This is a genomic window from Xanthomonas sp. LMG 12459, assembly GCF_009192905.1.
GTDB lineage: Bacteria > Pseudomonadota > Gammaproteobacteria > Xanthomonadales > Xanthomonadaceae > Xanthomonas_A > Xanthomonas_A sontii.
The window spans coordinates 1-46,265 of record NZ_NSGT01000055.1 but is presented as its reverse complement, the minus strand read 5'-3'; the positions used below and the strand labels follow the sequence as shown (position 1 = coordinate 46,265).

General features: G+C 68.9%; 39 protein-coding genes. 27 read left to right on the top strand and 12 right to left on the bottom strand.

Annotated features, from left to right (window positions below):
* The first annotated feature begins 68 nt into the window (after window positions 1–68).
* Complete coding sequence (locus tag CEK65_RS13345; protein ID WP_152182038.1) at window positions 69–1,568, top strand: YadA-like family protein; 1,500 nt, start codon at window positions 69–71, stop codon at window positions 1,566–1,568.
* Between the two features lie 132 nt (window positions 1,569–1,700).
* Window positions 1,701–2,534, top strand: coding sequence for a CDP-diacylglycerol diphosphatase (locus tag CEK65_RS13340; RefSeq protein WP_226977922.1), 834 nt, complete (start codon window positions 1,701–1,703; stop codon window positions 2,532–2,534).
* Window positions 2,535–2,622: 88 nt separating this feature from the next.
* Here CEK65_RS13340 and CEK65_RS13335 read toward each other — a convergent pair whose 3' ends face one another.
* On the bottom strand, window positions 2,623–3,318 hold the full coding sequence (locus CEK65_RS13335; protein WP_152182043.1) for a hypothetical protein: 696 nt from the start codon (window positions 3,316–3,318) through the stop codon (window positions 2,623–2,625).
* Between the two features lie 390 nt (window positions 3,319–3,708).
* Here CEK65_RS13335 and CEK65_RS13330 point away from each other — a divergent pair, with 390 nt between their 5' ends.
* The gene (locus CEK65_RS13330; RefSeq protein WP_193314787.1) at window positions 3,709–5,568 is read left to right on the top strand and encodes an amidohydrolase; all 1,860 of its coding nucleotides are present in this window, start codon (window positions 3,709–3,711) and stop codon (window positions 5,566–5,568) included.
* Window positions 5,569–5,910: 342 nt separating this feature from the next.
* On the opposite strand, the gene CEK65_RS13325 is transcribed toward CEK65_RS13330, so the two are convergent.
* Genes CEK65_RS13325 through CEK65_RS13315 form a run of 3 tightly spaced genes read right to left on the bottom strand, consistent with a single transcriptional unit; the run spans window position 5,911 to window position 9,375 of the window.
* The gene (locus CEK65_RS13325) at window positions 5,911–7,458 is read right to left on the bottom strand and encodes a pseudouridine synthase (RefSeq protein WP_152182037.1); all 1,548 of its coding nucleotides are present in this window, start codon (window positions 7,456–7,458) and stop codon (window positions 5,911–5,913) included.
* The gene (gene scpB / locus CEK65_RS13320) at window positions 7,451–8,410 is read right to left on the bottom strand and encodes an SMC-Scp complex subunit ScpB (RefSeq protein WP_152182036.1); all 960 of its coding nucleotides are present in this window, start codon (window positions 8,408–8,410) and stop codon (window positions 7,451–7,453) included. The genes CEK65_RS13325 and scpB overlap by 8 nt, the downstream gene beginning before the upstream one ends.
* 23 nt (window positions 8,411–8,433) lie before the next feature.
* Window positions 8,434–9,375 carry a ScpA family protein gene (locus tag CEK65_RS13315; protein ID WP_010342676.1) on the bottom strand — a complete coding sequence of 314 codons (942 nt, stop codon included), beginning with the start codon at window positions 9,373–9,375 and terminating at the stop codon, window positions 8,434–8,436.
* Between the two features lie 373 nt (window positions 9,376–9,748).
* Between CEK65_RS13315 and CEK65_RS13310 the strand changes: the two genes are divergently transcribed.
* The 9 genes from CEK65_RS13310 to CEK65_RS13270 all read left to right on the top strand — a co-directional run bounded on the left by CEK65_RS13310 (window position 9,749) and on the right by CEK65_RS13270 (window position 22,750).
* Window positions 9,749–10,048, top strand: a complete 300-nt coding sequence (locus CEK65_RS13310) for a YciI family protein (RefSeq protein ID WP_152182035.1) — start codon at window positions 9,749–9,751, stop codon at window positions 10,046–10,048.
* A complete protein-coding gene (locus tag CEK65_RS13305; protein WP_152182034.1) occupies window positions 10,045–10,329 on the top strand; it encodes a BolA family protein in 285 nt (94 codons plus the stop codon). Before CEK65_RS13310 ends, CEK65_RS13305 begins: the two co-directional genes overlap by 4 nt.
* Before the next feature lie 234 nt (window positions 10,330–10,563).
* On the top strand, window positions 10,564–11,577 hold the full coding sequence (locus CEK65_RS13300; protein WP_152182033.1) for a LacI family DNA-binding transcriptional regulator: 1,014 nt from the start codon (window positions 10,564–10,566) through the stop codon (window positions 11,575–11,577).
* A gap of 105 nt (window positions 11,578–11,682) precedes the next feature.
* Window positions 11,683–14,655: a TonB-dependent receptor gene (locus CEK65_RS13295; RefSeq protein ID WP_152182032.1), complete on the top strand. Its 2,973-nt coding sequence runs from the start codon at window positions 11,683–11,685 to the stop codon at window positions 14,653–14,655.
* Window positions 14,656–14,791: 136 nt separating this feature from the next.
* A complete protein-coding gene (locus CEK65_RS13290; RefSeq protein WP_173003417.1) occupies window positions 14,792–16,372 on the top strand; it encodes a glucoamylase family protein in 1,581 nt (526 codons plus the stop codon).
* Between the two features lie 11 nt (window positions 16,373–16,383).
* Window positions 16,384–17,679, top strand: coding sequence for a sugar ABC transporter substrate-binding protein (locus CEK65_RS13285; RefSeq protein WP_152182041.1), 1,296 nt, complete (start codon window positions 16,384–16,386; stop codon window positions 17,677–17,679).
* Complete coding sequence (locus CEK65_RS13280) at window positions 17,676–18,557, top strand: sugar ABC transporter permease (RefSeq protein ID WP_010342668.1); 882 nt, start codon at window positions 17,676–17,678, stop codon at window positions 18,555–18,557. The genes CEK65_RS13285 and CEK65_RS13280 overlap by 4 nt, the downstream gene beginning before the upstream one ends.
* Window positions 18,554–19,390, top strand: a complete 837-nt coding sequence (locus CEK65_RS13275; protein ID WP_017909683.1) for a carbohydrate ABC transporter permease — start codon at window positions 18,554–18,556, stop codon at window positions 19,388–19,390. The genes CEK65_RS13280 and CEK65_RS13275 overlap by 4 nt, the downstream gene beginning before the upstream one ends.
* A 243-nt stretch (window positions 19,391–19,633) precedes the next feature.
* Complete coding sequence (locus CEK65_RS13270) at window positions 19,634–22,750, top strand: discoidin domain-containing protein (protein ID WP_193314788.1); 3,117 nt, start codon at window positions 19,634–19,636, stop codon at window positions 22,748–22,750.
* 156 nt (window positions 22,751–22,906) lie between these two features.
* On the opposite strand, the gene CEK65_RS13265 is transcribed toward CEK65_RS13270, so the two are convergent.
* The 5 genes from CEK65_RS13265 to zwf all read right to left on the bottom strand — a co-directional run bounded on the left by CEK65_RS13265 (window position 22,907) and on the right by zwf (window position 28,886).
* Complete coding sequence (locus CEK65_RS13265) at window positions 22,907–23,560, bottom strand: bifunctional 4-hydroxy-2-oxoglutarate aldolase/2-dehydro-3-deoxy-phosphogluconate aldolase (protein WP_152182031.1); 654 nt, start codon at window positions 23,558–23,560, stop codon at window positions 22,907–22,909.
* 77 nt (window positions 23,561–23,637) lie between these two features.
* Window positions 23,638–25,554: a phosphogluconate dehydratase gene (gene edd, locus CEK65_RS13260; protein ID WP_148828437.1), complete on the bottom strand. Its 1,917-nt coding sequence runs from the start codon at window positions 25,552–25,554 to the stop codon at window positions 23,638–23,640.
* 175 nt (window positions 25,555–25,729) lie between these two features.
* Entirely contained in the window at window positions 25,730–26,449 is a 720-nt protein-coding gene (gene pgl, locus CEK65_RS13255; RefSeq protein WP_017917731.1) for a 6-phosphogluconolactonase, read from the bottom strand.
* Entirely contained in the window at window positions 26,446–27,453 is a 1,008-nt protein-coding gene (gene glk, locus CEK65_RS13250; protein ID WP_017917730.1) for a glucokinase, read from the bottom strand. Before glk ends, pgl begins: the two co-directional genes overlap by 4 nt.
* On the bottom strand, window positions 27,450–28,886 hold the full coding sequence (gene zwf, locus CEK65_RS13245; protein WP_193313979.1) for a glucose-6-phosphate dehydrogenase: 1,437 nt from the start codon (window positions 28,884–28,886) through the stop codon (window positions 27,450–27,452). The genes glk and zwf overlap by 4 nt, the downstream gene beginning before the upstream one ends.
* Before the next feature lie 441 nt (window positions 28,887–29,327).
* Between zwf and ugpC the strand changes: the two genes are divergently transcribed.
* Complete coding sequence (ugpC, locus tag CEK65_RS13240) at window positions 29,328–30,452, top strand: sn-glycerol-3-phosphate ABC transporter ATP-binding protein UgpC (protein ID WP_152182030.1); 1,125 nt, start codon at window positions 29,328–29,330, stop codon at window positions 30,450–30,452.
* A gap of 25 nt (window positions 30,453–30,477) precedes the next feature.
* On the opposite strand, the gene CEK65_RS13235 is transcribed toward ugpC, so the two are convergent.
* Complete coding sequence (locus CEK65_RS13235) at window positions 30,478–31,350, bottom strand: folate-binding protein (protein ID WP_193314786.1); 873 nt, start codon at window positions 31,348–31,350, stop codon at window positions 30,478–30,480.
* Here CEK65_RS13235 and CEK65_RS21345 point away from each other — a divergent pair.
* The 9 genes from CEK65_RS21345 (at window position 31,252) to lolD (ending at window position 37,897) form a co-directional block, all read left to right on the top strand.
* Complete coding sequence (locus tag CEK65_RS21345; RefSeq protein ID WP_318526716.1) at window positions 31,252–31,560, top strand: DUF1674 domain-containing protein; 309 nt, start codon at window positions 31,252–31,254, stop codon at window positions 31,558–31,560. The two genes, CEK65_RS13235 and CEK65_RS21345, sit on opposite strands and share 99 nt — an antisense overlap.
* Window positions 31,561–31,620: 60 nt before the next feature.
* Window positions 31,621–32,013 (top strand): succinate dehydrogenase, cytochrome b556 subunit, encoded by a 393-nt coding sequence (sdhC, locus tag CEK65_RS13225; protein WP_017912577.1) that lies wholly within the window; start codon window positions 31,621–31,623, stop codon window positions 32,011–32,013.
* Window positions 32,010–32,396, top strand: a complete 387-nt coding sequence (sdhD, locus tag CEK65_RS13220; protein ID WP_010342655.1) for a succinate dehydrogenase, hydrophobic membrane anchor protein — start codon at window positions 32,010–32,012, stop codon at window positions 32,394–32,396. Before sdhC ends, sdhD begins: the two co-directional genes overlap by 4 nt.
* Window positions 32,397–32,429: 33 nt before the next feature.
* Window positions 32,430–34,220 carry a succinate dehydrogenase flavoprotein subunit gene (gene sdhA, locus CEK65_RS13215; protein ID WP_010342654.1) on the top strand — a complete coding sequence of 597 codons (1,791 nt, stop codon included), beginning with the start codon at window positions 32,430–32,432 and terminating at the stop codon, window positions 34,218–34,220.
* A gap of 102 nt (window positions 34,221–34,322) precedes the next feature.
* Window positions 34,323–35,105, top strand: a complete 783-nt coding sequence (locus CEK65_RS13210; RefSeq protein WP_017908442.1) for a succinate dehydrogenase iron-sulfur subunit — start codon at window positions 34,323–34,325, stop codon at window positions 35,103–35,105.
* A 127-nt stretch (window positions 35,106–35,232) separates the two neighbouring features.
* Complete coding sequence (locus CEK65_RS13205) at window positions 35,233–35,481, top strand: succinate dehydrogenase assembly factor 2 (protein WP_152182029.1); 249 nt, start codon at window positions 35,233–35,235, stop codon at window positions 35,479–35,481.
* Window positions 35,432–35,884: a hypothetical protein gene (locus tag CEK65_RS13200; protein WP_152182028.1), complete on the top strand. Its 453-nt coding sequence runs from the start codon at window positions 35,432–35,434 to the stop codon at window positions 35,882–35,884. Before CEK65_RS13205 ends, CEK65_RS13200 begins: the two co-directional genes overlap by 50 nt.
* Before the next feature lie 23 nt (window positions 35,885–35,907).
* On the top strand, window positions 35,908–37,152 hold the full coding sequence (locus CEK65_RS13195) for a lipoprotein-releasing ABC transporter permease subunit (RefSeq protein ID WP_152182027.1): 1,245 nt from the start codon (window positions 35,908–35,910) through the stop codon (window positions 37,150–37,152).
* 37 nt (window positions 37,153–37,189) lie between these two features.
* Complete coding sequence (gene lolD / locus CEK65_RS13190; RefSeq protein ID WP_017909302.1) at window positions 37,190–37,897, top strand: lipoprotein-releasing ABC transporter ATP-binding protein LolD; 708 nt, start codon at window positions 37,190–37,192, stop codon at window positions 37,895–37,897.
* A 568-nt stretch (window positions 37,898–38,465) separates the two neighbouring features.
* Here lolD and CEK65_RS13185 read toward each other — a convergent pair.
* Window positions 38,466–39,530 (bottom strand): SDR family oxidoreductase, encoded by a 1,065-nt coding sequence (locus tag CEK65_RS13185; protein ID WP_152182026.1) that lies wholly within the window; start codon window positions 39,528–39,530, stop codon window positions 38,466–38,468.
* Between the two features lie 258 nt (window positions 39,531–39,788).
* Here CEK65_RS13185 and CEK65_RS13180 point away from each other — a divergent pair, with 258 nt between their 5' ends.
* The 5 genes from CEK65_RS13180 to lpxK are packed head-to-tail and all read left to right on the top strand — an operon-like array spanning window position 39,789 to window position 46,136.
* The gene (locus tag CEK65_RS13180) at window positions 39,789–42,341 is read left to right on the top strand and encodes a DNA internalization-related competence protein ComEC/Rec2 (RefSeq protein WP_152182025.1); all 2,553 of its coding nucleotides are present in this window, start codon (window positions 39,789–39,791) and stop codon (window positions 42,339–42,341) included.
* Window positions 42,235–42,894 carry a MotA/TolQ/ExbB proton channel family protein gene (locus CEK65_RS13175; protein WP_026143405.1) on the top strand — a complete coding sequence of 220 codons (660 nt, stop codon included), beginning with the start codon at window positions 42,235–42,237 and terminating at the stop codon, window positions 42,892–42,894. Before CEK65_RS13180 ends, CEK65_RS13175 begins: the two co-directional genes overlap by 107 nt.
* Window positions 42,895–42,898: 4 nt before the next feature.
* Window positions 42,899–43,336, top strand: coding sequence for a biopolymer transporter ExbD (locus CEK65_RS13170; RefSeq protein ID WP_010342642.1), 438 nt, complete (start codon window positions 42,899–42,901; stop codon window positions 43,334–43,336).
* On the top strand, window positions 43,333–45,105 hold the full coding sequence (msbA, locus tag CEK65_RS13165; protein ID WP_152182024.1) for a lipid A export permease/ATP-binding protein MsbA: 1,773 nt from the start codon (window positions 43,333–43,335) through the stop codon (window positions 45,103–45,105). Before CEK65_RS13170 ends, msbA begins: the two co-directional genes overlap by 4 nt.
* Window positions 45,102–46,136, top strand: coding sequence for a tetraacyldisaccharide 4'-kinase (gene lpxK, locus CEK65_RS13160; RefSeq protein ID WP_043095838.1), 1,035 nt, complete (start codon window positions 45,102–45,104; stop codon window positions 46,134–46,136). Before msbA ends, lpxK begins: the two co-directional genes overlap by 4 nt.
* Here the strand turns inward: lpxK and CEK65_RS13155 are convergent.
* On the bottom strand, window positions 46,133–46,265 hold a 133-nt coding region (locus tag CEK65_RS13155; protein ID WP_152182023.1), incomplete at its 5' end, for an integrase core domain-containing protein. The genes lpxK and CEK65_RS13155 overlap by 4 nt on opposite strands.

Below are 46,265 nucleotides of genomic sequence, written 5' to 3'. Positions count from 1 at the left end.
CTTAGGTCGACAGCGCGGGTCGCCCTGGGCAATGGCGCGTGAGGGGGCGATAAGGAAACGATCCGGCCGTGGCCAACGCCGTGGCACTGGGCAAGGCGGCCACGGCCAGCGGCGGCGACAGCCTGGCGCTGGGTGCAGGCGCAGCGGCGGCGCAGGCCGGCGCCGTGGCGCTGGGCAGCGGCAGCACCACGGCCGCGGCGGTGGCGACCACCGGCGGGACCCTCAACGGCACCGCCTACACCTACGCCGGCACCAAGCCGGGCAGCACGGTGAGCGTGGGCAGCGCCGGCCACGAGCGGACGGTGACCAACGTGGCCGCCGGCCGCGTGTCCGGGACCAGCACCGATGCGGTCAACGGCTCGCAGCTGTATGCCACCAACACCGAACTGGGCAAGCTCGACGATGCAGTCAAGGGTATCCAGGGCGGCGACGGTGTGAAGTACCTGCGGGTCAATTCGACGGGCAGCGATAGCGTCGCGACCGGCACCGACAGCGTCGCGATCGGCCCCGATGCGGTCGCCAGCAATGCGAAGGACGTGGCGATCGGCTCGGGTACTCGTACCGTGGAGACCACGGCGGTGAGTTCCACAACGCTCGGTGGCTCCAGCTACAACTTCGCCGGCAGCGCGCCGGTCGGTGCGTTCAGTGTCGGCGCGGTGGGGGCGGAGCGGCAGATTCAGAATGTGGCCGCAGGCCGTCTGAGCGCCAGCAGCACCGATGCGGTGAACGGTTCGCAGCTGTATGCCACGAATCAGAAGGTGCAGGACAACTCCAATTCGCTCTCCACGCTACAGAGTTCGCTGACCACGCTCGAGCAGTCCATTGGCGGCATCTCCGGAAATCCCAGCAAAAGCGGCAGCGGCAGCGTCAGCCCCGCCAGCGATGGCAGCAATGGCAGCAACGGTTCGAGCGCCTCATCGGCGACGAACGATGGGTTGGTCGTCGTGGGCAATGACGGCACCTCGGTCGCGGTTGGGCCTACTGCGTCGGCCAAGAGCGCCAGCACCACGGCGATGGGCAGCAACACCACGGCCAGTGGCACGAACGCGACGGCGGTGGGGGCGGATGCGGTCGCATCAGGTGCGGGTAGCGTTGCCGTAGGCAAAGGCGCCACTGCCACGGAGTCCAACAGTGTTGCCATGGGGCAGGGCTCGGTCGCCGACCGTGCCGACACCGTCTCGGTCGGTTCGGCGAGCAACCAGCGCCAGATCACCAACGTCGCCGCCGGCACCGAACGCACCGATGCGGTCAACCTGGGACAGTTGCAGGATGGCTTGGACAGCGTAGAGGACTGGTCGCGCGCCTACACCGACTCCCGCGTGGATCAGGTGGATCGGCGCGCCAGCGCCGGCGTGGCCGCGGCGATGGCGATGGCCAGCCTGCCCCAGGCGTATCAACCGGACCAGAGCGCGGCGGGCGTCTCGTTGAGCTCGTTCCGTGGCGAACAGGCGATCGCGTTCGGCGTTTCCACGATCAGCGGAAGCGGCCGCTACCTGTTCAAGGTCAACGCCAGCGCCACCACGCGCGGCGATGCCGGCGTGGCCGTCGGCGCGGGTGTGGTCTGGTAACAAGCACCGCTGGCGCCGGCCGGACGCCTCTGTGTCGGCCGGCGCTTCCTTTCATTTTCCTGGTCACAAGCGCGTCCGAGGACGCGTTTCTTTTTGTCGGCTGCGTACGCGGCTGTGGAAGAGAAGTCGTAGATGAGCAGATCCGGATATCGCGCCTTCGGCATCGTGGCGCTCGCTTTGATGTGGCTAGGGACCGCACTGGCGATATATCGCCATCATGCCAATGCCTTGTGGCATCTCGTCCACCGGCGCTGCGAGGTCAGTGCGCGGGGCTCCGGGGTGCCGGCGCCGTGCCGGACCCTGGACCCTGCGCAGGGCTATGCTCTCCTGCAGGACGAGCGCGGCCGAGCGCATGCCTGGCTGGTGCCGACCCGCCGCATCATCGGAGCCGCCAATCTCGCGTTGCAGCGCCAGGACACGCCGAACTACTTCTGGCTGGCATGGCGGGCCCGTGGCGTGCTGTCGGATTTGCTGGGTGCGCCGGTTCCGGATACTGCGGTGGCCGTCGTGGTGGATGCGCAGACGCTGCCTTCGCAGAACCAGTTGCACCTGCACATCGCCTGTCTGCGCGCGGACATCCGTGAGCAGTTGGCGGTGGCAGGCCCGTATTGGGATGCACACTGGAACGGATATTGGCTAAAGGGCCGTCGCTACTACCTGCGGACGCTGAGCGAGGCGGAACTGGCAATGCGCAGCCCGTTCCTGCGCGTGGCCGAGGAGTTGCCCGGTGCCAGCGGCAACCTGGAACGCTACGGGCTGGCCCTGACCGTGCTGCAGGACGGCCGGTTCGTGTTGCTGGCGCTGCCGCGCACCTTGCTGGGCCGGGGCGCGAACCTGGGAGCGGCGCGCGTGCTGCAGGACGACAATTGCGCGACCGCAGGTACGCGCAGTTTTCCCGCATCCTGGTACTCGAACGTGATGCGGCCAGGCGGTCATGCTCGTGTGGAGCTGGCAGGCGAGAGATAGCGGCGCGGTCGCCGTTCGGTTGCGCGGCATGTACGTGTTGCCGCACAGGCAGCGGCCAGCGCGGCCGCTGCGCCGTGCAGCAAGCCCATCACTGCTGCGCGAACACCCAGGCCAACTGGCCGCGTACCGGCTCGGGCGTCGCCAGGGCCTGGCGGTACAGGGTCCGCGCCGTCCAGCAGGCGTCCTCGTCGCTGGCCTTGGCGATCTCCGGCAGCACCCGCATCAGGCGCTGCTGCTGGTCGGCGGGCAGCGACTTGACCAGGGTGCCCATCGCCGCCTGGATCTGCTCCTGGCTCACCGGCTGCGCCGGGGTCTTGTTCAACTCCGCGTCGGTGGCCTTCAGCGAGACCTCGAACCAGCGGTCGATCTGCGCCTGCGGCAGCTTTTCCAGGCCCGACAGCATCGCCGCGCTCAGCGCCTGCGCATCGTTGGGGTTGCCGCCGCGCGCCAGCACGGCGCACTGCGGTACGTCGACCTTGTCGCTGACCTGCGACAGGATCTGCAGGCGCTGTTCCAGCGTGGCGTGGTCCAGTCGCGCGATGCCGTTCTGCGCCAGTTGGAAGCCGGCCTGCTGCGCTTGCGGGCCGCTCTGCTTGAGCAACGCCACGTAGCGCGGGTCGTTGGCCAGCTTGCGCAGCATGCGGTCGAACGGCGCGTGCAGCGGCGAACTGGCCGGGTAGGGGTTCTGCGCTGCGGCGATCTCTTCCTGGGCCTTCTGCTGCGCCTTCTGGCAGGCGCCGAGGCTCAGTACGCCGGCGATCAGCAGCGGCAGGGCGATCTTCATCTTCCGTGTCATCGGGAATTCCTGGTCGGTGAGGGCGGCCACCCGCGGCGGCCGCCAGATGCGCCAGGATATCGGCTTCGCATCAGGCGTGCATGCGAGCGCCTGATGTCGGATTCGGCGGAGCAGCGGCCGGTGCTTCCGGCAAGAGACGCTGGCGGCCGCTGCGTTTGCCTGCGGTCGTAGACGACGCGCCCGATTTCGCGTCCGATCCGTCGGATATAGTCGAATCGGATGGTGAATGCGGTGGTGGCGGGTTCAATGCCTGCGAGGTGCTGCAGCGTATCCTCGCTGGTGCCTGCGTATGCTCAACGCCGTCTGGGTGAACTGCACCGCTGCCTTCGCGGCCAGTCGCGGTTTCGAGTGCCTTGACACGACCTGAAAGGAATTGCCATGTCCGAGCGTCTCTCCTTCGGTTGCGCGTGCTGCAGTCCGCACATGCTGCCGGTCTACCAGCACGATCACGATACGTGGCAGGACGTGCTCGAGACCGTCGCCGAGCGGTACGGCCGTGACCGCAGGCTAGTGGAGCCAGTGATCTTTCATGGCGGTCAGATCTATCCGGATCCCGAGCGTCCGGAACTGTGTGTGGAAGCGATCGGCATCGCAGACGGCAAGGTTATTGCCACCGGCACGCTCGCACATGTGCGCGAGGCGATGCGTCCATATGCGCAGACCGAGCAGATAGAGCGGGCGCTCAAGGGCGATCAAACGCTGCTGCCCGGCCTGATTGATCCGCATGCGCATCTGATCACCAGCGCGTTGATGACCACCTGGGCGGATCTGTCGCCGTTCGATGGTCAAAACTTGAATGCGAAGTACACCCGGGGCGAGATCCGCAAACGGCTGCAGCATGCGGTCGAAAAAGCGGACGCGGATCCGGCACAGCAAGGATGGGTCAAGGGATTCGGCGTGGATCCGTCGTTGATGGTGCATTGGAAAGATATCGATGTGCATTTTCTGGACGACATCAGCACCAAGGTCAAGATCTTCCTGCTCAATGCATCCGGACACATCAGCTATGCGAACACGCCCGCCTTGAAGGCGGCGGGACTGGACCCGGAATCTACGAAAGGCGTCCTGACCGAGCAGCAATCCCAGGCCGTGCTGCAGAAGATGCCCCAGGTCAAACCAGTGGACATCCTGGAGGGATTGATGAAGGTGTTCCAACAGGCGAACGCGTGCGGCATCACCACAGTGTTCGACGCGAGTATCGGCTTGATCGCCGGTTCTGCCGAAATCCCCATGATGAAGGCGCTGGCGGCGACTCCGGCGATGACGGTCCGGGTGGGAGGCGCACTCTATGGCAACAGCAACGATCTGATGACATGGGTCAATTGCTTCAAGCCGGAGTTGTCGAGCGTTGCCGATAGCCTGTTCACGCTGCGCGCGATCAAGCTTATCGCCGACGGCTCCAACCAGGGGTTGACCGGCTTCCAGAGCGTGCCTTACGACTGTTGCGATCGGCATTTTGTGCCGGGCGTGGGTGCCTACGGCCTGTTCAACTTCGATCCTGTGCGCAAGCTGGCGGACGTAATGGCAGTAGCCACAGCCGCCGGTTGGCCGATCCTGACGCATGCCAACGGCGACGAAGCCATCGCCAACGTGTTGGCCGCGTACCAATTGGCGCTCAGTACGGTGCCGCCTCCGCCGCCGCCCAAGCGGCCATTCCCGACGCCGCCGGCATGGGCCGAGCAGCGCCACCGGATCGAGCACGCATCGCTGCTCCACGATGAGGCGATCGGACTGATGCGGCGGATGGCGATTTCGCCGAGCTTCCTGATCGGACACGTCGGCTATTGGGGCAAGGCGTTCAAGGAGACCATCCTCGGCTCAGAGCGCGCGATGTTGCTGGATCGCACCGCGTCGGCCTTGCGTGCGGGATTGCGGATCAGCCTGCATAGCGACCACTTCGTGACACCGTTCGGTCCGTTGCGTTGCATGGAACAGGCGATCGGACGCGTCATGGAGGCGGTGGAACTCACCGGCCCCAACGCGTCGGAAAGCGCAGTGCTGAATCGAGAGGAGCGCCTGGACGCGAATCAGGCATTGCGGGCGGTGACGATCGACGCGGCCTGGCAATGCCATCTCGATCACCAGATCGGCTCCTTGCTTCCAGGCAAGCAGGCTGACCTGGTGATACTGGAGGAAAATCCGTTGCGGTGGAGCGCCGTCAACGCCACCGGCATGCGCGACATCGCGGTGTGCGAGACCTGGGTGAACGGTAGCAAGGTGTTTCCGCTTCCGCGTTGAGTCCGATGCGCCTGGCACTGGTCGGAGCGCCTAGCCGTTGCAAAGCGAAACGGCTCGTGAGTTGCAGACAGGCTCGCCGCGCGCGCCGTGACGGCAGCGACGCGCAGGCCTGACAGAGTCAGTGGTGTCGACCGCTAGCGGCACAACTGCTGCCGGCGACGGTCACGCTGTCGCGCGCTTTGCTATGCGGTGCGCGTGTGGCGTGCCCGGTGCCGACGGCGGGGTCCGTCGAAGGGCGCGCGGCTGCAGAGGCCATCGAGCGGCCCCCGGGGTTCCGATCCAGGCGCCCACACCGCAGGCGCCATTGAGAGGGCGTGGCTTGCGACCACGCCGTGTCGCGACTCAGCCGCCGCGCGGACCGCGGTTGCCGCCGCCGCCGGGACGGCCGCCGCCACCCGGAGGACGCCCGCCGGCCGGGCGGTTGCCGCCGCCGGGGCGTCCGCCCGGACCCGGGCCGCGCTTCTGGCCGCCGGCCGGGCGCGCGGCGCGCGGCGCGGCGCCGTAGGGATTGAAGCCGGGGGTGGCGTGGTCGGACGGGAAGCTCGGCGCGTTGCCCGGATGCCCGTAGGGGTGCGCCTTGCGCTGCTGGCCCTGGCCCTGACCGCGGCCCTGGCCGGCGCCGGCACCAGCGCCGGCACCGGCCGGACGCGGCTTGGCGTAGGGACGCCCCTGGCCCTGACCCTGGCCACGACCGCCGGGACCGGCGTTGCGGTGGCCGGTCGGGCCGGTGCTGACGCCATCGGGCACGTACCAGGTGCGGAACGCGGCGGGGTTGCCGTCCGGCAGCGGCTTGGGGCCCTTCGGGGCGCGCTGCTTGAACGGCTTCTGCGCCTGCTTGGCGGCCATTTCGCCGCTCACGGTCAGACCGCCGTGCGGCTTCTTGCCGCCGCGGCCGCGGCCGCGGTCCTCGCGGAACGTGTCGAAGCGGCGCAGCTCGCGGCCTTCGTCGGCGGTGTTGTGACCGTTGACGTAGGCATTGCCGCCGCGGCCGACCTGCACGGTGGCCTTGGCCGCCTTGCGCTGGCCGATCACCGGCTGCAGGGTCAGCGCCGACGGGGTGCCTTCCTCCAGCTTCAGCTCGGCGCGCAGCGCCTCGACCTTGTCCTGCGCCAGTTCCATCGAGTGCCCGCGCAGCAGTTCGCGCGGCAGCGCGATCTTGCCGTAGCGGGTGCGCTTGAGCCGGCTGACCTGGCAGCCCTGCGATTCCCACAGGCGCCGCACCTCGCGGTTGCGGCCTTCCTTGACCACCACCCGGAACCAGTCGTGCGAGTCGGTGCCGCCGATGCGTTCGATCTCGTCGAACTTGGCGCCGCCGTCCTCCAGCAGCACGCCGCGCGAGAGCCGCTCGATCATGCTGTCGGGCACGGTCTCTTCGCCTTCCGGGGCGCGCACGCGCACCACGTACTCGCGTTCGATCTCGTAGGAGGGGTGCATCATCGCGTTGGCCAGCTCGCCGTCGGTGGTGAGCAGCAGCAGGCCGGTGGTGTTGATGTCCAGGCGGCCGATCGCGATCCAGCGCGCGCCCTTCAGCGCCGGCAGCGCCTCGAAGATGGTCGGGCGGCCTTCGGGATCTTCGCGCGTGGTCACTTCGCCTTCGGGCTTGTTGTAGATCAGCACGCGCGAGGGCTCGGTCAGCGCGCTGGCGACGAAGCTGCGGCCGTCCAGCTCGATCTTGTCGCCGCTGCGGATCGACATGCCGGTCTGCGCGACCTCGCCGTTGACCTTGACCAGGCCGTCGGCGATGCGCTGTTCCAGCGCCCGGCGCGAGCCCAGCCCGGCCTGGGCCAGGACCTTGTGCAGGCGTTCTTCCAGTTTCGGCTGCTCGGCGGCAGCGGCGTCGCGCTTGAGCGAGAGCTTGTTCAACGACAGCTTGCGGGAGGTGTCACTCATTTACTTGGCTCCGGCCGGCGCGTTGCGCGTCGGCCTGTGGTTCGGAATCGGCATCGTCAACAGCCACGGTCGTCGTCGCGACGGCGTTGTCTTCGGCTTCGTTCGCATCCGCCGCGCGCTCTCCCGGCGCGGCTTCGGGTTCGCCCGTCGGGGCGGTCGTGGAATCCGTGGCCGTCGGCGCGTGGGCGTCGTCGGTCGCGGGGGTGTGCGGTGTTGCGGTGTCGCTGGTGTCGGTGTCTGTGGCCACGGCCGCGTCCGCCTGCGCCGTCGCGGCAGGCTCGGCGGGTTCGCCGGCGGCTGCGGCCTGCGCCGTGGTGTCGCCCTGGTCGCCCTGATCGGCGGCCTCGCCCGGCGCGGCATCGGCCTGGGCCATGTCGCCGACCGGCAGCGCGTCGCGGTCCAGCGGCAGCTGCGGTTCCAGTTCGCCGATGTCCCTGAGTTCGGACAGCGGCGGCAGTTCGTCCAGGCGCTTGAGCCCGAAATAGTCCAGGAAGGTCTTGGTGGTGCCGAACAGCGCCGGCTTGCCCGGCACGTCGCGGTGCCCGACCACGCGGATCCACTCGCGCTCTTCCAGCGCCTGGATGATGTTGCTGCTGACCGCCACGCCGCGCACCTGCTCGATCTCGCCGCGGGTGATCGGCTGCCGGTAGGCGATCAGCGCCAGGGTCTCCAGCGTGGCACGGGTGTAGCGGGTCTTGCGCTCGGTCCACAGCCGCGCCACCCAGGCGTGCACGTCGCTGCGCACCTGATAACGGAACCCGGAGGCCACTTCCACCAGTTCCACGCCGCGGCCCTCGCAGGCCTCGCGCAGCAGTTCCAGCGCGCGCTCGATGCTGCCCGGCGGCGCGGGTTCCTCCTCCGGGAACAGGCCGTGCAACTGCGCCAGCGGCAACGGCTGGTTGGCGGCGAGCAGGGCGGCCTCGACGATGCGGTTGATCAGCGCTTGATCCATGCGGGGGCGGGTTCTCGGTGGACTCAGGTGGTGGCGTCGGCGGCGTCGCTGTCGTCGAACTCGCTGTTGAACTGCAGCGGCGCATTGGTGTTGCCCAGCGCCAGCGATTTGACGTAGATCGGTGGCATCGGCGGCCGCTCGGTGGCCTCGGCGGGAACGTGCGCCAGCGGCTCCTGGACGATGTCCAGCAACTGCTCCTTGGCCAGTTCCAGCAGCGCCAGGAAGGTGACCAGCACGCCGAGCTTGCCTTCCTCGGCACTGAACAGCGATTCGAAACGGTGGAACTTGCCGTCGTCCAGACGGCCCAGCACGTCGCCCATGCGCTGGCGCACGCTCAGCGCCTCGCGCTTGATCGCGTGGCCGCTGAACAGTTCGGCGCGCTTGAGCACGTCGTACAGCGCCAGCAGCATTTCCTTCAGCTCCACCGGCGGCGGCAGCTTGACCGCGGCACGGTCCGGCACGTGGGCGTGCACCGGGGTGGTGTCGCGGTCCTGCCGCGGCAGCGCGTCGATGTCCTCGGCCGCCTGCTTGAAGCGTTCGTACTCCTGCAAGCGGCGGACCAGTTCGGCGCGCGGGTCCACTTCCTCGCCGTCCTCGGCCGGCGGCCGCGGCAGCAGCATCCGCGACTTGATCTCGGCCAGGATCGCGGCCATCACCAGGTATTCGGCCGCCAGTTCGAAGCGCAGCTCCTGCATCACGTTGATGTAGTCCACGTACTGCCGGGTGATCTCGGCGACGGGGATGTCCAGGATGTCCAGGTTCTGCCGGCGGATCAGGTACAGCAGCAGGTCCAGTGGGCCTTCGAACGCGTCCAGGATCACTTCCAGCGCATCCGGCGGGATGTACAGATCCTGCGGGATCTGCAGCACCGGCTGCCCATGCACGACCGCCAGCGGCATTTCCTGCTGCTGTGGCGGGGTCGTCTGGGTTGGCGGGTTCGCGTCGAGCGCGAGTTCGGAAGTCATCGGTTGGACATCGGTGTTGCGGTGGCGAAGGGCCGGGCAGGCGCGACCCGGCGCGGCTCCTTGCCGACAGTGCTGCGGTTCAAGGGCGCGTCGTCCCCGCAACGCGCTCGGTACTTCAACAAGACACACGACGCACGCCACGCGTGTCGCGGCGGCGGGACCTACGGAGGAGGACGTCTGCGCGGGCGGTGTCAGGCAGCGAATCGGTCGTCGGAAGGGGCTTGGGGTCGCCGATCACCGACGGGCCGCTGCATCCGGCCGCGTGCAATGGGACCAAGGGTAATGCGCCGGCGGGGTCGGTGTCCAGCGCCGCCGCGCCGGGCCAGGTCCTACAATGCCATGTCCATAGAGAAGGTATGAGGGCGGAGACGCGATGTGGTACGTGATCGAGGGGTACGACGTGGCCGATGCGCTGCCGCGGCGGGCGGCGGCGCGGCCGGCGCACCTGCAGCGGCTGACCCAGTTGCAGGAGGCCGGGCGGCTGTTGCTGGCCGGGCCGTGCCCGGCGATCGACGCCGAGGATCCGGGTCCAGCCGGCTTCAGCGGCAGCCTGGTGGTGGCCGCGTTCGACTCGCTGGCCGAGGCGCGGGCCTGGGCCGAGGCCGACCCGTATGTCGACGCCGGCGTCTATGCGCGGGTCGAGGTGCGGCCGTTCCGCAAGGTGCTGCCATGAGCCAGGTCGGCGCCGAGCGGGTGGCGCGGATCCGCGCCGCGCTGGAGGCGGCGTTCGCGCCACAGGCGCTGGAGGTGGAGGACGACAGCCACCGTCATGCCGGCCACGCCGGCGCGCGCGATGGCCGCGGACATTTCAATGTCCGCGTGGTCAGTGCGGCCTTTGCCGGCATGGCGCCGCTGGCCCGACACCGCGCCGTCTACGCGGCGCTGGGCGAGATGATGCAGACCGATATTCATGCGCTGTCGATCCGCGCCGAGGTGCCGGGCACGGGCGGCTGACACCCGCCGGCGACGGCTGCCGCCGGTCCAAACAGGGGTGTGCACCCCGGGAAAAAGCGGAATCTGCACCTGGATTATGCTGCATTGCGGCACGATTCCGACCGGTTTCTCATTATTCAAGTGACTGAAAAATAAGGCGTTTATTGTAAAAATAACAAAGGGCTTCTGCCTCGCGCTGAAAACGATTACAGTCCGCGCCAGTTTCTCAAGGTCTCTGCCGCGGAGGGCGGCACGATGGCGAAGAGCGCGGTTACCATCAAAGACGTCGCACGCGAGGCCCGGGTTTCCGTGGCCACCGTGTCGCGTGCGCTCAACGGCCACGAGAACGTGGCCGCGCCGGTGCGGACCCTGGTCCTGGAAGTGGCCGAGCGCCTGCGCTACAGCCCGCATGCGGCCGCGCGCAGCCTCAGCAGCCGCCGCACCCAGACCCTGGGCGTGGTGCTGCCCGACCTGTACGGCGAATTCTTCTCCGAACTGATCCGCGGCATCGACGGCGCCGCCCGCGCGCGTCGCCAGCACCTGCTGGTGTCCAGCTACCACGGCGACCCGGAAGAGCAGGGGCGGGCGCTGCGGGCGATGCGCGGCCGCGTCGACGGCCTGCTGGTGCTGTCGCCGTATGCCGAGCGCCCGGGCTTTCTCACCGACAACCTGCCGCAGGCGTTGCCGACGGTGTTGATCAACACCCACCTGCCGGGCACCGAATATCCTGTGCTGAGCATCGACGACCACGCCGGCGCGGTGGCGATGACCGAGCACCTATTGGCGATGGGGCATCGCCGCATCGCCTTCATCGGCGGTCCGGAACTGAACTTCGACGCGCGCGAACGCCTGCGCGGCTTCCGCGACGCCGTGGCACGCCATTCCGGCGAAGCGCATGGCCAGGAGTTCCCGGGCGACTTCGACGAAGCCTCCGGCTATCGCGCCGGACAGGCGATGCTGCAGGCCGGCACGCTGCCCGATGCGGTGTTCGCCGCCAACGACATGACCGCGCTCGGCTGCCTCTACGCCTTCACCCAGAGCGGCGTGCGCGTGCCCAACGACATCGCGTTGGCCGGCTTCGACGACATTCCGCTGGCGCGTTTCGTTCACCCATCCCTCACCACCATGCGCGTCAGCATCGCCGGGCTTGGTGAGCAGGCGATGCACCGCCTCCTGCAATTGATCGATCGGCCCGACGCGGACGACCGGCAGCGGCAGACCCTGGTTCCTACGTTGGTCGTGCGCGATTCCAGCACGGCCCGTTCCTGATGCGACGCACTTTTCTGCGCCGCATCGCTTGTTCCACTTCGTTCCATCGAAGCACCACGCACCACCCATAACGAGCATCACGTCTTCCTGGAGGGAAAACCCCACATGCAACACACCCCGCACTCCGCCCGGCCCACGCGCAAGCTGTTGAGCTGCGCCCTCGCCAGTTGTCTGCTGCTGGGCGCCGCGCCGGCATTCGCGCAAAGCACCGGTGCCACCATCCGCGGCCAGGTCAAGGTCGATTCGGCGCCGGCCGCGTCCGCGCAGGTCACCGCCACCAACCTGGCCACCGGTCTGAGCCGCAGCGTGCAGACCAGCAACGGCACCTATTCGGTCGGCGGCCTGCCGCCGGGTTCCTACCGCATCGACGTCACCGCCGACGGCAAGACCACCTCGCAGAACGTCACCGTGCAGGTCGGCCAGACCGCCACCCTGGATCTGGGCGTGGGCGGCGAAGCGGCCACCGCCAACGGGCAGGGCGCGACCACGCTCGACGCGGTGCAGGTGCAGGCGCCGCCGGTGCTGGTGGAAACCCGTACCTCGGAGAACGCCACCTACATTTCCAACGTGCAGATCGAGAAGCTGCCGCAGGCCACGCGCAACTTCCTGGAGCTGGCCGACAGCGTGCCGAGCGTGCAGTTCCAGCGCGACGCCAAGGGCAACACCACGGTGCGCTCCGGCGCGACCTCGGCCAACGGCACCAACGTCTACATCGACGGCATCAGCCAGAAGAACTACGTGCTGACCGGCGGCGTCAGCGGCCAGGATTCCAGCCGCGGCAACCCGTTCCCGCAGTCGGCGATCGGCGAGTACAAGGTCATCACCTCCAACTACAAGGCCGAGTTCGACCAGGTCAGCAGTGCGGCGATCGTCGCCTCGACCAAGTCCGGCACCAACGATTTCCACGGCAGCTTCTTCTGGGATACGACCAACGACGACTGGCGTGCCGAAAGCCCGCTGGAGCGCAAGGCCGGCCAGCGCGACGACTTCTCCGAGACCCAGTACGGCGCCACCTTCAGCGGCCCGATCCTCAAGGACCGCGCGCACTTCTTCGTGGCCTACGAGGCCAAGGAATACACCACGCCGAACACGGTGATCCCGGGCGGCATCTACGCCGACCGCGTCGACCAGCTGCCGGCGCAGCTGCAGCCGCTGGTCGCCACCTACAGCACGCCGTTCAAGGAAGACCTGTACTTCGGCAAGATCGACTGGACCCTGGGCGACAACAACCTGTTCGAGCTGACCGGCAAGTACCGCAAGGAAGACGAGCTGTCGGACATCGGCAACACCACCACCTACCAGCACGGCAGCAGCAACGGGCAGAAGGAAAAGCGCGCCAACCTGCGCTGGCAGTACAGCGGCGAGGCCTTCCTCAACGATCTGAACCTGAGCTACGAGAGCGCATTCTGGACCCAGACCCCGCTCACCGACGGCAGCGGCTACGTGCTGTCCTATGTGCCGCAGGCCGGCAACGAGACCACCATCCTCAGCGCCGGCGCCGGCAGCAGCTTCCAGAACAAGGGCCAGAAGGGCTGGACCCTGCAGGACGACCTGACCCTCAACAGCCTCGACTGGCACGGCAGCCACACCATCAAGATGGGTCTGAAGTACAAGGACATCCAGCTCGATTCGACCCAGATCAATCCGGCCAATCCGCAGTACTACTACAACATCCTCAGCGATGTCGGCACCCCGTACCGGGTGCGCTTCGGCGACACCGGCGACGGCGGTTCGGTGCAGTCGCAGAACAAGCAGTACGGCATCTACCTGCAGGACGACTGGGAGGTCAACGAGCACCTGACCCTGAACCTGGGCGTGCGCTACGACTACGAGAAGACCCCGTCGTTCCTCGACTTCGTCACCCCGGCCGACGTCGCCAGCGCGCTGCTGAACTGGCGCAACCTGGACAACGCCAACTACGACATCGCCAACTACATCAGCACCGGCAACAACCGCAAGGCGTTCAAGGATGCCTGGCAGCCGCGCCTGGGCTTCTCCTACGACCTGTTCGGCGACCAGGCGCACGTGATCTACGGCGGTGCCGGCCGTGCGTACGACCGCAACCTGTTCGACTACCTGGCGCTGGAGCAGCTCAACAACAACTTCCGCTCCTACAGCTACTACTTCAGCAGCGCTAACACGCCGTGCCTGGGCCAGCCGTGCGTGGCATGGGACCCGAGCTATGCGACCCAGGCCGGCCTGAACGGGCTGGCGGCCTCCACCACCGCCGGCGCCGGCGGCGGCCGCGAGGTGTACCTGATCGACAACAACATCAAGGTGCCGTACTCCGACCAGTTCAGCCTGGGCATGCGCAACATGCTGCATTTCTGGGGCAACGACTGGTACACGGACGTGACCCTGAGCCGCATCGTCAGCGAGGACGGCTTCGTGTTCCTGCGTGGCAACCGCCGTGCCGACGGCTCGTTCTTCCTGCCCGGCACCACCTCCGGCGTGCCCACCGATTCGCCCAACGGCTACAGCGCGATCGTGCTCGGCACCAACGGCCTGAAGACGCGCAACAACCAGCTGGCGCTGAAGCTGGACAAGCCCTACGACAAGGAGTCCGGCTGGGGCCTGACCGTGGCCTACACCTTCTCCGACGCGAAGGAAAACCGCCAGTACGGCGAGCACTATGCGCTGGACCAGCCGTCGATGGCCGGCTACGGCTGGCGTGAGGCCGGCGGCATCCCGAAGAACCGCCTGGTGGTCACCGGCATCTACGATCTGCCGTACGACGTCACCCTGTCGGCCAAGCTGTCGTTGGCCAGCCAGACCCCGCGCTACGGCACCAACTGCCTGGCGGGCAACGACCAGTGCTATATCATTCAATACAAGCCGGACGCCACGCTGGGCTACAAGGAATTCAGCCTGGCGGCGAACAAGGAATGGGATACCGGGTCGGGCATCAAGTTCAACGTGCGCGCCGATGTCATCAATCTGTTCAACTGGACCAACTACGCGGACTACAACACCGCAACCGGAACGTACGCCGATCTGAATACGGCGTTCGGTACGCCGAACGGCGTGCTCGCCTCGCCGATGCGGACGTTCAAGCTGTCGTTCGGCTTGAACTGGTAAGCAAGGTCGCCGCGGCTCCCGTGCACCGGGGGCCGCGGCGATGCGGAAGTGGGGTATTTTTTGCGTGCATGTAAACGATTTCACGGGGGGCACGATGAAGAAGCAGCGCAGGTTCATCAGGTTTTCGTTGATGGTGATGGCAGCAGGGGTGCTGCTGACGGCGTGTAAGAAGGTCGAGGAGCCGAAGGCGGTGGAGAAGAAGCCGGTGCAGGTGATCCTGGTCGAGGCGGAACTGCCGCCCAAACCGCTGAAGCCCGAGCTGCCGCAGCTGTTCAGCGACATCGAGCGGCGCACTTTCCAGTTCTTCTGGGACACCACCAACGACACCAATGGCCTGACCCCCGACCGCTTCCCGTCGCGTCCGTTCGCCAGCATCGCGTCGGTGGGGTTCTCGCTGACGGCGTATCCCATCGGCATCGAGAACGGCTGGATCAGCCGGACCCAGGCGGTGGATCGCACCCTGACCACGCTGAAGTTCTTCCGCGATGCGCCGGTCGGCCCGCAGCGCACCGGCAAGGCCGGCTACAAGGGCTTCTATTACCACTTCCTGGACATGCAGAACGGCCACCGTTACGACAGCTGGGTGGAGCTGTCGAGCGTGGATACCGCGCTGCTGATGATGGGCGTGCTGTTCGCGCAGTCGTACTACGACGGCGACGACCCGCGCGAGAAGGAGATCCGCGAGATCGCCGACACGCTGTACCGGCGCGTGGACTGGACCTGGCTGCAGCAGCGCGATCCGCTGATCTCGATGGGCTGGTTCCCTGAAAGCGGCTTCATCAGCCACGACTGGATGGGCTACAACGAAGCGATGATGCTGTACGTGCTGGCCTTGGGATCGCCCACCCATGCGGTGAGCCCGGATGCGTGGACGGTGTGGACCCGCACCTACAACAACGACTGGGGCGTGTACTACGGCCAGGAATACCTGTCGTTCGGGCCGATGTTCGCGCACCAGTACAGCCACGTCTGGATCGACTTCCGCGACATCCAGGACCAGTACATGCGCGAGCGCGGCATCGACTACTTCCTCAACAGCCGCCGCGCGGTGCTGGCGCAGCGCGAGTACGCCATCGCCAATCCGATGAAGTGGAAGGACTACGGCGAGAACGTGTGGGGCCTGACCGCCAGCGACGGGCCGCAGAACACCGAGCAGGAGTATCGCGGCGAACAACGCCAGTTCCGCCACTATTCCTCGCGCGGCGCCGGCCTGCGCGAGAACTTCGACGACGGCACCATCGCGCCGACCGCGGCGGTGGCCTCGCTGGTGTTCGCGCCGGAAGTGGTGATTCCGGCCACCGAGGAGATGCACAAGCGCTACGGCGACTTCATCTACTCCAGCTACGGCTTCCTGGATTCGTTCAACCCCAGCTTCAACTACGATATCCCGCTCAAGACCGGGCGCGTCGTGCCCGGACGCGGCTGGGTCTCCAGCGACTACATCGGCATCGACCAGGGCCCGATCCTGACCATGATCGCCAACTACCGCAACGAGTTCGTCTGGAACGTGATGAAGAAGAACAAGTACATCCGCACTGGACTGGAGCGCGCCGGCTTCAGCGGCGGCTGGCTGACTCCGGAGGGCGAGGCGCAGCCGGTGCCGAAGAAGGACGAGCAGGCCGCCGCGGCGCGGGCGATCGGCATCGCCGAATCGCGCGCCGCCGCTGCGCAGGCGCAACAGAACCCCGACCAGCGCCAGCCGCAGAAGCCCGAATGAGCGCAGCACGCATGATCGGTCGTTGGGTGTCGCTGGGCTTGCTGATGGTGGCCGTGTGCGGGTGCGCGCGTGAGCCGCAGGGCGAGGTGGTGCGGTTCTGGGCGATGGGCCGCGAGGCCGAGGTGGTGGCCGAGCTGATCCCGGAGTTCGAGAAGGAGAATCCCGGCATCCACGTGGACATCCAGAACATCCCGTGGACCGCCGCGCACGAGAAGCTGCTGACCGCCTTCGCCGCCGACGGCCTGCCGGACGTGTGTCAGTTGGGCAACACCTGGATCCCGGAATTCGCCGAACTGGGCACGCTGCAGCCGCTGCAGCCCTATGTCGAGCGCTCCAAGGTGGTCGACCCGAAGGACTACTTCCCCGGCATCTGGGACACCAGCGTCATCGATGGCCAGCTCTACGGCATCCCCTGGTACGTGGACACGCGCCTGCTGTTCTATCGCAAGGACATGCTGCGCGACGCCGGGGTGACCAAGCTGCCGCAGACCTGGGCCGAGTGGGAGCAGGCGATGGCGGCGGTGAAGAAGCATGTCGGGCCGAAGCGCTATGCCATCCTGATGCCGCTCAACGAGTTCGAGCAGCAACTGTCGCTGGGCCTGCAGCTACCCGATCCGCTGCTGCGCGACCACAACAACTACGGCAACTTCGAAAGCCCCGGCTTCCGCAAGGCGCTGGCGTTCTACGCCAACATGTTCGACCAGGGCTGGGCGCCGAAGATGTCGGAGACGCAGATCTCCAACGTCTGGGACGAATTCTTCAACGGGTTCTACGCGTTCTACATCTCCGGCCCGTGGAACATCCGCGAGTTCCGCAAGGTGCAGCCGGCTGCGCTCAAGGACCAGTGGGGCACCATGCCGCTGCCGGGCCCGGACGGCCCCGGCGCCGGCATCGCCGGCGGCACCAGCCTGGTGATCTTCCGCAAGTCCGAGCACAAGGACGCGGCGTGGAAGCTGATCGAGTTCCTGTCGCGGCCGCAGATCCAGGCGCGCTTCCACGCGCTGATCGGCGACATGCCGCCGCGGCGCAGCACCTGGGCGTATCCGTCGCTGGCCGACGATCCGCTGGCGCACGCGTTCCGCGATCAGCTGGAGCGGGTCAAGCCGGCACCGAAGGTCCTGGAGTGGGAGCGCATCGTGCAGGAGATGCGGCTGGCCACCGAGCGGGTGGTGCGCGGCGGCGAACCGCAGGAGAAGGCAATGCGGGAACTGGACAAGCGGGTCGACGAGATCCTGGAGAAACGCCGCTGGATCCACCAGCAGCATCGCGAAGGCACGGCGGCGCCGGCCGCGGGAGCGGCGCCATGAAGCGCGGTTCCCTGATCGGCTGGCTGTTCGCCGGCCCGGCGCTGATCGTGATCGGCGTGTTCTTCGGCCTGCCGGTGCTGTCGGCGCTGGCGCTGAGCGTCACCGACTTCGACCTGTATTCGCTGGCCGACCGCCACAACCTGCGCTTCGTCGGCTTCGGCAACTACATCGAGTTGCTGCAGACGCCGATGTTCTGGAAGTCGCTGTGGAACACCACGTACTTCGTGATCGTCGGCGTGCCGCTGTCCATCGGCGCCTCGCTGGGCGCGGCGCTGCTGCTGAACGCGCCGGTGGCGCGCTTCAAGGCATTGTTCCGCACCGCGCTGTTCGCGCCTGTGGTGACCACGCTGGTGGCGGTGGCGGTGATCTGGCGCTACCTGTTCCACACCAGCTACGGCCTGGTCAACTACGGCCTGGCGCACCTGGGCATCGGCCCGATCGACTGGCTCGGCGACCCGCACTGGGCGATGCCGACCATCATGCTGTTCGCGGTGTGGAAGAACTTCGGCTACAACATGGTGATCTTCCTCGCCGGCCTGCAGGCCATCCCGCAGGACCTGTACGAGGCCGCGCGCATCGACGGCGCCTCGAAGTGGCGGCAGTTCCTGCACATCACCTTGCCGATGCTGGGGCCGGTGCTGCTGGTGGTCGGGGTGATTACCGTGTCCGGCTACTTCCAGCTGTTCGCCGAACCCTACGTGATGACCCGTGGTGATCCCCTGCAGAGCACGGTCAGCGTGCTGTATTACATGTTCGAGGAAGGCTTCAAGTGGTGGAACCTCGGCCGCGCGTCGGCGGTGGCGTTCCTGCTGTTCCTGATCATCCTGGGAGTGACAACGGTGATGCTGCGCTTCGGCCGCAAGAGGGACCTGGTATGAGCCGGGAGATCGGCGCCTCGCGCTGGAACACGCTGCTGGTCAACGGCGGGCTGCTGCTGCTCGCCGTGATCAGCCTGGCGCCGCTGTTGTGGATGGTGTCGGTGTCGTTCATGCCGGCCGGGCAAGCGAGTCGCTTCCCGCCGCCGATGCTGCCCACCGGCGCCACCCTGGCCAACTACGGAGAGCTGTTCTCGCGCACCGGCATGGCCCGCAACTTCGCCAACAGCCTGCTGGTGTCGTGCGCGATCACCTTCGGTTCGCTGCTGATCAACACCATGGCCGGCTATGCCTTCGCCAAGCTGCGCTTCGTCGGCAAGGAACGGATCTTCCAGATCCTGCTGGCGGCGCTGGTGATCCCGGCGCAGGTGGCGATGCTGCCGCTGTTCCTGCTGATGAAGCAGCTGCACCTGGTCAACAACTTCGGCGGGGTGGTCGTGCCGGCGCTGGCGACGGTGTTCGGCATCTTCCTGGTGCGCCAGTACGCGCGTTCGATCCCGGACGAGCTGCTGGAGGCCGCCCGTATCGACGGTGCTGGCGAGCTGCGGATCTTCTTCCAGATCGTGCTGCCGATGCTCAAGCCGGTGCTGGTGACGCTGACCATCTTCACCTTCATGGCGGCGTGGAACGACTTCATGTGGCCGCTGATCGTGCTGACCGACCAGGAGCACTACACCTTGCCGGTGGCGCTGGCGGCGCTGTCGCGCGAGCACATCATGGACGTAGAGATGATGATGGCCGGCGCGGTGGTCACGGTGGTCCCGGTGCTGGCGCTGTTCCTGGCGCTGCAGCGCTACTACATCCAGGGCCTGCTGCTCGGCAGCGTGAAGGGGTGAGGCGCAACGCTTGCGCGCCACTGGCGCGCGTTGCGCCGAACGCCCGGCCATGGATGGCTGGGCCTGACGTGTAGGAGCGGCTTCAGCCGCGACAACATGCAAGGCGATGCCGTGGGGCGCCGATGGGTGCGATGCCCGCTGGGATGCACAGACACATACAAGCAGACACGCAACGAAACGACAGCGACGGGGAAGGCGATGAGGGACGGGATGGCGATGACGTGCGCACGCGCGATGCTGGCGATGCTGGGGCTGGCGGCCACCCATGCCGTCGCCGCGCCGCCGACCTCCACGGTGACGCTGGACAGCTTCAACGATCTGGACAAGTGGCAGATCGTCGTTTCCAACCAGGTCACCGCCTCGACCCGGCTGGTGCAGGCGCCCAGCGGCGGCCGCGCCAAGGCGCTGTGCCTGGACTACGACTTCAACGGCGTGTCCGGCTATGCCGGGATCCGCCGCAGCGTGCCGATCGAGTACCCGGACAACTACCAGTTTTCGTTCCAGCTGCGCGGCGAGTCGCCGAGCAACGACCTCCAGTTCAAACTGGTCGACGCCAGCGGCGACAACGTGTGGTGGGTCAACCGGCCGCACTACGACTTCCCCACGCAGTGGAGCACGGTCACCTACAAGAAGCGGCAGATCGACAAGGCCTGGGGACCGAGCCCGGAGAAGGAGCTGACCCGCAGCGCACAGATCGAGTTCACCATCTACAACCAGGTCGGTGGCGCCGGCACGGTGTGCTTCGATCAGCTGACCCTGACCCCGTTGCCGCCGCAGGACACCTCGCCGCTGACGGTCAAGGTCAACACCGATACCGCGCCGGCGCTGGAGCAGCGCATCGCCGACGGCAAGCCCGACACCGTCTGGTACAGCGGCAACGCCAAGACCCAGACGGTGATGCTGGACCTGGGCAAGGTGCGCGAGTTCGGCGGCGCCAAGGTGCAGTGGGCGCCGGGCGTCTATGCCTCGCGCTACACCGTGCAGGGCTCGGCCGACGGGCGCAGCTGGCGCGAGTTGCGCAGCGTGACCGCCGGCAACGGCGGCACCGACTGGCTGGCGCTGCCGGAAACCGAGGCGCGCTACGTGCGCTTCGACCTGCAGGACGGCCCCAGCTTCCGTTACGGCATCGCCGACATCACGCTGCAGCCGCTGGCCTTCGCCGCGACCCAGAACGACTTCATCAAGTCGGTGGCGGCGCAATCGACCCGCGGCTGGTTCCCGCGCGGCTTCAGCGGCGAGCAGCCGTACTGGACCATCGTCGGCCTGGATGGCGGCCGCGAGCAGGGCCTGGTCGGCGAGGATGGCGCGATCGAGGTGGGCAAGGGCGGCTTCAGCATCGAGCCGTTCCTGCTGCTGGACGGCAAGCGCCTGAGCTGGGCCGACGTCAAGACGGCGCAGAGCCTGCAGGACGACTACCTGCCGATTCCCAGCGTGGACTGGACCCACGACAACGCCGCGCTGCGCGTGACCGCGTTCGTGCAGGGCGAGCCGGAACAGGCGCAACTGGTGGCGCGCTACCGGCTCAGCAACCCGAGCAAGCAGCCGCACGACTACACCCTGGCGCTGGCGGTGCGTCCGTTCCAGGTCAATCCGCCCAGCCAGTTCCTCAACACGGTCGGCGGGGTCAGCCCGATCCGCTCGCTGGCCTTCGCCGGCACGCAGGTGCAGGTCAACGGCCAGCCGCGGGTGTTCGCGGTGCAGAAGCCGGACGCCGCCTACGCCAGCGCGTTCGACGCCGGCATGGACGTCGAACGGCTGAGTACCGACGCCAGCGGCCTGCCGCAGCAGGCGCAGGATCCGGACGGCCTGGCCTCCGGCGCGTTGCTGTACCGCGGGCGGCTGGCCCCGGGCGAGGTGCGCGAGGTGGCGCTGGTGATCCCGCAGACCGGCAACGCCGGCGTGCCGGCAGGCTTCGACGCGGCGCGCGCGCAACAGCAGGTCGCCGCGCAGTGGCACGAGAAGCTGGACCGCGTGCAATTGCACGTGCCGGCGCAGGGCAAGGCGGTCACCGACACGCTGCGCACCGCGCTGGCGCACATGCTGATCTCGCGGATCGGGCCGCGCCTGCAGCCGGGCACGCGTTCGTACTCGCGCAGCTGGATCCGCGACGGCGCGATGATCTCCGAAGGCCTGCTGCGGCTGGGCCGCGCCGACGTGGTGCGCGAGTACGTGGAGTGGTATGCGCCGTACCAGTTCGCCAACGGCATGGTGCCGTGCTGCGTGGACGACCGCGGCAGCGATCCTGTGCCGGAGAACGACAGCCACGGCGAACTGATCTACAGCGTCGCCGACTACTACCGCTACAGCGGCGACCGTGCCTTCCTGGAACAGATGTGGCCGCACGTGCTCGGCGCGTACACCTACATGGAACAGCTGCGGCTGAGCGAGCGCACCGACGAGAACCGCGCGCGCAACGCGGCCTTCTACGGGATGATGCCGGTGTCGATCAGCCACGAGGGCTATTCGGCCAAGCCGATGCACTCGTACTGGGACAACTTCTGGGCGCTGCGCGGCTACAAGGACGCGGTGAGCATCGCCGCCGAACTCGGCCGCATCGACGATGCCGCGCACTTCGCCGCCTCGCGCGACCAGTTCCGCCAGGACCTGTATGCCTCGCTGGACGCGGCCACCCAGCAGCACCACATCGACTTCCTGCCGGGCTCGGCGGAACTGGGCGATTTCGATCCGACCTCGTCCACCATCGCGCTGGCCCCGGGCGGCGAGCAGGGCCGGCTGCCGCAGGCGCTGCTCGACAACACCTTCGAGCGTTACTGGAGCGAGTTCGTCGGCCGCCGCGACGGCACCCGCGAGTGGAAGGACTACACGCCGTACGAGTGGCGCAACGTGTCGGCGTTCGTGCGCCTGGGCTGGCGCGAGCGCGCGTGGGAGGCGACGCAGTTCTTCTTCAAGGACCGCACGCCGCAGCCATGGAACCAGTGGGCCGAAGTGGTGTCGCGCACGCCGCGCAAGCCGTTCTTCCTCGGCGACCTGCCGCATGCCTGGGTCGCCTCGGACTTCGTGCGCTCGGTGCTGGACATGTTCGCCTACGCCCGCGACGTCGACGACAGCCTGGTGCTGGCCGCCGGCATCCCCGCCGACTGGCTCGACGGCAAGGGCGTGGCGATCGAACAGTTGCGCACCCCGCAAGGGCCGTTGAGCTACCAGCTGCGGCGGCAGAAGAACCGCCTGCTGCTGAACATCCCCGAGGGCCTGCGCATGCCCAGCGGCGGCCTGGTGCTGCCGTGGCCGTACCCGGGCGAACCGGGCCGCACCCTGGTCAACGGCGAAGCGGCGCAGTGGGAGCACGGCGAACTTCGCATCCACGCGTTGCCGGCGGATGTGCAGATCGAGGTGCGGTGAGGCCGGGAATCGGGAGTGGGGAATCGGGAATCGCAACAGCAAAAGAAAAGCGCCGGCATGCCGGCGCTTTTTTTCTTTCTGGAGTATCGAGTTGTGAGAGCCGAGGTTCTGGCTTTAACGATTCCCGATTCCCCACTCCCGATTCCCGGCTAGGCGCTACCGCGCCGCCGCCACGATCGCCGCCGCCTTCGCCGAGCTCTCGCGCACCTTGTCCCAGGCGCCGTCGGCCAGCCAGTCCTTGGGCACCATCCACGAGCCGCCGATGCAGACCACGTTCGGCTGGGCCAGGTACTCGGCGGCGGTGCTCTCGCCGATGCCGCCGGTGGGGCACAGCTTGAGGTCGGCCAGGGGGCCGGCCAGGCCCTTGAGCATCGCCAGGCCGCCGACGGCGGAGGCGGGGAACAGCTTGCACACGCGGAAGCCGCGCTCCATCAGCGCCAGCAGCTCGCTCGGGGTGGCCGCGCCCGGCACCACCGGCAGCGGCGCCTGCGCCAGGGCGTCGGCCAGGGTCGGGGTGGTGCCCGGGGTGACGATGAAGTCGGCGCCGGCGTCGATCGACTGCTGCAGCTGGGTGGCGTTGAGCACGGTGCCGGCGCCGATCACGATGTCCGGCAGTTCGCGCTTGAGCATCGCCAGCGCCTCCATCGCCACCGGCGTGCGCAGGGTCAGTTCGATCGCCGGCAGGCCGCCTTCGAGCAGTGCGGCCGAGACGCGGCGCGCTTCTTCCAGGGTGTGGACGGTGACGACGGGCAGGATGCCGGCCGCGCGCAGCAGCTGTTCGGCCTTGGTCTGGTGTTCGGCGATGGTCATGGGCGTCTCGGTTGCGAAGGGGGGCGAGGCTCCGGCCGCGCACGGCCGGGGCGGGGTAGGGCGAACGGCGGCGCCGGTCAGGCGTCCTTGGCTTCGTGCGGCGCGGCGGCGGCCTCGGCATCGCGGCCCAGGTCGTACTCGGCGTCGTAGTTCCACAGGTCGCCGTCGGCGGCCGGCGGGCCGCAGGAGATCGACAGCGCACCCTGGTCGGCCGGGCCGACCATGCGGCGGTTGAGCCCGAACAGGTTGCGACCCAGGTCGTGCGCGGCCGGCGCGGTGTTCGGCGCCAGCGGGCGTGCGGCCCACTCGGCGGCGTCCACCAGCACTTCCAGGGTGCCGGCCTCGCCGTCCAGGCGCACGATGTCGCCTTCGCGCACCCGCGCCAGGGGGCCGCCGCGCGCCGCTTCCGGGGTCACGTGGATGGCCGCGGGGAACTTGCCGGAGGCGCCGGACAGGCGTCCGTCGGTGACCAGCGCCACGCGCCGGCCCTGGTTCTGCAGCAGGCCCAGCAGCGGCGCCAGCGAATGCAGTTCCGGCATGCCGTTGGCCTGCGGGCCCTGGTAGCGCAGCACCACCACGAAGTCGTGCGGCAGCGCGCCGGCGGCGTGCAGCTTGTTCAGCGCCTGCGGCGCGTCGATCACCACGGCCGGCGCTTCGATGGTGCGGAACTGCGGCTTCACCGCCGACAGCTTGATCAGCGAGCGGCCGAGGTTGCCGCGCAGCAGGCGCAGGCCGCCCTGCGCCTCGAACGGGTTGGACGCCGGGCGTACCACGGCCTCGTCGGCGCTCTTGGCCGGGCTCGGCACGTAGGCCAGCTTGCCGTCCTGCACGCAGGGCTCGTCGCCGTAGGCGCGCATGCCGCCCGGCACGATGGTGGCCAGGTCGTCGTGCATCAGCCCGGCGTCCATCAGCTCGCGGAACACGAAGCCGATGCCGCCGGCGGCGGCGAAGTGGTTCACGTCGGCCTCGCCGTTCGGGTACACCCGCGCCAGCAGCGGCACCAGCTGCGACAGCGCGTCCAGGTCGTCCCAGGTCAGCACGATGCCGGCCGCGCGCGCCACCGCCAGCCAGTGGATGGTGTGGTTGGTGGAGCCGCCGGTGGCCATCAGCGCGACCACGGCGTTGACGATGGCGCGCTCGTCGATCAGGCGGCCCAGCGGGCGGAAGTCGCTGCCCAGGGCGGTGATGCGCAGCGCGCGCTCGGTCGCCTGCTGGGTCAGCGCCTCGCGCAGCGGGGTGCCGGGGTTGACGAACGAGGCGCCGGGCAACTGCACGCCCATCGCTTCCAGCAGCACCTGGTTGGAGTTGGCGGTGCCGTAGAACGTGCAGGTGCCGGGGGCGTGGTAGGACGCCGACTCGGCGGCCAGCAGTTCCTCGCGGGTAGCCTGGCCGGCGGCGTAGCGCTCGCGCACCTCGGCCTTCTGCTTGTTGGGGATGCCCGGGGTCATCGGCCCGGCCGGCACGAACACCGCCGGCAGGTGGCCGAAGGCGAGCGCGCCGATCAGCAGGCCCGGCACGATCTTGTCGCACACGCCCAGGTACAGGCTGGTGTCGAACATGTCGTGGCTGAGGCCGATCGCGGTGGCCTGGGCGATCACGTCGCGCGAGAACAGCGACAGTTCCATGCCCGGCCGGCCCTGGGTCACGCCGTCGCACATCGCCGGCACGCCGCCGGCCACCTGCGCGGTGGCGCCGAGCGCGCGCGCGGTGCTGCGGATGATCTCCGGGTAGTGCTCGAACGGCTGGTGCGCCGAGAGCATGTCGTTGTACGCGGTGATGATGCCGAGGTTGGGGGTGATCCCGCCTTCCAGCCGGCTCTTGTCGGTGGGGCCGCAGGCGGCGAAGCCGTGGGCGAGGTTGCCGCAGCTCAGGCGGCTGCGGAACGGACCGTCGCGCAGCGCGGCGTCGATGCCGGCCAGGTAGGCGCGCCGCGACGGCGCACTGCGCTGGCGGATGCGTTCGGTGATCGCGTGGAGGGTCGGATGCAGGCTCATTGGCGGACGTGGCTATGAAGGGGGGAATCGGGAAACGGGAATCGGGAATCGAAAGAGCGGGAAGCGGAAGAGCGGGAAGCGGAAGAGCGGGAATCGGTAAGGGGAATCGGAAGAGCGGAAAAGCGTCAGCGCGCAGCCGTTGCGAATCCCTAATCCCCAATCCCCAATCCCGGCCTCACTCGCACCAATGCACGCGCAGGCGCGCACCCGGCGTATCGAAGGCGACGCGGATCGGGTACTCGTGCGGGTCGGTGCCGGCCAGCGCGCGCTCCAGCACCTCCAGCTTCTGCTTGCCGCGCAACAGCAGCATGCGTTGGCCGATCGGCGCCAGGCCGGCCGGGGTCAGGGTGATGCGCAGCGGCCAGGTGTTGGCGCCGGGGCAGCCGGTGGCGTCGAGCGTGGCGTAGGGCAGCGGGTTGGCCAGGGCCTTGTTCAGGTCGGTGGCGCCCGGGAACAGCGAGGCGGTGTGGCCGTCGCCGCCCATGCCCAGCACCGCCATGCACGGGGCCGGGGCGTGCTGCGCGTGCAGATTGGCCGCGTGCACGCAGTCCTGCAGCGGCTTGCCGACCCGCACCAGCGGTTCGAAGCGCGCCTCTTCGGCGCGGTCGAGCAGACTGTGCCGGACCAGGTAGGCGTTGCTGTCGCTGTCCTGCGGCGACAGCCAGCGCTCGTCGACCAGGCCGACTTCCAGCTTCGACCAGTCCAGCGGCAACTCGGCCAGCGCCTGGTACACAGGCGCCGGGGTGGTGCCGCCGGACAGCAGCAGGCGCGCGCCGCCGCGGCGCTGGATCTCCTCGCGCAGCGCAGTGCCGATCTCGGCCGCCGCCGCGTCGATCCATTCGTCCGGATCGTCGTAGCGGATCAGCGTGATGCGGTCGGACAGCGTGGGGCTCATGCGATGGCTCCTGGGGATTGCCGCGCGGCGTCCACCGCGTAGGCGGCGGCGCCGAGCAGGCCGGGACGGGGGTGGATCACCGCCAGCGACGGCACCCGCGCCATGATCGACGAAAACCGGCCCTTGTGCTCGAAGCGCTGGCGGAACCCGGAATGCTGGATCGCGTCGAGCATCTTCGGCACCAGCCCGCCGGTCAGGAACACGCCGTCCCAGGCGCCCTGCATCAGCACCAGATCGCCGGCGATGGCGCCGAACACGGCGCAGAACACGTCCACCGTGCGCATCGCCCGGTAGTCGCCCTGCGCGGCGCGCGCGGTGATGTCCTCCGGCTGCAGCGGGCCCGGATCGTCGCCGGCGATCTCGCTGAGCGCGCGGTGGATGTTGACCAGGCCGGGGCCGCAGATCAGGCGCTCGTTGGAGACGCGGCCGAACTGCTGCGAGAGCAGTTCCAGGATGCGGATCTCCTCCGGCGTACCCGGCGGGAAGCTGACGTGGCCGCCCTCGGTCTCCAGCGGGAAGCAGCGCCCGCCGCGCATCAGCAGGCCGCCCACGCCCAGCCCGGTGCCGGGGCCGATCACCCCGTAGTTGCGCGGCACCTCGACCGGCGACGGCGTCCAACTGGCGCCGCCGACCTGGACCACGTCCTGCGGCCGCAGCAGGCTGATCGCCATCGCCTGCGCGGCGAAGTCGTTGATCAGGTGCAGTTCGTCGAAGCCGAGCATGGCGCGGGTGCGCGCCCGCGAGATCACCCACGGATGGTTGGTGATGCGCGCTTCGTCGCCATCGACGCGGCCGGCGACCGCGAAGGTGCCGCTGCGCGCGTCCACCCCGGTCTGTTCCAGGTAGTGGCGGGCGGCGTCGCCCAGCGACGGGAATTCCACCACCGCGTAGGTCTGGGTGCTGTCGTCGAGCAGCGGCACCGAAGCGTCGAGATCGGCGAGGGCGAAACGGGCATTGGTGCCGCCGATGTCGGCGACCAGCACCGGGCGCTGCGGCGCGCTCATTGCGCGACCTTCGGCGCGGCGCCGGACTGGTCGCAGGACACGTAAGCCTTCGCTTCCTCCGGCCCCCAGCTGCCGGCCGGGTAGGGCAGCAGCGGCAGGTGCGCCTGCGCCCAGGCGGCGCTGACGCTGTCGATCCAGGCCCAGGCGGCGCGGACTTCGTCGTCGCGCACGAAGAGCGCATGGTTTCCGTTGAGCGCGTCGAGCATCAGCCGCTCGTAGGCGATGCGCCGGTGCAGGCCGGTGGGCACCGACAGTTCCAGTTCCAGCGGCTGCAGTTCCAGCGCGCCCCATTCCGGGCCGGCCAGGCTGCTCATCAGTCCCAGTTCGATGTTCTCCTGCGGCTGCAGCTGGAAGGTCAGCCGGTTCGGCGCCACCTGCTGCGCGGCCGGGCGCTCGAACAGCCAGTGGGTGACCGGCTTGAGCGTGACCACCACGCGGGTGGAGCGCTCGGCCAGGCGCTTGCCGGTGCACAGCCGGAACGGCACCCCGGCCCAGCGCCAGTTGTCGATGTAGGCGGTGACCGCGGCGAAGGTCTCCACGTCGCTGCCTTCCGGCGGCTGGTAGGCCTGCGCCGGCTGGCCGTTGATGGTGCCGGCGGTGTAGCGCCCGCGCACGCTGTCGCGGGCGGCATGCTCGGCGCTCAGCGGACGCAGCGCGCGCAGCACCTTGACCTTCTCGTCGCGGATGCGGTCGGCTTCCAGCGACGCCGGCGGCTCCATCGCCACCAGGCACAGCAACTGCAGGATATGGCTCTGCACCATGTCGCGCAGCGCGCCGGAGCGCGCGTAGTAGGCGTCGCGGCCGTCCACGCCCTCGCTCTCGGCGACCAGGATGTCCACCGATTCGATGTAGTTGCGGTTCCACACCGCTTCCAGCAGGGTGTTGCCGAAGCGCAGCGCGATCAGGTTCTGCACCGCGGCCTTGCCCAGGTAGTGGTCCAGGCGGAACACGCGGTCCTCGTCGATCAGCGCGCCGATCGCCTGCACGATCTCGCGGGCGCTGTCCGAATCGTGGCCGATCGGCTTCTCCAGCATCAGCCGGTGCGGTGCGGCCAGGGCGCCGCCCAGGGCCAGGCCCTGGCAGGTGCTGATGTACAGCCCCGGCGGGATCGCCAGGTAGCTCACGCAGCGGCGCGCGGTCAGGTCGCGCACCGCGGCGGCCACCGATTCGGCATCGCGCAGGTCCACCGAGCGGTAGTCGATGCGCGCCAGCAGCGCCTGCACGATCGATTCGCCGATCTGCGGCATCGCCGCCTGCAGGCGCGGCTTGAGGATCTCGTGGAACTTGGCGGTGTCGTGCGGCGACAGCGCCAGTGCGCGGATGCGGAAGTCTTCCGGCAGGAAGCCGTCGTCGAGCATGCGCAGCAGCGAGGGGAACAGGTAGCGCTGGGCCAGATCGCCGGTGGCGCCGAACAACAGGAAGGTATCGTGCATCGACCGGGTTTCGGTTTCGGGTGACATGGTGTCGATCACCTGGGGGCTAGGAGTGACGTGGCGTGGGAAAGCGGACGGCGGCGACGGCCTGTATCCGGCCGGTTCGGGCGAGGGCGTGACGCGGGAGGGCCGCCAGGCGGGAACGCACGATCCAGGAGATGAATACGACTGCCAGACCTCTGAGCATACCTCTCCAATGCCTCATGCTGCAGGTCGGCTGTCATCCCGCAGGATGACGGGCGCGCGCCGGATCGGCGGCTGGCGGATCGCATTGCATGCCCTCCCAGGCTCGATGTTGCCCCGTGAAAACGGTTACATGGCAGAATACCGCATCGCGATCCATTGTTGCCTGCGCGCGGGCATGATGCGACCCGAATTCGTATGCACTGCCCTCGGGAGGGACCGGCGGCAGCCCGTTCCTCACTGCCGGAAACCGGATACATGGCGAAAGTACAACTGGACAACATCCGCAAGGTCTACGACAACGGCCAGGTCGCCGTGCACGGGGCCAGCTTCGAAGTGGCCGACGGCGAACTGATGGTGCTGGTCGGGCCCTCGGGCTGCGGCAAGTCCACGCTGCTGCGCATGATCGCCGGCCTGGAAGAGATCAGCGGCGGCGAGCTGCGCATCGGCGAGCGCGTGGTCAACGAGGTGGCGCCGAAGGACCGCGACATCGCCATGGTGTTCCAGAGCTATGCGCTGTATCCGCACATGACCGTGGCCGAGAACCTGGCGTTCGGGCTCAAGCTGCGCGGCGAGAGCAAGGAGGTCATCCGCCAGCGCGTGGCCGCCGCCGCCGACACCCTGGGCCTGACCCCGATGCTGGACAAGCTGCCGCGCGCCATGTCCGGCGGCCAGCGCCAGCGCGTGGCGCTGGGCCGCGCGCTGGTGCGCGAGCCGGCGGTGTTCCTGCTCGACGAGCCGCTGTCCAACCTGGACGCCAAGCTGCGCCACTCGGTGCGCACCGAGATCGCGCAACTGCACCGCAAGCTCGGCACCACCATGATCTACGTCACCCACGACCAGGTCGAGGCGATGACCCTGGGCCAGCGCATCGTCGTGCTCAAGGATGGGGTGATCCAGCAGATCGACACGCCGATGGCGCTGTACGACCGCCCGGCCAACCTGTTCGTGGCCGGTTTCCTCGGCAGCCCGGCGATGAACGTGCTGCGCGGGCGGCTGGTCGAGGAGGGCGGCCTGCAGCTGCAGTTGCAGGATGGCGGACGGGTGCCGCTGCCGGGTGCGCAGATCGCGCCGCAGTGGCTGGGCCGGGAGCTGGCGATCGGCGTGCGGCCGGAGCATCTGCAGCCCAGCGACGAGGGCCAGGGTGGCTTCGAGGCGACTATCGAGGTGATCGAGCCGGTCGGCAACGAGATCTTCGTCAATCTCAGCCACGGCGCGCAGCCGCTGGTGATGCGGGTGGCGCCGCGCGCGCTGCCGGGCCTGGGCGAGCGCCTGCGGGTGGCGGTGCGCGGTGATGCGCTGCACTTCTTCGATGGCGAGAGTGGGGGGCGCCTGGAGGCGCGGGAGTTGGGATTGGGGATTGGGGATTCGCAACAGCCGTAAGCAAATCTGGCGTAACGGCGCGCGTTCAGCGCGCCAGACCGTCGATCAGGGGCTGCCAGCGCGCTGGGTGGCCGTCGACGTCCAGCCCCGTCGGCGGTGTCTCGTCCAGCGGCAGCACCGCCAATGCCAGGCTGCCGGCGACGCTGACCAGGCTGCCGAATGGCTGGCCGTCGCGCAGCACCGGCGCGTCGATCGCGACCGTTTCGTCCACCTCCAGCAATTGCGCTGCGCGCTTGGCCTTGCCCAGGAAGTGGGTGCGGGCGACGATTTCCTGGCCGGGGTAGCAGCCTTTCTTGACGCTGAAGGCGTGCAGCCGGTCCAGGCCCAGTTGCTGCGGCGTCCATTGTTCGCGCTGGCTCGGCGCAAGCCGGGTCAGGCCCAGGCGCAGGTCGGCCGCGCGCCAGGCTGCCGCCAGCGCCGGATCGGCCGCCGGTGCATCCAACATCGGTGCCGGTACCAGGCGCAGCGTGCGCGGCAGGCCGTCGCTGCCCATGTCCAGCTCGATCACGCCGGCCTCATCGTGCGCCGACATCGCGCCCCGGGCCTGGTCCGGTAGGCTCATCCGACCGAAGGCATGCAGCGCGTCCTCGACAGTGAGGCGCAGCTTGCGCCGGAACACGAAGCGGCCCAGTGCCGTCGCCAGGTCCTCGGCGCCGCCGTCGGGCAGCAGCATCAGCAAGGCGTCGTCGGCCTGGCGCAGCAGCGCGAACACCGCGATCACCCGGCCCTTGGCGGTGAGCCAGGCGTTCCACTGCCACTGGCCCACGGCCAGCGCCTGCACGTCGTTGGCGAACTGCGCATGCGCGAAGGCCGCTGCATCCGGACCGCGCAATGCGACGTATTGCAGGTGTGGCAGGGCGGAAAAACCGCCGGATTCCAGATTCAGGTTGTCAGGCACGAGAGGGGAGGACTAAAATTGACGAGTTGTGAGACCCGCATGATAGGCCAACCAACCCCCACACCCGAGTCCGATCCCGAAACGCAGCGGCCCGCCGAGGACACCCCTCCGCAGACCGAGCCTGCGCCGCGGGAGATCGGCGGGCGCGGCGGCCTCGAGCCGACGCGCTACGGCGACTGGGAGAAAAACGGACGCTGCATCGATTTTTGAGCAGCTTTGAGCCAACGCGGCCTTAAGCACGCCGCCCAGCCGAGACAACGAGCCCAGCGAATGGCTACGCGCGAACGTCCTCTTTCCCCGCATCTGCAGGTCTATCGCTGGCAGATCCAGATGGTGACCTCGATCCTGAATCGAGCCACCGGCATCGTGCTGTCGATCGGTGCCCTGATCATCGCCGCCGGCCTGTTGGCGCTGATGCTCGGCCCCGCCTCCTGGAACTGCTTCCGCGACATCGCCGGCGCCTGGTACGGCCAGGTGTTCCTGTTCGGCTGGACCTGGTGCTTCGCCTTCCACCTGTTCGGCGGCCTGCGCCACATCCTGCAGGATTTCGGCCAGGGCTACGCGGTCCGCGCCTTCGTCACCATCGGCTGGCTGTCGGTCGTGCTCAGCTTCGTGCTGACCGCCGCCGTGTGGGCCTACGTGCTGCTGGGAGCCACCGCATGAGCCGCTATCGCACCCCGTTGAAGAACGTCCGCGGCCTGGGCGCGGCGAAGACCGGCACCGAGCACTTCGTGCTGCAGCGCCTGACCGCCACCGCGCTGGTTCCGCTGTCGATCTGGTTCCTGATCTTCGTGCTGAGCCTGCTCGGTTCGGACTACGTCGCCGCCACCGAGGCCGTGGCCAAGCCGTGGAACGCGATCCTGCTGGTCGGCTTCCTGATCGCCGCGTTCTGGCACGCCCAGCTCGGCATGCAGGTGGTGCTGGAAGACTACGTGCACACCTCGCTGCTGGCCCTGGCCGCGCAGACCATCGTGCGCTTCGTCGCCGTGCTCGGCGCCATCGTCAGCATCTTCGCCGTGGCGCGCATCGCGCTGGGCATCGCCTGATCCATCGGCGCCCCCTCTAGGAACCACATTTCGATGTCCGCTTACAAGATCACCGAACACAAGTACGACATGGTCGTGGTCGGCGCCGGCGGCGCCGGCCTGCGCGCGACCTTCGGCCTGGCCCAGAAGGGCCTGCAGACGGTCTGCCTGACCAAGGTCTTCCCGACCCGTTCGCACACCGTGGCCGCGCAGGGCGGCATCTCCGCCGCGCTCGGCAACATGGGCGAGGACGACTGGCGCTACCACTTCTACGACACCATCAAGGGCTCGGACTGGCTGGGCGACCAGGACGCCATCGAGTACATGTGCCGCGAGGCGATCCCCGCGATCATCGAGCTGGAGCACTACGGCGTACCGTTCAGCCGCACCGAGGACGGCAAGATCTACCAGCGTCCGTTCGGCGGCATGACCACCAAGTACGGCGAAGGCCCGTCCGCGCAGCGCACCTGCGCCGCCGCCGACCGTACCGGCCACGCCATGCTGCACACGCTGTACCAGCAGTCGCTGGCGCACAACGCGCGCTTCATGATCGAGTACTTCGCGCTCGACCTGATCTTCGACGAGGAAGGCGCCTGCCGCGGCGTGCTCGCCCTGGACATGGCCGAAGGCTCGCTGCACCTGTTCCGCGCCCATGGCGTGGTGCTGGCCACCGGCGGCTACGGCCGCGCCTACTTCAGCGCCACCTCGGCGCACACCTGCACCGGCGACGGCGGCGGCCTGGTGATGCGCGCCGGCCTGCCGATGCAGGACATGGAGTTCGTGCAGTTCCACCCGACCGGCATCTACGGCGCCGGCTGCCTGATCACCGAAGGCGTGCGCGGCGAAGGCGGCATCCTGCGCAACAGCAGCGGCGAGCGCTTCATGGAGCGCTACGCCCCGCACTACAAGGACCTGGCCTCGCGCGACGTGGTGTCGCGTTCGATGACCATCGAGATCCGCGAAGGCCGCGGCGTCGGCGAGCACAAGGACCACATCCTGCTCGACCTGACCCACCTCGGCCCGGGCGTGATCGACGACAAGCTGCCCGGCATCGCCGAGAGCGCGCGCATCTTCGCCGGCGTCGACGTGCACAAGCAGCCGATCCCGGTGATCCCGACCGTGCACTACAACATGGGCGGCATCCCGACCAACTACCACGGCGAAGTGGTGCGAAAGGACGGCGACAACCCCGATGCGGTGGTGCCGGGCCTGTACGCCATCGGCGAGGCCGCCTGCGTGTCGGTGCACGGCGCCAACCGCCTGGGCTCCAACTCGCTGCTCGACCTGGTGGTGTTCGGCCGCGCGGTGGCCAACCGCTGCGCCGAGACGATCAAGACCGGCGCCCCGCACAAGGGCCTGCCGGGCGATGCCTGCGACAAGGCGCTGGGGCTGCTGGACAAGCTGCGCAACGCCAACGGCAGCACCCCGACCTCGGTGATCCGCGACAAGATGCAGCGCACCATGCAGTCCGACGCGGCGGTGTTCCGCACCAGCAAGACGCTGAAGGAAGGCGTGGACAAGATGGCCGACATCTTCGCCAGCTTCGAGGACGTCAAGGTGTCCGACCGCTCGCTGGTGTGGAATTCCGACCTGATCGAGACCTACGAGCTGAACAACCTGCTGCTCAACGCGGTGGCGACGATCAACTCGGCCGAACAGCGCAAGGAAAGCCGCGGCGCGCACGCCCACGAGGATTTCCCCGACCGCGACGACGTCAACTGGCAGAAGCACACGCTGGTCACCGTCGACGACAAGGGCCAGTGCAGCTTCGACTACCGCCCGGTGCACATGTACACGCTCAGCAAGGACGTGGACGTGGTGCCGCCGAAGCCGCGCGTTTACTGACCAAAGCCGGGATTGGGGATTGGTGATTCGGGATTCGAACACTTCGCTTCCTGCTCTCAACGCCTCCCCAATCCCTAATCCCCAATCCCGGATTTAAAAGCCATGGCAGAGTTCACCCTCCCCAAGAATTCCAAGATCGGCAAGGGCAAGCACTTTCCCGCCAAGGGCGCGAAGAACGTGCGGACCTTCAAGGTCTACCGGTGGAATCCGGACGACGACAGCAACCCGCGGACCGACACCTACGAGGTGGACCTGGACGCGTGCGGCCCGATGGTTCTGGACGCGCTGATCAAGATCAAGAACGAGATCGACCCGACCCTGACCTTCCGCCGCTCGTGCCGCGAAGGCATCTGCGGGTCGTGCGCGATGAACATCGACGGCACCAATACGCTGGCCTGCACCAAGGCGATCAGCGACTGCGGCAAGAAGGAAGTGCCGATCTACCCGCTGCCGCACATGAGCGTGGTCAAGGATCTGGTGCCGGACCTGACCCACTTCTACGCGCAGTACGCCTCGATCAAGCCGTGGATCCGCACCCAGACCCCGCCGCCGCCGGACCGCGAGCGGCTGCAGTCGCCGGAGGACCGCAAGAAGCTCGACGGCCTGTACGAGTGCATCCTGTGCGCGTGCTGCTCGACCAGCTGCCCGAGCTACTGGTGGAACGGCGAGCGTTACCTGGGCCCGGCGATCCTGCTGCAGGCCTACCGCTGGATCATCGACTCGCGCGACGAGGACACCGGTGCGCGCCTGGACGATCTGGAAGATCCGTTCAAGCTGTACCGCTGCCACACCATCATGAACTGCGCGCGGACCTGCCCGAAGGGGCTGAACCCGGCGCTGGCGATCGCCGAGATCAAGAAGCTGATGATGGCGCGCCGCGCCTGATCGCAACGGCGCACGTTCCAAGCGGCGGGCCTGCCCGCCGACCGCGCGGCACCGGCTTTCGGGTTCGGTGCCGCGTTCGTTTTCGGCGGCTGCCGTGCGGCGCCGCCCCCAGGCAAGGGCGCATGCGATGGACGAGACCACCGAACTGAAGAAGCTGCGCTGGCGCTGCCGGCGCGGCATGCGCGAACTGGATCAGCTGTTCGGCCGTTACCTGGACCGGCGCTGGGAGGAAGCTTCCGAGGACGAGCGCGGGGTTTTCCTATACCTGCTCGATTGCGAGGACGATAAGTTGTGGCGCTGGTTCATGGGCTACGAGGCCTGTCCCGATGCACGCGCCGCCGATCTCATCGCTTCCATCCGCGCCATGCCGGCTTGACTGGCGCCCCTCGCGCTGGCTGCTGGCCGCGCTGACCCTGCTCGGCGCGCTGGCGCCGCTGTCGCTGCTCGGCTCCGACCTGCCGCCACACCTGGCCTGGCCGGCGGCCGCGCTGGCGCTGCTGTATGCGGGGTGGCTGCTGCGCCGTGAGGCCAGGCGGGCGCCGCGCACGCTGTTGGTTCCCGCCGGTGCCGGTACGCCCAGCATCGATGGCGTGGCGGTGTGCGCGCTGCAGGTCGACTGGCACGGACCGCTGGCGTTCGTGCGCTGGCGCGATGCGCAGGGGCGCACCCAGCGCCTGGCGTGGTGGCCGGACACGCTGCCACCGGCGGCACGACGTGAACTGCGTCTGGCCGCTGCCGCCCATGCCGCTTCGTCTGCGCCGCCGCAAATGGCACCATAGCGCTCCCTGGATGGTGGCTGCGCATGTTCAAACCCTTACCCGTGGCCATCGGCCTGCGCTATCTGCGCGCCAAGCGCCGCAACAATTTCATCTCCTTCATCTCCATGGCCTCGATCCTCGGCATCGCCCTGGGCGTGACCGTGCTGATCACCACACTGGCGGTGATGAGCGGCTTCCAGAAGGAGATCCGCGACCGCCTGCTGCAGATGGCCGCGCACGCCACGGTCAGCGCGCAGGGCGCGCCGATGGAGGACTGGCAGCACGCGGTGGACGTGGCCATGCGCGACAAGCGCGTCGCCGGCGCCGCGCCCTACGTCGAGGAAGAGGCCCTGCTCACCGGCCAGCGCAACCAGCCGGCGATCGTCCGCGGCATCCTGCCCAAGGAAGAGGCCAAGGTCTCGGTGCTGGCGCAGAAGATGAAGCAGGGCTCGGTCGACAGCCTGATCCCGGGTTCGTACAACATCCTGCTCGGCCAGGAACTGGCGCTGTGGCTGGGCGTGGGCGTCGGCGACAAGGTGGTGGTGATGCTCGGCGAGCCGCAGGCCAGCCCGATGGGCATGGTGCCGCGCTACAAGCGCTTCACCGTCAGCGGCATCTTTGAGGCCGGCTACAACGAGATCGACCGCGGCCTGGCGGTGACCAGCATGCCCGACCTGCAGCGGGTGCTGCGCATGGGCGACGGCGTCACCGGCGTGCGCCTGAAGCTGTACGACATGGACCAGGCCTGGAACGTGGCGCGCGACCTGGCGCTGAACCTGCATGGCCCGTACATGGTCAGCGACTGGACCCGCGAGAACGCCAACCTCTACCAGTCGCTGAAGATGGAAAAGACGGTGATGGGTATCCTGCTGTCGCTGATCATCGCGATGGGTGCGTTCAACCTGGTGTCCTCGCAGGTGATGCTGGTGACCGACAAGCAGGCCGACATCGCCATCCTGCGCACACTGGGACTGAGCCCGGGCGGGGTGATGCAGGTGTTCATGGTGCAGGGCACGCTGATCGGCGTGATCGGCACCGTCGCCGGCGTGATCGGCGGCATCGTGCTGACGCTCAACCTGGAGCGGATCCTGGCCGGCATCGAGGCGGTGTTCAACATCAAGCTGCTGCCCGAGGACGTCTACTACATCACCGGCCTGCCCACCGACATGCAGCCGCACGACGTCATGGTGATCACCATCGTCGCCTTGCTGATGAGCTTCCTGGCCACGCTGTACCCGGCCTGGCGCGCGGCGCGCACGCAGCCGGCGGAGGCGCTGCGCTATGAATGAGGGCCGGGAATCGGGAATGGGGAATCGGGAATCGGGAATGCAGAAGCGACAAGCGGACGCGGCGATCCGCGCCGAAGGCCTGGCCAAGACCTACGCCGAAGGCAAGATGCGCACGCCGGTGTTCGACGGGCTGGAGCTGAGCGTGGCGGCGGGCGAGACCGTGGCCATCGTCGGCGCCTCCGGTGCCGGCAAGAGCACCCTGCTGCACCTGCTCGGCGGCCTCGACGTGCCGACCTCCGGCGAGGTCTACGTGGCCGGCCAGCGCATGTCGGCGCTGACCGACGCGGCGCGCGGGCAGTTGCGCAACCGCTCGCTGGGCTTCGTCTACCAGTTCCATCACCTGCTGCCCGAGTTCACCGCGCTGGAGAACGTGATGATGCCGGTGCTGCTGGGCGGCGCGCCGATCCAGGACGCCGATGCGCGCGCGCGGGCGCTGCTGGAATCGGTGGGCCTGGGCCATCGTCTGGAACACAAGCCGGGCGAGCTGTCCGGCGGCGAGCGCCAGCGCGCCGCGGTGGCGCGTGCGCTGGTCAATCGCCCGGCCTGCGTGCTCGGCGACGAGCCGACCGGCAACCTCGACGACAAGACCGCGGCCAACGTGTTCGCGCTGATGCTCGAACTCAACCGCGCGCAGGGCACCAGCCTGGCCCTGGTCACCCACGACCGCAGCCTGGCGCGCAAGCTGGACCGGGTGCTGGAACTGCACCAGGGCAAGCTGCGCGAATTGGCGCCTGCAGACGTTTGAGCGAGCTTGATGGCGGACGCGATGTGCTGGCGTATCACGGTGTGGGGACGTAATCGCGGCCTGAAGGCGCGCCACTGAAGCCTGCTGCGTGCGGGGTCGGGCGTGACAGCCTCGCTTGCTGTGCAGCGCCCGCGGTCACGACAAAAGCAGTGTCCTGCTCACTGATGCAGTGCGCGTCGGGACTGAAGTCCCTCCCACAGTGCACATCGCCGCTTCGCCGCGCGTTGGAGCGACGTCACGCGCGACGAACGAGGCAGCGAGCCGCAGTGGCTTCAGTGCATCTGCCGACGCCGGAGATCCTCGGACAGGCGAAAGCACTTCTAGCGCAAGCGCGCCGTAGAAGCGGCTTCAGCCGCGACCAACGAAGCCGGGCAGGTCGCCGGCGTTGGTTGCTGTCGGCGCCGAAAAACTTCGTACAGCATGCCCAGCAAAACACGTCGCCGCGACAGTGGAGTGTATGTCCCTACCACGGCGACCGTCCTGGAGCGCACCGCGTGCCCCATAGGCGGCAACCTTCCGGATTGCCGCTTTCCCATTGCATCGGCGACTCTTCACCAAGCCTCGTCCCTCAGGGAATCACCCGCTGCGCGCGCAGCCGCGTGAACAGCTCCAGGAACGAGGCGCGGCTGTCGTAGTAGCCGAGGAAGCCGAGATCGCGGCTCTTGGTCATGTCGTTGACGCACTCGATCTCGCGGCCCAGATCGGCATCGGTATGCCACCACGACGCCAGTTGGTTCACATCCGCCTGCACCAGCCCATGCTGCTCGGCGATTTCGCGCCACAGGGCCGGCGCGGCGTCCTGCAGGCGCGCTTGCAGCGGCATCGGCGCCTCCGGATAAGGGGCAGGGTCCAGGCCGAAGAACGCGGCGATCTCGCCCCACATCCAGCGCCAGCGGAACACGTCGCCGTTGACCGTATTGAAGGCCTGATTGCGCGCCGCCGGATTGGTCGCGGCCCAGGCCAGTTGGCGGCCGAGCAGGCCGGCGTCGGTGAGGTCGGTGAGGCTGTCCCACTGCGCGCGCGAACCCGGGAATACGAACGGCTGACCAGTGTGCTTGCACAGCGTCGCATACACCGCCAGGGTCACGCCCATGTTCATCGCATTGCTGCCGTTGGCCTGGCCGATCATGGTGTGCGAGCGGTGCACGCTCCAGCCGAAGCCGTGGCGCGCGGCGGCGTCGAACAGCAGGTCTTCCAGCGTGTAGTAGAAATTCTCGCCCGGCTGGCGCGGTTCGCTCTCGCGGAACGGCGTCTCCGCCTTGCCGCTGCCGTAGTGCTCGAACGAGCCCAGGTAATGCTTGGTGCCGGTGACCAGCGCCATGTGCTGCAGCGTCGCGCCGTCCAGGCCCTCGCACAGGTGCCGCAACATCGCGCCGTTGGCGGCGACGTTCTCCTTCTCGGTGTCGCGCCGCGTCCAGGTGCAGAAGAACACGTGGGTGATCGGCAGCCCACGCAGCGCGGCCACGGTGGCGTCGCGGTCGAGCAGATCGGCCGCTACCGGAATCACGCCCTCCTGCGGCACCGGACGGCGTGCCAGGCCATAGACGGTCCAGCCCTCGGCGACCAACACGTTGGCGAGGTTGTAGCCGGAGATGCCAGTGACTCCGACGATCAATGCGATGCCCTTGCGCATGCGCGAACTCCTTACGACGTGGGGTATCGCACCTTAGGCGCGGGGCGATGAAGTTGCGGAGAACTGCGTCGGGACTGTGACGCGGCGCTCGCTCGCGCGTTAGGCGAATTCTGACGCGGTGCCGCGGCATGGACCGATGGCTCGCGTCCAGGCGGGATGCGACGCTGGCATGGCGATACAGACGGTGTCGCGCGATGCGCACGTCGCGCCGCTTCGTCTCGCTGCTTCCGATCCATCGATGCCAAGGAGGGCAAGCACATGCAACCGTCGGCAGACGCCGTGCCGTGCCAGGGCCCCGTCGCGGCTCGCGCTGCCCGCTGGCCGGCACCGGCGCCGTTTGGCGCTGCGGTCGCGGCCAGCCTCGCCGCCGGCGTGCTGGCCGCGCTGTGGCTGCCGCGCCTGCTGCCCTGGCCGCTGGCCGTGGCGATCCTGCTCGCCGGGGCGTCGCTGTACGTGGCGGCGCCGCACTGGCGCTGGCTGGGCGCGTTCGCCATCGGCGCCGGCTGGCTGGCGTTGGTCGCCGGCATGGTGCTGGCAAGGCAGTTGCCGGCCGACTGGGAAAAGCGCGTGGTCGACGTCCGCGGCCAGGTGGTGGAACTGCCGCAGGCGGAGACCCGCCGCACCCGCTTCCTGTTCCGGGTGGACAGCGACGCGGCGCAGCCGGCGCCGTTGCGCGGGCGCCTGCTGCAATTGGCGTGGTACGACGACTTCGGCACGCACCAGGCCGGGCCGCGCAGCGCCCTGAGCGCCGGCGCGCGCTGGCAGTTGCAGGTGCGCCTGCGCGCGCCGCGCGGCTTGAGCAATCCGGGCGGCTTCGATGCCGAGGCCTATGCGCTGGCGCAGCGGATCAGCGCCAGCGGCTACGTGGTGGCGCCGCATGCGGCAGCGCAACTGACGCCGGGGCAGGGCATCGACGCGTGGCGTGCGGATATGTCCGCACGCATCGCCGCGGCCGTGCCGCAGGCCTCGGCGCGCTACGTGCAGGCGCTGGCGCTGGGCGATACCCGGCGGCTGGACGATCGCGACTGGCGCATCCTGCGCGCCGCCGGCCTGACCCATCTCATCGCCATTTCCGGCTTCCATGTCGGCCTGGTCGCCGGTGCCTTCGCGTTGCTCGGCGGCGGCCTGTGGCGGCTGTGGCCGCAACTGGGCCGCTACTGGCCGCGGCGCCAGGCGGCTGCCGCGCTGGCGCTGCTCGGCGCCGGCGGCTACACCCTGGTGTCGGGCATGGCCCTGCCGACCGTGCGCACCGCCCTGATGATCGCGGTGGTGGTGGCGGCGCGGCTGTGGCGGCGGCCGGTGCGGGTGGTCGACGCATTGGCGCTGGCGGCGATCGCCATGCTGCTCTGCGACCCGCTAGCGGTGCTCTCGGCCGGCTTCTGGCTGAGCTTCCTCGGCGTCGCCTGGCTGGCCTGGTGCATGCCCGACGCCGGGCGTGGCTGGCGCGAGACGTTGCACAGTTTCCTGACCGCGCAGGGCGTGGCCACGGTCGGCCTGTTGCCGGTGAGTACGATGCTGTTCGGGCAGGCCTCGTTGGTCGGGCCGCTGGCCAACCTGCTGGCGATCCCGTGGTGGAGCCTGGTGGTAGTCCCGCTGGCCTTGCTCGGCACCGCGCTGGAGGCGTTGCATGCCGGCGCCGGTGCCTGGCTGTGGCGCCTGGCCGCGGCCTGCTTCGACCTGACCTGGCCGTTGTTCGTCGCCCTGGGCGAGAGCCGCTTCGCCCTGCGCTGGTTGCCGGAGGCGCGCGACTGGGCGCTGCCGCTGGCCTTGCTGGGCGCGTTCTGGCTGCTGCTGCCGCGCGCGGTGCCGGGCAAACCGCTGGCGGCGATGCTGTGGTTGCCCTTGCTGTGGCCGCCGCTGGAGCGACCGCGACCGGGCGAGGTCGATCTGGTGATGTTCGACGTGGGGCAGGGCCTGTCGTTGCTGGTCCGCACCGCCCACCATCAACTGCTGTACGACACCGGGCCGGCGGTGGAGGACGGCTACGACGCCGGCGAGCGGGTGGTGGTGCCGGCGCTGCATGCGCTCGGCGTGGCGCGGCTGGATCGCGCGGTGATCAGTCATGGCGACAACGACCACGCCGGCGGCCTGGCCGCGGTGCGCGCGGCGCTGCCGATCGGCCTGATCCAGGCCCCGGCCGGCGCGCCGGTGCCGCTGGACCGCCCCTGCGTGACCGGCGATGCCTGGGAATGGGAGGGCGTGCGGTTCCGGTTCCTGCATCCGGCGCCGCACTTTCCCTATCTGCGCAACGAATCCAGCTGCGTGCTGCGCGTGGAAACCGTGCATGGCGCGCTGTTGCTGGCCGGCGATATCGGCGACGTGGTCGAGCGCACGCTGCTGCGCGAGGCGCCGCAGGCGCTGCGCGCCGAGGTGGTGGTGGCGCCGCACCATGGCAGCGCGCATTCCTCGCAGCCGGCCTTCGTCGCCGCCACCGGCGCACGCTTGGTGCTGGTGTCGGCGGCCTACGGCAACCGCTTCGGTCATCCGCATCCGGGCGTGGTGGCGCGCTGGCAGGCGGCCGGCGCCGAGGTCGCCGGCACGCCACAGGGCGGTGCGCTGCGCGTGTGGCTGGGGCGCACGGGCCTGCAATTGCGTGAGCGGCGGCCCTGGCGGGCGCGGCTGTGGGATGCGGCGGAGCGGGCGCGGGCGGCTGCTATCCTATCGGCCAGTGAACGAACGGCCGAGCGTGCCGGAGGGTTGCGACGTGTGGGAACTGGTCAAGGCCGGTGGCTGGCCGATGGTGCCATTGCTGCTGTTGGGCGTGGTCGCGCTGGCGATCGTCCTGGAGCGGTTCTGGAGCCTGCGCCGTAGCGAGGTGTTGCCGCCGGGACTGGGCCAGGAAGTGCGCAACTGGGCCACGCGCGGCAAGCTCGACCCCACCCACATCGAATCGCTGCGGCGCAATTCGCCGCTGGGCGCGCTGCTCGCGGCCGGCCTGGATGTGCGCAACCGTCCGCGCGAGATCGTGCGCGAGCGCATCGAGGACACCGGCCGGCACGTCGTGCACCGCATGGAGCGTTACCTGAACGCGTTGGGCACCATCGCCTCGGCCGGGCCGCTGCTCGGCCTGCTCGGCACCGTGGTCGGCATGATCCAGATGTTCCTCGGCATCCTCGACCATGGCCTGGGCGACGTGAACCAGCTCGCCGGCGGCATCGGCAAGGCGCTGGTGTGCACCGCCACCGGCATGATCATCGCGGTGCCGGCGCTGATCTTCCATCGCCATTTCAAGGGCCGCATCGCCGGCTACGTGATCGAGATGGAGCAGGAAGCCACCGCGCTGACCGACGCGCTCGACGGCCACGGCCGTGCGGTTGCGCCGGCACGCGGCGCCGCGTCGAACGCCGCGTCGGCCAAGGGCTGAGCCGGTGCGGATCCGCGACGACCGTGGCCAGGACGAGCCGCACATCGACCTGGTGCCGTTGATCGACGTCATCCTGGTGCTGATCATCTTCTTCGTCGTGACCACCACCTTCGATGCGCGTTCGACGCTGCAATTGCAGCTGCCCAACGCCAGCGACCGCAACGCGCCGCCGCCGGCGCGCGCGCTGAGCGTGCTGATCAACGCCGACGGGCATTACTTCATCAACGACCAGGAAGTGCTGCGCACCGACGTGGAGTCGGTCAAGCGCAGCATCGCCCAGGTCGCCGGCGACGACCGCGAACAGCCGGTGCTGCTGCGCGCCGACGCGCGCACGCCGTACCAGGCGGTGGTCACCGCGCAGGACGCGCTGGGCCAGCTCGGGTTCCGCCGCATCGCCATCGCCACTGCCCCCGAAGTCAACAGGGACGGAAGCTCCAAGTGAATGTACCCACCGACGTGCCCGTCCAGGATTCCCCCTGGCGGACCTATCGCCGCCTGTTGTCCTATGCCGGCGGCTACCGCGGCCTGCTGCTGATCGCCGCCGTCGGCGCGCTGCTGGAAGCGCTGGCCGGCTCCGGCTTCCTGGCGCTGATGAAGCCGATCACCGACGAGACCTTCATCGCCCGCAACCGCGAGGTGGCGATGTGGCTGCCGTTGCAGATCGTCGGCCTGTTCGTGCTGCGCGGTATCGCCGGCTACGTCACCGACATGTCGATGGGGCGCGCGGCGCGCAGCATTTCCCGCGATTTCCGGGTCAACGTGCTGGACAAGTACCTGCGCCTGCCGGGCAGCCGCTTCGATGCCGAGCCGGTGGCGTCGATGCTGGTGCGGCTGGGTTCGGACAGCGAGCAGGTGGCGCAGGCCGCGGTCGACGCGATGAAGGTGATGGTGCAGCAGACCCTGCAGATCGTCGGCGCGCTGGCGGTGATGCTGTGGTACAGCTGGACGGTGACCGTGACCATCCTGCTGGTGGCGCCGCCGCTGGCGTGGGTGATGGACCGCGTGGCCAAGCGCTACCGGCGGGTCAGTCATCGCATCCAGGAGAGCAACGCGGAGCTGATGCAGTCCGCCGAGCAGGCCCTGTCCGGCAACCAGGAGGTCAAGGTCTACGGCGCGCGCGCCAGCGAGATGGAGCGCTACCAGCACCTGGCCGACACCAACCTGCACCTGGCGATGAAGGTCGAGTCCACCCGCGGCATCTCCTCGGCCGCGGTGCAGTTGCTGGGCGCGATCGGCCTGGCCGCGCTGCTGCTGATCGCCGGCCACGAGGCGCTGGCCGGGCGCCTGACCGCCGGCGAGTTCGTCTCGCTGATGACCGCGATGATGGCGATCATCCCGGCGCTGAAGAACCTCACCAACGTGCAGAACATGCTGCAGCGGGGCGTCGCCTCGGCGCAGCGGCTGTTCGTGGTGCTGGATGCGCCGGAGGAACAGGACAGCGGTACCCGCCACATCGAGCGCGCGCAGGGCCGGATCGAGTTCCGTAAGGTCACTGCCGCCTATCCGGGACAGGCGCGGCCGGCGCTGGCCGAGGTCAGCTTCGTCGCCGAACCCGGCACCGTCACCGCCATCGTCGGCCGCTCCGGCAGCGGCAAGTCGAGCCTGGTCAAGCTGATCCCGCGCTTCTACGACCCGCAGTCCGGGCAGATCCTGCTCGACGGCCATCCGCTGCAGGAGTACCGCCTGGAGGATCTGCGCCGACAGATCGCCCTGGTCGGCCAGCAGGTGATGCTGTTCGACGGCAGCATCGCCGAGAACGTCGCCTACGGCGAGATGCGCGAGGCCGGCCCTGCGCAATTGCAGCAGGCGATCGCCGATGCCAACGCGATGGAGTTCGTCGAGCACCTGCCGGACGGCCTGCAGTCGCAGGTCGGGGCCAAGGGCGGGCGCCTGTCCGGCGGCCAGCGCCAGCGCCTGGCGATCGCCCGCGCCATGCTCAAGGACGCGCCGATCCTGATCCTCGACGAGGCCACCGCCGCCCTGGACAACGAATCCGAGCGGCTGGTGCAGGATGCCTTGCACCGGCTGATGCCCGACCGCACCACGCTGGTCATCGCCCACCGCCTGTCGACCATCGAACACGCCGACCAGGTGCTGGTGATGGACCACGGCCGCATCGTCGAGCGCGGCACCCACCGCGAGCTGCTGGCGCTGGGCGGGGTGTATGCGCACCTGCACAGCATGCAGTTCCGCGAAAGGCAGTTCGGATGAGCGAGCGCGGGCCGCACACCCCCGCCTATTGGTACGGCACGGGTTCGCCGCCGCTGCACGCGCGCGTGCTGACCCCGCTGTACGCGGCGGCGATCGCGTTGCGCCGCGCGCTGTACCGTCGCGGCTGGCGCAAGCGCCACAGCATCGCCGCGCCGGTGGTGGTGGTCGGCAACCTCACCGCCGGCGGCACCGGCAAGACGCCGTTGACCATCGCCCTGGTGCAGCGCCTGCGCGACGCCGGCTGGAGCCCGGGCGTGGCCAGCCGCGGTTACGGCCGCAGCCAGCCGCAGGAGCCGCGCTGGATCGAGCCGGGCACCTCGGCCGAGCAGGGCGGCGACGAGCCGGTACTGATCGCGCGCAAGACCGGCGTGCCGGTGCGGGTGGACCGCGACCGCGTGGCCGCGGCGCGCGCGCTGCTGCAGGCCGGCTGCGACATCGTGGTCTGCGACGACGGCCTGCAGCATTACCGGCTGCAGCGCGACATCGAGATCGAGGTGGTGGACGGCCAGCGCCGCTACGGCAACGGCCGCCTGCTGCCGGCCGGGCCGCTGCGCGAGCCGGTGGCGCGCGGCAACGAATGCGATTTCCGGGTCGTCAACCTGGGCCAGGCCAGCGACAGCGGCGCGCTTGAAGTCGGCTTCGGCGAATGGGCGATGCGCCTGCGCATCGACAGCGCGCAACCGTTGCGCGGCGGCCGTGCGCGGCCATTGCGCAGCTTCGCCGGCCAGCGCGTGCACGCCGTGGCCGGCATCGCCCACCCGCAGCGCTTCTTCGACATGCTGCGCGCGCAGGGCATCGGCGTGGTGCCGCATGCCTTTCCCGACCACCACCAGTACCGCGCCGCGGACCTGGCCTTCGGCAGCGAACTGCCGGTGCTGATGACCGAGAAGGACGCGGTGAAGTGCGCGGCCTTCGTCAACGATTGGTGCTTCAGCGTGCCGCTGGTCGCCGAGCTGCCGGCGGCGTTCTGGATCGGCCTGCTGGATCGGCTGGACAAGCTGCGCGGCCGCGCGGGCGGGACCGGCGACTAGCTGTGTAAACCCACCACGTTGTTCAGTGGAATTCGGGAGATGGGAGGTTTGTAGCCGAGGCTGGCGTGTGGTCGATGCCAGTTGTAATGATGCAGCCAGCCCGAGAAGGCGTTGGCGCGTTGCGTGGGG

Coding starts and splice junctions, on each gene's coding strand:
- CEK65_RS13340 (WP_226977922.1), top strand. CDS start 1,701: ATGAGCAGATCCGGATATCGCGCCTTCGGCATCGTGGCGCTCGCTTTG.
- CEK65_RS13335 (WP_152182043.1), bottom strand. CDS start 3,318: ATGAAGATCGCCCTGCCGCTGCTGATCGCCGGCGTACTGAGCCTCGGC.
- CEK65_RS13330 (WP_193314787.1), top strand. CDS start 3,709: ATGTCCGAGCGTCTCTCCTTCGGTTGCGCGTGCTGCAGTCCGCACATG.
- CEK65_RS13325 (WP_152182037.1), bottom strand. CDS start 7,458: ATGAGTGACACCTCCCGCAAGCTGTCGTTGAACAAGCTCTCGCTCAAG.
- scpB (WP_152182036.1), bottom strand. CDS start 8,410: ATGGATCAAGCGCTGATCAACCGCATCGTCGAGGCCGCCCTGCTCGCC.
- CEK65_RS13315 (WP_010342676.1), bottom strand. CDS start 9,375: ATGACTTCCGAACTCGCGCTCGACGCGAACCCGCCAACCCAGACGACC.
- CEK65_RS13310 (WP_152182035.1), top strand. CDS start 9,749: ATGTGGTACGTGATCGAGGGGTACGACGTGGCCGATGCGCTGCCGCGG.
- CEK65_RS13305 (WP_152182034.1), top strand. CDS start 10,045: ATGAGCCAGGTCGGCGCCGAGCGGGTGGCGCGGATCCGCGCCGCGCTG.
- CEK65_RS13300 (WP_152182033.1), top strand. CDS start 10,564: ATGGCGAAGAGCGCGGTTACCATCAAAGACGTCGCACGCGAGGCCCGG.
- CEK65_RS13295 (WP_152182032.1), top strand. CDS start 11,683: ATGCAACACACCCCGCACTCCGCCCGGCCCACGCGCAAGCTGTTGAGC.
- CEK65_RS13290 (WP_173003417.1), top strand. CDS start 14,792: ATGGCAGCAGGGGTGCTGCTGACGGCGTGTAAGAAGGTCGAGGAGCCG.
- CEK65_RS13285 (WP_152182041.1), top strand. CDS start 16,384: ATGATCGGTCGTTGGGTGTCGCTGGGCTTGCTGATGGTGGCCGTGTGC.
- CEK65_RS13280 (WP_010342668.1), top strand. CDS start 17,676: ATGAAGCGCGGTTCCCTGATCGGCTGGCTGTTCGCCGGCCCGGCGCTG.
- CEK65_RS13275 (WP_017909683.1), top strand. CDS start 18,554: ATGAGCCGGGAGATCGGCGCCTCGCGCTGGAACACGCTGCTGGTCAAC.
- CEK65_RS13270 (WP_193314788.1), top strand. CDS start 19,634: ATGCTGGGGCTGGCGGCCACCCATGCCGTCGCCGCGCCGCCGACCTCC.
- CEK65_RS13265 (WP_152182031.1), bottom strand. CDS start 23,560: ATGACCATCGCCGAACACCAGACCAAGGCCGAACAGCTGCTGCGCGCG.
- edd (WP_148828437.1), bottom strand. CDS start 25,554: ATGAGCCTGCATCCGACCCTCCACGCGATCACCGAACGCATCCGCCAG.
- pgl (WP_017917731.1), bottom strand. CDS start 26,449: ATGAGCCCCACGCTGTCCGACCGCATCACGCTGATCCGCTACGACGAT.
- glk (WP_017917730.1), bottom strand. CDS start 27,453: ATGAGCGCGCCGCAGCGCCCGGTGCTGGTCGCCGACATCGGCGGCACC.
- zwf (WP_193313979.1), bottom strand. CDS start 28,886: ATGCACGATACCTTCCTGTTGTTCGGCGCCACCGGCGATCTGGCCCAG.
- ugpC (WP_152182030.1), top strand. CDS start 29,328: ATGGCGAAAGTACAACTGGACAACATCCGCAAGGTCTACGACAACGGC.
- CEK65_RS21345 (WP_318526716.1), top strand. CDS start 31,252: ATGCGCGAAGGCCGCTGCATCCGGACCGCGCAATGCGACGTATTGCAG.
- sdhC (WP_017912577.1), top strand. CDS start 31,621: ATGGCTACGCGCGAACGTCCTCTTTCCCCGCATCTGCAGGTCTATCGC.
- sdhD (WP_010342655.1), top strand. CDS start 32,010: ATGAGCCGCTATCGCACCCCGTTGAAGAACGTCCGCGGCCTGGGCGCG.
- sdhA (WP_010342654.1), top strand. CDS start 32,430: ATGTCCGCTTACAAGATCACCGAACACAAGTACGACATGGTCGTGGTC.
- CEK65_RS13210 (WP_017908442.1), top strand. CDS start 34,323: ATGGCAGAGTTCACCCTCCCCAAGAATTCCAAGATCGGCAAGGGCAAG.
- CEK65_RS13205 (WP_152182029.1), top strand. CDS start 35,233: ATGGACGAGACCACCGAACTGAAGAAGCTGCGCTGGCGCTGCCGGCGC.
- CEK65_RS13200 (WP_152182028.1), top strand. CDS start 35,432: ATGCACGCGCCGCCGATCTCATCGCTTCCATCCGCGCCATGCCGGCTT.
- CEK65_RS13195 (WP_152182027.1), top strand. CDS start 35,908: ATGTTCAAACCCTTACCCGTGGCCATCGGCCTGCGCTATCTGCGCGCC.
- lolD (WP_017909302.1), top strand. CDS start 37,190: ATGCAGAAGCGACAAGCGGACGCGGCGATCCGCGCCGAAGGCCTGGCC.
- CEK65_RS13185 (WP_152182026.1), bottom strand. CDS start 39,530: ATGCGCAAGGGCATCGCATTGATCGTCGGAGTCACTGGCATCTCCGGC.
- CEK65_RS13180 (WP_152182025.1), top strand. CDS start 39,789: ATGCAACCGTCGGCAGACGCCGTGCCGTGCCAGGGCCCCGTCGCGGCT.
- lpxK (WP_043095838.1), top strand. CDS start 45,102: ATGAGCGAGCGCGGGCCGCACACCCCCGCCTATTGGTACGGCACGGGT.